The 50,119-nt window shown below is 70.9% G+C and carries 41 protein-coding genes; 10 read left to right on the plus strand and 31 right to left on the minus strand.

Going from position 1 to position 50,119, the window contains the following annotated elements; translation table 11 throughout:
- The first annotated feature begins 162 nt into the window (after positions 1-162).
- On the plus strand, positions 163-1,584 hold the full coding sequence (locus ABD844_RS05295; RefSeq protein ID WP_344873520.1) for an RNB domain-containing ribonuclease: 1,422 nt from the start codon (positions 163-165) through the stop codon (positions 1,582-1,584).
- A gap of 227 nt (positions 1,585-1,811) precedes the next feature.
- Here ABD844_RS05295 and ABD844_RS05300 read toward each other — a convergent pair whose 3' ends face one another.
- From ABD844_RS05300 to ABD844_RS05340, 9 genes are all read right to left on the minus strand, one after another.
- On the minus strand, positions 1,812-2,399 hold the full coding sequence (locus ABD844_RS05300) for a TetR/AcrR family transcriptional regulator (RefSeq protein ID WP_344873522.1): 588 nt from the start codon (positions 2,397-2,399) through the stop codon (positions 1,812-1,814).
- A 152-nt stretch (positions 2,400-2,551) separates the two neighbouring features.
- On the minus strand, positions 2,552-4,456 hold the full coding sequence (locus tag ABD844_RS05305) for an ABC transporter ATP-binding protein (protein ID WP_344873524.1): 1,905 nt from the start codon (positions 4,454-4,456) through the stop codon (positions 2,552-2,554).
- A 732-nt stretch (positions 4,457-5,188) separates the two neighbouring features.
- Positions 5,189-7,912 carry a DEAD/DEAH box helicase gene (locus ABD844_RS05310; protein WP_344873526.1) on the minus strand — a complete coding sequence of 908 codons (2,724 nt, stop codon included), beginning with the start codon at positions 7,910-7,912 and terminating at the stop codon, positions 5,189-5,191.
- Positions 7,913-8,147: 235 nt separating this feature from the next.
- Positions 8,148-9,143 carry a diacylglycerol/lipid kinase family protein gene (locus ABD844_RS05315; RefSeq protein ID WP_344873528.1) on the minus strand — a complete coding sequence of 332 codons (996 nt, stop codon included), beginning with the start codon at positions 9,141-9,143 and terminating at the stop codon, positions 8,148-8,150.
- Positions 9,144-9,226: 83 nt separating this feature from the next.
- Positions 9,227-10,219, minus strand: coding sequence for a twin-arginine translocase subunit TatC (gene tatC, locus ABD844_RS05320; RefSeq protein ID WP_344873530.1), 993 nt, complete (start codon positions 10,217-10,219; stop codon positions 9,227-9,229).
- 97 nt (positions 10,220-10,316) lie between these two features.
- The gene (gene tatA / locus ABD844_RS05325) at positions 10,317-10,700 is read right to left on the minus strand and encodes a Sec-independent protein translocase subunit TatA (protein WP_344873532.1); all 384 of its coding nucleotides are present in this window, start codon (positions 10,698-10,700) and stop codon (positions 10,317-10,319) included.
- Between the two features lie 29 nt (positions 10,701-10,729).
- Entirely contained in the window at positions 10,730-10,930 is a 201-nt protein-coding gene (locus ABD844_RS05330; protein WP_344873534.1) for a hypothetical protein, read from the minus strand.
- Positions 10,927-11,892 carry a helix-turn-helix transcriptional regulator gene (locus ABD844_RS05335; protein ID WP_344873535.1) on the minus strand — a complete coding sequence of 322 codons (966 nt, stop codon included), beginning with the start codon at positions 11,890-11,892 and terminating at the stop codon, positions 10,927-10,929. Before ABD844_RS05335 ends, ABD844_RS05330 begins: the two co-directional genes overlap by 4 nt.
- 67 nt (positions 11,893-11,959) lie before the next feature.
- The gene (locus ABD844_RS05340) at positions 11,960-12,922 is read right to left on the minus strand and encodes a helix-turn-helix transcriptional regulator (protein WP_344873537.1); all 963 of its coding nucleotides are present in this window, start codon (positions 12,920-12,922) and stop codon (positions 11,960-11,962) included.
- Between the two features lie 38 nt (positions 12,923-12,960).
- Here ABD844_RS05340 and ABD844_RS05345 point away from each other — a divergent pair, with 38 nt between their 5' ends.
- The gene (locus ABD844_RS05345) at positions 12,961-14,028 is read left to right on the plus strand and encodes a DUF3866 family protein (protein ID WP_344873539.1); all 1,068 of its coding nucleotides are present in this window, start codon (positions 12,961-12,963) and stop codon (positions 14,026-14,028) included.
- Here the strand turns inward: ABD844_RS05345 and ABD844_RS05350 are convergent.
- The 8 genes from ABD844_RS05350 to prcB all read right to left on the minus strand — a co-directional run bounded on the left by ABD844_RS05350 (position 13,974) and on the right by prcB (position 21,985).
- Positions 13,974-14,495 carry a DUF3291 domain-containing protein gene (locus ABD844_RS05350; RefSeq protein ID WP_344873541.1) on the minus strand — a complete coding sequence of 174 codons (522 nt, stop codon included), beginning with the start codon at positions 14,493-14,495 and terminating at the stop codon, positions 13,974-13,976. The two genes, ABD844_RS05345 and ABD844_RS05350, sit on opposite strands and share 55 nt — an antisense overlap.
- Positions 14,488-15,159, minus strand: coding sequence for a helix-turn-helix transcriptional regulator (locus tag ABD844_RS05355; protein WP_344873543.1), 672 nt, complete (start codon positions 15,157-15,159; stop codon positions 14,488-14,490). Before ABD844_RS05355 ends, ABD844_RS05350 begins: the two co-directional genes overlap by 8 nt.
- A 42-nt stretch (positions 15,160-15,201) precedes the next feature.
- Positions 15,202-16,134 carry an FKBP-type peptidyl-prolyl cis-trans isomerase gene (locus ABD844_RS05360; RefSeq protein WP_344873545.1) on the minus strand — a complete coding sequence of 311 codons (933 nt, stop codon included), beginning with the start codon at positions 16,132-16,134 and terminating at the stop codon, positions 15,202-15,204.
- A gap of 148 nt (positions 16,135-16,282) precedes the next feature.
- On the minus strand, positions 16,283-17,221 hold the full coding sequence (locus ABD844_RS05365; RefSeq protein WP_344873547.1) for an FKBP-type peptidyl-prolyl cis-trans isomerase: 939 nt from the start codon (positions 17,219-17,221) through the stop codon (positions 16,283-16,285).
- Positions 17,222-17,458: 237 nt separating this feature from the next.
- A complete protein-coding gene (gene pafA / locus ABD844_RS05370; protein ID WP_344873549.1) occupies positions 17,459-18,817 on the minus strand; it encodes a Pup--protein ligase in 1,359 nt (452 codons plus the stop codon).
- 272 nt (positions 18,818-19,089) lie between these two features.
- The gene (locus tag ABD844_RS05375) at positions 19,090-19,704 is read right to left on the minus strand and encodes a hypothetical protein (protein ID WP_344873551.1); all 615 of its coding nucleotides are present in this window, start codon (positions 19,702-19,704) and stop codon (positions 19,090-19,092) included.
- Positions 19,705-20,230: 526 nt separating this feature from the next.
- Positions 20,231-21,115: a proteasome subunit alpha gene (gene prcA / locus ABD844_RS05380; RefSeq protein ID WP_344873594.1), complete on the minus strand. Its 885-nt coding sequence runs from the start codon at positions 21,113-21,115 to the stop codon at positions 20,231-20,233.
- 21 nt (positions 21,116-21,136) lie between these two features.
- On the minus strand, positions 21,137-21,985 hold the full coding sequence (gene prcB / locus ABD844_RS05385) for a proteasome subunit beta (protein WP_344873553.1): 849 nt from the start codon (positions 21,983-21,985) through the stop codon (positions 21,137-21,139).
- A gap of 212 nt (positions 21,986-22,197) precedes the next feature.
- On the opposite strand from prcB, the gene ABD844_RS05390 reads away from it, so the two are divergent.
- Entirely contained in the window at positions 22,198-23,580 is a 1,383-nt protein-coding gene (locus ABD844_RS05390) for an extracellular solute-binding protein (protein ID WP_344873555.1), read from the plus strand.
- Positions 23,581-23,645: 65 nt separating this feature from the next.
- A complete protein-coding gene (locus ABD844_RS05395; RefSeq protein ID WP_344873557.1) occupies positions 23,646-24,695 on the plus strand; it encodes a DNA polymerase IV in 1,050 nt (349 codons plus the stop codon).
- A gap of 353 nt (positions 24,696-25,048) precedes the next feature.
- Here the strand turns inward: ABD844_RS05395 and ABD844_RS05400 are convergent, their stop codons facing one another.
- A complete protein-coding gene (locus tag ABD844_RS05400; protein WP_043627919.1) occupies positions 25,049-25,258 on the minus strand; it encodes a ubiquitin-like protein Pup in 210 nt (69 codons plus the stop codon).
- A gap of 146 nt (positions 25,259-25,404) precedes the next feature.
- Here ABD844_RS05400 and ABD844_RS05405 point away from each other — a divergent pair, with 146 nt between their 5' ends.
- Positions 25,405-25,809 carry a hypothetical protein gene (locus ABD844_RS05405; protein WP_344873561.1) on the plus strand — a complete coding sequence of 135 codons (405 nt, stop codon included), beginning with the start codon at positions 25,405-25,407 and terminating at the stop codon, positions 25,807-25,809.
- A gap of 27 nt (positions 25,810-25,836) precedes the next feature.
- Here ABD844_RS05405 and dop read toward each other — a convergent pair whose 3' ends face one another.
- The 6 genes from dop to ABD844_RS05435 form a co-directional block, all read right to left on the minus strand.
- Entirely contained in the window at positions 25,837-27,351 is a 1,515-nt protein-coding gene (dop, locus tag ABD844_RS05410) for a depupylase/deamidase Dop (RefSeq protein WP_344873563.1), read from the minus strand.
- A gap of 86 nt (positions 27,352-27,437) precedes the next feature.
- A complete protein-coding gene (locus tag ABD844_RS05415; RefSeq protein ID WP_344873565.1) occupies positions 27,438-28,574 on the minus strand; it encodes an acyltransferase family protein in 1,137 nt (378 codons plus the stop codon).
- A gap of 22 nt (positions 28,575-28,596) precedes the next feature.
- Positions 28,597-29,628, minus strand: coding sequence for a pyridoxal-phosphate dependent enzyme (locus tag ABD844_RS05420; protein ID WP_344873567.1), 1,032 nt, complete (start codon positions 29,626-29,628; stop codon positions 28,597-28,599).
- A 114-nt stretch (positions 29,629-29,742) separates the two neighbouring features.
- Positions 29,743-31,998, minus strand: coding sequence for a carbamoyltransferase HypF (gene hypF / locus ABD844_RS05425; protein WP_344873569.1), 2,256 nt, complete (start codon positions 31,996-31,998; stop codon positions 29,743-29,745).
- A 203-nt stretch (positions 31,999-32,201) separates the two neighbouring features.
- Positions 32,202-33,965 carry a proteasome ATPase gene (arc, locus tag ABD844_RS05430; protein ID WP_344873571.1) on the minus strand — a complete coding sequence of 588 codons (1,764 nt, stop codon included), beginning with the start codon at positions 33,963-33,965 and terminating at the stop codon, positions 32,202-32,204.
- 204 nt (positions 33,966-34,169) lie between these two features.
- Positions 34,170-35,021 carry a tRNA (adenine-N1)-methyltransferase gene (locus tag ABD844_RS05435; protein ID WP_344873573.1) on the minus strand — a complete coding sequence of 284 codons (852 nt, stop codon included), beginning with the start codon at positions 35,019-35,021 and terminating at the stop codon, positions 34,170-34,172.
- 55 nt (positions 35,022-35,076) lie between these two features.
- Between ABD844_RS05435 and ABD844_RS05440 the strand changes: the two genes are divergently transcribed.
- Positions 35,077-36,234 (plus strand): GNAT family N-acetyltransferase, encoded by a 1,158-nt coding sequence (locus ABD844_RS05440; protein WP_344873574.1) that lies wholly within the window; start codon positions 35,077-35,079, stop codon positions 36,232-36,234.
- Positions 36,235-36,602: 368 nt separating this feature from the next.
- Positions 36,603-37,478, plus strand: coding sequence for an SDR family oxidoreductase (locus ABD844_RS05445; protein ID WP_344873575.1), 876 nt, complete (start codon positions 36,603-36,605; stop codon positions 37,476-37,478).
- Positions 37,479-37,694: 216 nt separating this feature from the next.
- Here ABD844_RS05445 and ABD844_RS05450 read toward each other — a convergent pair whose 3' ends face one another.
- Together ABD844_RS05450 and ABD844_RS05455 are read right to left on the minus strand one after the other, a co-directional pair.
- Positions 37,695-39,218, minus strand: a complete 1,524-nt coding sequence (locus tag ABD844_RS05450) for an FHA domain-containing protein (RefSeq protein WP_344873576.1) — start codon at positions 39,216-39,218, stop codon at positions 37,695-37,697.
- Positions 39,219-39,559: 341 nt separating this feature from the next.
- Entirely contained in the window at positions 39,560-40,696 is a 1,137-nt protein-coding gene (locus ABD844_RS05455) for a site-2 protease family protein (protein WP_344873578.1), read from the minus strand.
- 115 nt (positions 40,697-40,811) lie between these two features.
- Here ABD844_RS05455 and ABD844_RS05460 point away from each other — a divergent pair, with 115 nt between their 5' ends.
- The 3 genes from ABD844_RS05460 (at position 40,812) to ABD844_RS05470 (ending at position 43,716) form a co-directional block, all read left to right on the plus strand.
- Complete coding sequence (locus ABD844_RS05460; RefSeq protein ID WP_344873580.1) at positions 40,812-41,672, plus strand: RecB family exonuclease; 861 nt, start codon at positions 40,812-40,814, stop codon at positions 41,670-41,672.
- 98 nt (positions 41,673-41,770) lie between these two features.
- Complete coding sequence (locus ABD844_RS05465; RefSeq protein ID WP_344873582.1) at positions 41,771-43,036, plus strand: sensor histidine kinase; 1,266 nt, start codon at positions 41,771-41,773, stop codon at positions 43,034-43,036.
- The gene (locus tag ABD844_RS05470) at positions 43,033-43,716 is read left to right on the plus strand and encodes a response regulator (protein WP_344873584.1); all 684 of its coding nucleotides are present in this window, start codon (positions 43,033-43,035) and stop codon (positions 43,714-43,716) included. Before ABD844_RS05465 ends, ABD844_RS05470 begins: the two co-directional genes overlap by 4 nt.
- Before the next feature lie 81 nt (positions 43,717-43,797).
- Here ABD844_RS05470 and ABD844_RS05475 read toward each other — a convergent pair whose 3' ends face one another.
- The 5 genes from ABD844_RS05475 to ABD844_RS05495 all read right to left on the minus strand — a co-directional run bounded on the left by ABD844_RS05475 (position 43,798) and on the right by ABD844_RS05495 (position 49,751).
- Positions 43,798-44,823, minus strand: coding sequence for an ABC transporter ATP-binding protein (locus tag ABD844_RS05475; protein WP_344873586.1), 1,026 nt, complete (start codon positions 44,821-44,823; stop codon positions 43,798-43,800).
- Entirely contained in the window at positions 44,820-45,845 is a 1,026-nt protein-coding gene (locus ABD844_RS05480) for an ABC transporter ATP-binding protein (protein WP_344873588.1), read from the minus strand. Before ABD844_RS05480 ends, ABD844_RS05475 begins: the two co-directional genes overlap by 4 nt.
- The gene (locus tag ABD844_RS05485) at positions 45,842-46,855 is read right to left on the minus strand and encodes an ABC transporter permease (RefSeq protein ID WP_344873596.1); all 1,014 of its coding nucleotides are present in this window, start codon (positions 46,853-46,855) and stop codon (positions 45,842-45,844) included. Before ABD844_RS05485 ends, ABD844_RS05480 begins: the two co-directional genes overlap by 4 nt.
- An 86-nt stretch (positions 46,856-46,941) precedes the next feature.
- The gene (locus ABD844_RS05490; protein WP_344873590.1) at positions 46,942-48,708 is read right to left on the minus strand and encodes an ABC transporter substrate-binding protein; all 1,767 of its coding nucleotides are present in this window, start codon (positions 48,706-48,708) and stop codon (positions 46,942-46,944) included.
- A 50-nt stretch (positions 48,709-48,758) separates the two neighbouring features.
- A complete protein-coding gene (locus tag ABD844_RS05495; RefSeq protein ID WP_344873592.1) occupies positions 48,759-49,751 on the minus strand; it encodes an ABC transporter permease in 993 nt (330 codons plus the stop codon).
- Positions 49,752-50,119: the final 368 nt, after the last annotated feature.

The raw sequence follows: 50,119 nt of genomic DNA on the forward strand, positions 1-50,119 counted from the left end.
TGCCGCCCGGTCCTGTCCTGCCCCCCACCCCCACCGTCCGGTCCTGTCCTCGCCCCTACCTCCTGTCCGTCCGGTCCTGCCCGCCCGCGCCCGCCGCGTGCCCCGGGTCACCCCGCCCCCACCCTCGCCCCGCCTTCAGCGGCGGCCGGTAAGTTGTCACGCGTGCCAACGATTCAGGTTCCCGATGAGATACCCCTCAGGCTCGAAGACGGGTTCGACCGGATCAGGCGGGAGCTGAGGCTGCCCGGCGGTTTCCCCCACGCCGTGCTCGACGAGGCGGCGTGGGTGGCCAAGGTGCCGAGGATGGACGCCAAGGACCTGTCCGACCTGCCGTTCGTGACCATCGACCCGCCCGGCTCGATGGACCTCGACCAGGCCCTGCACCTGGAGCGGCTACGCGCCGGATACCGCGTCTGGTACGCCATCGCCGACGTCGGCGCCTTCGTACGCCCCGGCGGCGTCATCGACACCGAGGCCCGTACCCGGGGTGAGACCGTCTACCTGCCCATCGGCAAGGTGCCGCTGCACCCGCCGATCCTGTCGGAGGAAGCCGCCAGCCTGCTCCCCGGTGCCCTGCGTCCGGCCGTGGTGTGGTGCGTCGACCTCGACTCCGACGGCCGCACGGTGGGCACCGACGTGCGGCGCGGCCTCGTACGCAGCCGTGAGCGCTACGACTACGGCTACGTCCAGGCCGTCCACGACACCGGCACCGCGGACGGCGTGCTGGAGCTGCTGGCCGAGATCGGCGAGCTGCGGCTGGCCCTCGAACGCGAGCGCGGCGGCGTCACCCTGCCCACCCCCGACCAGGAGGTGGTGCACGACGACGGCAGCTACCGGCTGGAGTTCCGTCCGCCGCTGCCCGCCGAGGCGTGGAACGCGCAGATCTCGCTGCTGGCGGGCATGGCAGCGGCCGCCATGATGCTGGACGCCGAGATCGGCATCCTGCGGGTGCTGCCCTCGCCGCAGCCCGGCGACCTCGACAAGGTCCGCCGGGTGGCGCGGGCGCTGGACGTGCCGTGGCCGGAGGGTGCCGGATATGGCGCCGTGGTGCACGACCTGGATCCGGGTCAGGGGCGGCACGCGGCGTTCCTGCACGAGTCGAAGGTGCTGCTGCGCGGCGCCGGTTACGTGGCCTTCGACGGCGCGCCACCCCGGATGGCCGGGCACGCGGCGGTGGCGGCCCCGTACGCGCACGTCACCGCCCCGCTGCGGCGGCTGGCCGACCGCTACGCCACGGAGGTGTGCCTGGCGATCGCGGCGGGCGAGCCGGTGCCGTCCGACGTACGGGCGGCGCTGCCGGTCCTGCCGGAGCTGATGTCCACCTCCGGGCGGCGGGCCGGGTCGGTGGAGCGCGCGTGCGTGGACCTGGTGGAGGCGTTCCTGCTGCGAGACCGGATCGGGCAGGCGTTCGAGGCGGTGGTGATCGACGTGGACGAACGGCGCGGCGGCGGGCAGGTGCAGCTCGTCGACCCGGCCGTGATCGCCCGCTGCGACGGCCAGCTCCCCCTGGGCGAGCAGGTCACGGTACGCCTGACCCAGGCCGACCCGGCCACCCGCGAGGTCCGCTTCACCCTGAGCCCCTGACCCCCGGAGCGCCTGACGCCAATGAGCGTCTGACCACCCTGAACGGCCACCACCCTCTGAGTGACCGACCACCCTGAACGGCCACCACCCTCTGAGTGACCGACCACCCTGAACGGCCACCACCCTCTGAGTGACCGACCACCCTGAGCCACTGACCGCCCCTCACAACAGCCGACCGCCCTGAGCCACTGGCCGCCCTGGGATGGCCGACGAGCCGCCCAGCCCGTTCAGCCGGTACCGGCCGGTGGCCGCATGCCTTCGCAGACCACCTCCGCCAGCCGTACAGCCCCGCCCCTGGCCCGCGCTCTCCGTTCGGCGGCCAGGCAGCCCCGCAGCAGGTCGTGCACGTCCTGCGCGGTCAGGTCGGCGCGCACCGCGCCCACCCGCTGCGCCCGCGACAGCAGCCGCGCCAGCGCGGCCCCGAAGTCGGCCGCCAGCGTGGAACCAGGCCGCAGCGTCATCCCAGAACCGCTCTCCAACATGTCGCAGAGCGCCTGGTTCGAGGCGGCCTGATCGACCACCTCCGCGAACCAGCCGAAGAACGCCCGGCCCGCGTCCTCGGCGGTGGCCCGCGCCCGCGCGTCGGCCACGAACCGCTCGACGCGCCCCACCAACACCGCCTCGACCAGCGCCTCCTTCGTCGGAAAGTGCCGGTAGACGGTGCCGACCCCGACCCCGGCCCGCCGCGCGATCTCGTCGAAGGAGGTGGTGAGGCCGTCGCTGGCCAGCGCCTCCTGTGCGATCTGCAGGACGCGTTCGCGGTTGCGCCGGGCGTCGGCGCGCAGCGGCCTGGCGGCGCTGTGATCGTCGCCCATGACCTCGACCTGCTTTCGACCTGCGGCGCGCCAAGCGGAGAGAACTCTCCGATTCTATCCGGAGATTCCCGGACATACACCCGTAAAGTAGCCGCCGAACGCGACGGCACCCGCCCCGTGGATCGGGACGGGTGCCGCACCGCGACTACACCTCAGGGCGACGCGCCCGGACGGCTGCGGCCGTACGACCACGCATCCGAACGACCCCCTGCCGAAGCCACCTCGGAACCGGTCCCCGCCGGGGACACCTCCGTACCAGCCCTCGCCGGGGACCCAGCCGGGGACACCGCCGAACCAGGTGGCGGCGCACCCGTCCAGGGCTCGGGCGAAGACCCACCGGCCCCAGATCCGGACTCGGGCGGACGCGCCCCCGAGCCGCCGCCCGGCGCGGACGTGCCAGGACGTCCGGCGCGGGAGTGCGCACCGACCCGCCTGAGCCGGATGCGCTCCTCGCGCGGCACCGGCTCCAGCTCCAGCACGCGCGCCCCCTTCGGCGCGTACCGCAGGTCGTGCGTGATGAGCAGCGTGGCACGTCCGGCCATGAGCCGCCGCATCGGCTGCATCACATGACCGGCGGTGGCCACGTCGAGCCCGGTCATGGGCTCGTCGAGCACCAGCACGGGCGTGTCGCGCAGGATGGCCCTGGCGATCGCGATCCGCTGCCGCTGCCCGCCGGACAGGAGCCGTCCCCGCTGCCCAACCGGCGTGTCGTAGCCCTGGGGCAACATCTTGACGAAGTCGTGCACCCCGGCGGCCTCGGCCGCCCTGATCACCTCGTCGAGCGAGGCGCCGGGCCGGCCGTAGGCGATGTTGTCGCGTACCGACCCGGAGAACAGCAGGGTCTCCTGGTGCAGGACCGTGACGTTCTCGCGCAGCGACTTCTGCGTCAGGCCCCGGACGTCGGCGCCGTCCAGCAGGACACGGCCGGAGTCCGGGTCGTAGAAGCGCAGCAGCAGCTTGGTCAGCGTGGACTTGCCGGCCCCGCTGGGCCCGGTGACGACCACGACCTCGCCGGGCTCGACGGTGAACGACACGTCCCGCAGCGCGGGACGTCCCCGGCCCGGGTAGGTGAAGCCGACCCCCTCGAACGCGATCCGGCCCGCGCTCCTGCCCACCGCCACCGCGTCCTCGGCGTCGGCGACCGCGGGCCTGGCCCGCAGGACCTCGATGACGCGATCGGACCCCGCCGCCGCCTCCGACACCGTCAGGGCCAGCTCGCCCAGCCCTTGCACGGCCGGGTAGAGCAGGGCCAGGTACGCCGCGAAGGACAGCAGCCCGCCGAGCGTCAACCGGCCCGCCGCGATCTCCCACGCGCCGAACCCGAGGATGACGATCAGGCAGACGGTCTCGATGACCTGCACCGCCGGGTTGTAGAGCCCCGACAGCCAGGCTTGGGACATGTTGGCCCGCAGCCAGCCCCAGCCCTCCCGGTGCAGCCGCCGCGACTCGGCGCCCTGCCGGTTGTACGCCTGCACGAGCGGCTGGTTGGACAACCCCTCCTCCAGGACGCTGTTCATGGCCCCGTTGCTGGCGCGTTCACGTGCCGCGGCCGTCCTGAACCGGCCCGCGAACGCCTTGGAGACCACCAGGAAGAGCGGGATCAGCGCCATCGTCAGCAGCGCGAGGTCCCACCGGATGAAGAAGGCGGCACCGGCGAAGAAGACGACGCTGGCGAGCGTGGTGATGACCTTGACGAGTCCGGACCCGACGAGTTCCTCGATGGCCTCGACGTCGTCCGTCATGCGCGCCATCAGGTCGCCCAGCCGCCGCTTCTCGGAGAAGTCCGGCGTGAGCGTCTGCAGGTGCGCGTACACCCGGTCGCGCAGGGCCAGCAGGAACCGTTCGCCGCCCAGCGCGGTCGCGTACGCTCCCGCGAAGGACGTCACCCCGGCGATCGCCGCCAGCCCGAGCCAGATGAACGCGGGGCCCCAGAAGGCGGTCAGGTTCCGGGTCGTCAGCACTTCGTCGGTGATGTGGCCGAACAGGCGGATCGCGGCGACTTCGCAGAGCGCTGCCAGGATGGCGAACAGCACCCCTGCCACGAATAGCCGACGCAACCCGCGGGTGTCCGGCCAGAACTCGCGAAATGTACGGCGAACGGAAATCGCCGGCGCGAGTTCACGGCCGGAGACGCTCAATGAGAGCCGGCGGCTCAGCCGCCGGCTCTCAACGGGGCGTTCTAGCACCCCCACCACCTACGCGGGGCGCAGCAGCACCACCGCCGCCAGCGACGCCGGCGACGACAGCCCCATCCTTGCTGGAAGCCGACCTGAGTCAGGTGGGTGTTCGCCATGATTCCTCCCCCGTTGGCGGAACACTGACAAATCGGACGTTAGCACCCCAAAAGCGATAAATCAGCAGATATTCTCTGATTTCAGGAAGGCTTGACCGGTAAAACCCGGCCGGAAAGGCGATGTCGACAAACGCGTAAAGCCGCCCACCAAGAGGTAAAAGCACAGAACAAGGTCACCCCACAGCAAAAGATGCTCTTGAGAACAACGACTCAAGAGCATCTCGGCCCGGACACCCGAACCCGCCCGGCAACCGCCGACGACCCCAGCCCGAAAGCGACACCCCCCAAAAGCAACCTCAGCCCAGGACGGCATCAGGCCGGGACGACGTCAGGCGAATAGCGGCGTGCGGCCCGAACGATGTCGGGCGGAAAACGACGTCAGGCCGGAACCACCTCCGGCCAGGACGGCGTCAGACCGAAATGCGACCTCCGCCCTGAACGACATCAGGCCGGAAAGCGACCTCTGGCCTGAACGACATCGGGCCGGAAAACGGCCTCAGGCCAGCGACGAGTAAGCCACCACACCCCGCCGCATCGCGTCCATCGCCTTCACCGACGTCTGCCTGATCTTGCTCCCCGGCGGCGCCGCGTTCCCGAGCTGCCCGAGCAGGTCCATCAACTGCTTGATCCACCGCACGAAGTCACCGGCCGCCAACTCGTTGCCGTTGACCCCCTCCATCAGCACCGCGTCGAGACTGTGCCCCTTCGTCCAGCGGAACGCCGCCCACGCGAACCCCAGATCCGGCTCCCTGATCGTGGACAGCCCGTGGTCGGACTCGATCCCCTCCAGCTCTCCCCACAGCCTGATCATCGCCGACAGCGCGTCCTGAGCCCGCCCCGCCGGGATCTTCGGCCGCCGGGTGTCGTCGGACGCCCGCGACTCGAACACCAGCGCCGACACACACGCCGCCAACTCCGCCGGCTCGAGCTCCTCCCACAGCCCCTTGCGCAGGCTCTCCGCCGTCAGCAGGTCCAGCTCGGTGTAGAGGCGGCCCAGCCGCCGCCCCTCGTCGGTGACCGTCTCGCCGTCGAGGTAGCCGAGCTGCTCCAGCACCGTGCAGATGCGGTCGAACGTACGCGAGATGACGTGCGAACGCCCCTCCACCCGGCGCCGCAGCCCCTCGGTCTCGCGCAGCAGCTTGTAATAGCGCTCGGCCCACCGCGCGTGGTCCTCCCGCTCGTCGCACCCGTGGCACGCGTGCTGGCGGATGCGCCGGCGCAGCTCGTTGACCTCGTCGTCCTCGACCGTGTGATCACGCGCCCTGGCCGGCTTGCCCAGGTCACGGTCACCGAGCTTAGCCAGCAGCGTCGAGACCAGGTTGGCGCGCTCCTTCGGCGAGCGGCCGTTGAAGTTCTTCGGGATGCGCAGCCGCTCCAGCGGCTCCACCGGAACCGGGAAGTCGGCCGGATCGAGCTTCTTGACCTGCTTGCCGATCGTCAGCACCAACGGGCTCGGCCCCTGCCCGCGCGGGTTGCGCCCCGGGTCCAGCACGATCGCCAGCCCCGCCCGCCGCCCGCCCGGCACCCGGATCACGTCACCCGGCTGCAACGCCTCCAGCGACCGCACCGCCGCCGCCCGCCGCGCCGCGCCGCGCTGCCGCGACAGCTCCGCCTCGCGGTCGGACAGCCGCCGCCGCATCGCCGCGTATTCGGTGAAGTCGCCCAGGTGGCACGTCATGGCCTCCTGGTAGCCCTCCAGGGCCTCCTCGTGCTTACGCAACTGCTTGGCCAGCCCCACGACCGCCCGGTCGGCCTGGAACTGCGCGAACGACTCCTCCAGCAGCGCCCTGGCCCGCTCTCGCCCGAACTGCCCGACGAGGTTGACCGCCATGTTGTACGAGGGCTGGAAGCTCGACCGCAGCGGATACGTACGCGTGCCCGCCAGCCCCGCCACCGACAACGGATCCATGCCCGGCTGCCACAGCACCACCGCGTGACCCTCGACGTCGATGCCGCGCCGCCCGGCCCGCCCGGTGAGCTGGGTGTACTCCCCCGGGGTCAGGTCGGCGTGCGTCTCGCCGTTCCACTTGTCCAGCTTCTCGATCACCACGCTCCTGGCCGGCATGTTGATGCCCAGCGCCAGTGTCTCGGTGGCGAACACCGCCTTGACCAGCCCACGCGTGAACAGCTCTTCGACGACCTCCTTGAACGCCGGCAGCATGCCCGCGTGGTGCGCCGCCAGACCCCGCTCCAGGCAGTCGCGCCACTCCAGGTAACCCAGCACCGCCAGGTCCTCGTCGGGCAGGTGCGCGGTGCGCTCGTCCACGAGCTGCCTGATCTCGTGGCGCTCCCGATCGTTCGTCAGCCGGATGCCCGCGTGGAGACACTGCTGCACGGCCGCGCCGCACCCGGCGCGCGAGAAGATGAACGTGATCGCGGGCAGCAGCCCCTCGGAGTCGAGCTTCTCGATCACCTGCACCCGGTCAGGCGGGCGCGAGCGCTGCGGCCGGCCGTAACCCCGCCGCCCCCGCCCTGCGGTCAGCCGCTCGGCGTCGCGCGTCACCCGCATCAGCGTGGGGTTGATGCGCGGCGTCAGGTCGTCGGTCATGAACAGGTCGTAGACGAGGCTGCCGACCATCATGTGCTGCCACAGCGGCACCGGCCGGTGCTCGTCGACGATCACCGTCGTGTCGCCGCGCACCTCGCCGAGCCACTCGCCGAACTCCTCGGCGTTGCTCACCGTCGCCGACAGCGCCACCAGCCTGACCGAGTCGGGCAGGTGGATGATGACCTCTTCCCACACCGCGCCCCGGAACCGGTCGGCCAGGTAGTGGACCTCGTCCATCACCGCGAACCCGAGCCCCGCCAGCGTCGCCGACCCCGCGTACAGCATGTTGCGCAGCACCTCGGTGGTCATCACCACGATCGGCGCCTCGCCGTTGACGCTGTTGTCGCCGGTCAGCAGGCCGACCTTGGCCGTGCCGTAGCGTTTGACCAGGTCGTTGTACTTCTGGTTGGACAGCGCCTTGATGGGGGTGGTGTAGAAGCACTTACGGCCCTGCTCCAGGGCCAGGTGCACGGCGAACTCGCCGACCACCGTCTTGCCCGACCCCGTGGGCGCCGCCACCAGGACCCCGTCACCGGCTTCCAGGGCTCGGCAGGCGTCGAGCTGGAAGTCGTCCAGCGCGAAGTCGTAGAGACCTCGGAACGATGTGAGAGCGCCCCCGTCGTCCCCGTGTTTCTGACGGAAGGCCGCGTAGCGTTCCGCTGGCGTTGTCATACCCGTCAGCCTACCGAAATCGCCATTCCGGTCCGTCCCGCCCATTCCGGCGCGGGCAGCCGCTTCGCCCCATCCGTCACGGCCTGACGTACTTTGTCGTTCCTGCCCATGGCGGCCCGTCCCGCCTCTCCGTCTCGTGCCCGGCTCCGTCGCCGCGAAGTGGCCCGCGGGGAGGGCGAGTGCCCGTCCCCTGGTCAGCACGGCGCTCCGGCCCAGCGCCTTTACATTGTAGATTTCAAACGATGACCCGCAGCGCACCCGGGCGGACCTCGCACCGCATCGGCACCTCCCCCACCCGTTCGCCATCGGCGTAGGCCACCACGCCCGCGCTCCCGGCGTCCGCCACCTCCACCAGCACGCCGCGCACCCGCCAGACTGACACGGCCGGGTGTCCCACATGCGTCCCCCGGTAGACCTTGGGGAACACCCGCAGGAACTCCGCCGTGGACACGGCCCCCACCATCACCACGTCCAGCAGCCCGTCGTCCGGCCGGGCGTCGGGCGAGACCCGCATCCCGGCACCGTACGAGCACGTGTTCGCCACCGCCACCAGCATGGCCTCCCGCTCGACCACCTCGCCCCCGTCGAGGGTCACGCGGAACGGGATCGGCCGGAACGAGCGCAGCTCCTGCGCGGTCGCCACCACGTACCGCGCCATGCCCGGCGGCCAGGTGAGGCGGTTGGCCCGTTCGTTGACCCGCGAGTCGAACCCGCAGCACACCACCCCCGCGAACAACGCCTCCACCGGGCCGCCCCTGCCCGCCGAAGCGTCCGCCGCAGTGCCCGCCGCAGTGCCCGCCGAAGCGCCCGCCGCAGTGCCCGCCGAAGCGCCCGCCTTGACGCCCGCCTCGATGTGCGCGGCGTCCACCAGTCGCGTCTTCATGCGCAGCACGGTCCTGGCCGCCGCCATGACGTCCTTGCGGGGCAGGCCGAGCTCGGTCGCGATGTCGTTGCCGGTCCCGGCCGGGATGATGCCGAGCGGCACGTCGGTGCCGGCCACCGCCTGCACGGCCAGGTGCACCAGCCCGTCGCCACCGAAGGCCACCAGCGCGTCGGGGCGCTCGGAGACGGCGGTGCAGGCACGGGCGAGCGCGTCGGCGGCGTCATCGCCGACGATCACCGACAGCTCGGCCCCTCCGGCGCGTAACCGGCGCGCGACGGGTTCGAGCAGGCGCAGCGTACGCCCGCCGCGCGCGGCGGGGTTGACGAGCAGCACGATATGTGGGGACACGCCCGGAACTTATCGCCAATCGCGCGAATCCGGAACGGCCTGCCGGCCTCCGTCAAGACTGCGGGCCCAGGGTCGGCCCAGGGTCAGGACTGCGGCTTGTCGTCAGCGGGCCTGTCGTCGGCGGGCTTGTCATCGGCGGGCTTGTCGGCGGGCAGGGTGTCGACGGGCTTGTCAGCGCCGGACCTGTCGGAACCGGCCTGGTCTGTACGGGGCTTGTCGGTGCCGGGCTTGTCGGTGCCCGGCGGCTCCTCGTCAAGGGGCGTGGGGTCGTCGTCGAGGGGTGTGGGAGCGTCGTCGAGCGGCGAGACGTCCTCGGCCAGCGGGGAGGCCTCGTCGTCGGACAGATGGGAGAAGTCCTCGCCGGCGGGCCTGCGCCTCTCGCGCAGGAACATGAACAGCTCGGCCACGAAGTAGAGCAAGATCATGGGCGCGGCCAGCGCCATCATGGTGAGCGGATCGCCGCCGGGCGTGATCACGGCGCCGAAGACGAACATGACGAAGATGACCGTGCGGCGGTGCTTCTTCACGGTCGCGTGGGGGAGCACCCCGATGATGTTGAGGAAGACCAGCAGCAGCGGCAGCTCGAAGGAGACGCCGAAGATCAGCAGCATGATCAGGACGTAGTCGAGGTAGTCGTCGATGCCGATGGTGGCGACGGTGCCCTCGAGCGAGAACCCCAGCAGGATGCCCAGGCTGGTGTCCATGATGAGGTAGGCCAGCGCCGCGCCGAGCACGAACAGCGGGACGGCCAGCCCCATGAACGCGACCGAGTAGCGCTTCTCGTTGCGATAGAGCGCGGGCGTCACGAACGCCCAGATCTGGTAGAGCCAGACAGGCGACGCCGCCACCAGGCCGATCATCAACGAAACCTTCAGCGTGATGAAGAAGGACTGGAAGATGCCGCTGTAGGTGAGGCTGCAGTCTCCGGTGAGCTGTTTCGCCTGGTCGGTCTCGCAGTAGGGCGCCTTGAGAATCTCCCAGACCGGGTTGAAGAAGATCCATCCGATGACGATGCCGACGATCACGGCGGCCAGCGCGATGAGCAGCCGATTGCGCAACTCACGCAGGTGCTCCATGAGGGGCATGCGGCCCTCGGGATCAGACGCGGGCTGACTTGACCGTTTGAGCAGCGCCATCTAGCAGTCCAGGTGACGAGGAGGGACGGGGGAGGTGTCAGGCGTGCTTGTCGGCCTGCGCGGCGTTGGCACGCAGCCTGGCGGCCTGCTCCTCGAGCTGGCGGGCCTGCTCCTCGGCCGACAGACCCGGAGCGGGCGCGGGCGCCGGAGCCGGAGCGGCGTGGATCTGCTGCGGCTGCACGGGCTGCGGCTGGGGGTGGGGCTGCGCCTGCGGGTAGGGCTGCGGCTGCGCGGGCTGGGCCTGGGCCTGGACCGTGTGGCGCTGGTCGTCGTCCTCCTCGCGGAGCTTGGAGGTCTCCGACTTGAAGATGCGCAGCGACCGGCCGACCCCGCGGGCCATCTCGGGCAGCTTCTTCGCACCGAACAGCAGCACGAGCACCAGTGCGATGATCAGAAGTTCTGGAACTCCGAGTTGCGACATGAAACGCCCTTTTCTAGCGAGTGCCTGTTTCAGCCACGATCGTACGCTGCCCGGGGCGTGGTCTCATCCCCCCGGTCCGCCGATCCGGCCGGTCGCGGCTCCAGCCGGGCTTTCGCCGCGACGATTTCCCCCCTCAGAGTACGTGCCGCGGAGACGACCCGGACACCCGCGAACGCGAGCACGACCAGCCCGGCAACACCCAGGCCCGACGACAGCAGGATCCATGTCATGACCGGTGAGCGTACAGGGCCAGGGCCCGCTCGGCCTCGGCGCGCACGGTCTCGGCCATGTCGGGCGGCGAGACCACCCGGCCGGTGTCGCCCAGGCGCAGCGCCAGCCTGAGTATCCAGTCCTCGTCGCGGGCCCGCAGCGACACCCGCAGGCGTCCCTCGCCCAGCTCGGTGACCTCCTCGCACGGGTAGTACTCGGCCACCCACCGCCCTGCGGCGCTCAGCTCCAGCTCCACCAGCTCGTCGGTCGGGGAGGGACGGAAGACGCCGCGGGTGACGTCGATGGGCTCGGCCTCCTCCGGCGGGTCGGCGAGCACGTCGAGCACCTCGACGCCGAGCATCCGGTCGAGCCGGAACATCCGCATGTCCTCGGCCCGGTAGCACCAGCCCTCCAGGTAGGCGCGGCCGTCCACGACCACCACCCGCATGGGGTCCACCTCACGCGGGGTCACCTCGTCGCGACCGGGCACGTAGTAGCGCAGCGACAGGCGGCGGCCCCTGGTCAGGCCCTCGCGCACGCGCGGCAGGGCGTCGGGGGCGGCGTCCACGTCGACGGCGAACTGACTGCTGACGGTGGCGGCGCCCTCTCCCGCGGCCCGCTCCAGCTTGGCCATGACGCGGGGCAGCGCGTCGCCCGGCACCTCGGCCAGTTCGGGGGTGGCGGCCAGCATGCGCAGCGCGATCAGCAGGGCGCTGGCCTCGTCGATGCCCAGCCGCAGGGGCCTGGCGATGGTGTCGGCGTTGTCGATGAGGATCTCGCCGCCGTCCCAGGACACGTCGATCAGGTCGCCGGGGGTGTGGCCGGGCAGCCCGCACATCCACACGAGCTGGAGGTCGTCGATGAGCTGCTTCTCGCTCAGCCCGAAGACCGCGGCCACCTCGCCGACCTGCGCCCCCGGATGGGACATCAGGTACGGCACCAGCGCCAGCAACCTCGGCAGCCGATCGGCCGACCCGCTCACGCGCCCTCCCCCGTCCGCCGCCCGAGCGGCCCGCCGCCACACCCGTCGACGTGCCCGCAGCGTTCCCTCATGCCATTGCCCCCTTCAATCTGCGGATGACGACCTCGCGGACGTCCGGCGGCTCGACGACCTCGACGTCGGCGCCCAGGCTGGCCATCCATCCGGCCAGCCGTTCCGAGTCGGTGAAGGCCAGCTCGGCCTCGTCCCACCCGTCGGTGCCCGGGTGCACGGCCCTGGCCAGGCGGCGCAGCCCCTCGCAGGCCCCCTGGCGTACGCGGACGACGGCGACCCGCTCGTCCGTCGGCTCGTCGGGGAAGCCCACCATGGCCCGCAGGTCGACGCCCTCGGGCACCTCGACCACGCCCGGCCTGCCGATCGTGGCGACCTGCCCGGAGATGCGGCTGAGCCGGAAGGCGCGCGGGGCGTCCCTGTCGCGGTCGAACCCGGCGAGGTACCACCGGCCGCGGCGGCTGACCACGCCCCACGGCTCGACGGTGCGGCTGCGTACGGTCTCGCTGCCGGAGGCGCGGTAGTCGAAGCGGACCACACGCCGGTCGCGCACCGCGTCCCACAACGCGGGGAAGGCCGGGTCGCGGGTGTCGACGCGCAGCTCCAGCGCGCCCCCGCCCATCGGCCCCGCGACGGGCTGGTCGGTGGCCACGCCCCCGGCCCGCAGCTTCAGCAGCGCCCCCGAGGCGGCCTCGGCCAGGCTGGCCCGCTGCCACACCTGCGCGGCCAGGCCCAGCACGGCGGCCTCGTCGGGCTCCAGGGTGATCTCGGGCAGCTCGTACGACTCCCGCTCGATCCGGTAGCCCGGCTCGTCCTCCCACGGGTCGCGGACGACGTCGATCGGGATGCCGATCTCGCGCAGCTCGTTCTTGTCCCGCTCGAACATGCGCTGGAACGCCTCGTCGCCATCACGGTCGTATCCGGGTACGGCCTGGCGGATCTGCTCGGCCGACAGCGGGCGCCGGGTGGCGAGCAGGCAGATCACGAGATTGAGCAACCGTTCTGTCTTCCGGCGCGACATCTGCCTCACTCCTCCTTCATCGACGCTACCCTGCCCCCGTGATCAGATGGCGCAAGGGCGAGGTCGTACGGATCCGACGCGAGTGGCCGGGAGCGGTGGAGCTGGACGTCGCCGTCCCCGAGGGCGAGTGCCGGGCGCTGGCGTATCCGCCACTGGTGGGACGCCCGGAACCCGGCGACGAGGTGCTGCTCAACACGACCGCGCTCGCGATGGGTCTCGGTACGGGAGGTTACGCCATGGTGGTGGCCGTCCCGAACCGTTTGCCGCAAGACCCCTCAGGACCGGGGCACCTGGTGAAGGCGAGGTACACGCCGCTGCAGGCCACGGTGCACGGAGCCGACGAGCAGGATTCCCCCTACCACGACAGATTGCGCGAGGCCGACTCCCTCGACGGCATGCCGGTGGTGGTGGCCGACCTGCACTCGGCGCTGGCCCCGATCCTGTGCGGCCTGTACGCGTCCAGGCCGGGCGCGCGGGTGGCGTACGTGATGCAGGACGGCGGGGCGCTGCCCGTCTGGTTCTCGATGGCGGCGGCCAGGCTGCGCGAGACCGGCTGGCTGGCGGGCGTGGTGACGGTGGGGCAGGCGTTCGGCGGCGATCTGGAGGCGGTGACCGTCCACACCGGGCTGCTGGCGGCCCGGCACGTGCTGGAGGCCGACGTGGCGATCGTCACGCAGGGGCCGGGCAATCTGGGCACCGGCACGCGGTGGGGGTTCTCGGGTGTGTCAGCGGGCGAGGCGGTGAACGCGGCCGGTGTGCTGCTGGGACGGCCGGTGGCGGCGCTGCGGGTCAGCGAGGGCGACCGGCGCGAGCGCCACTACGGCGTCTCGCACCACTCGCTGACCGCCTACGGCCGGGTCGCGCTGTCGTCGGCGGAGGTGCCGGTGCCGGTGCTGCCCGGCGAGTTCGGGGAGCGGGTCAGGGACCAGGCCGAGCTGCTGGCCGTACGGCACCGGCTCGTCCCGGTCCCGGTGGAGGGCCTGTACGAGGCGCTGCGGGAGTCGCCGGTCAGGCTCTCCACGATGGGCCGGGGCCTGGAGGAGGACCTGGCCTACTTCCTGGCCTCGGCGGCGGCCGGCCGGCTGGCTGCCTCGCTGCTCTCGTAGCCGTCACTGGAGTCGTAGCGGTCCTTGAACGTGAACGCCTCGGGGCTCGGCCCCTCGCTCCTGAGGCGCTCCAGCCGCCGCATGCCCTCCGCCAGGGAGGGGGTGTGACCTTCCTGGATCCACCACATCACCGAGTACGGCTCGGCCACGCGCAGGAACCACTCCCTGCGCCGGCGCAACACGCCCAGGTGGACGCTGCGGTAGGCGTAGTCCCACAGCGTCTCCAGTGACTCCCACACCGAGAAGTTGATCAGCAGAAGGTCGCCGTAGTCGTGCTGGACGGTCGCGGTGGGGTCACTCTCGCTCTCCTTGAGCCGCCAGACGAATCCTGGGGCCTGGTCGGCGACGGCGTTGACGGGTTCGAGCAGGTCGACGAACTCGGCGAGCTGAGGGCTGTCGATGGGCGCGCGCAGGTGGGCGACGTTGAGCTGGGCGAGATGCATGCGGCTCAGCACACCATCACCCATCTTCTATGTCAATATCCGTTTGTTTTAGAGTGGGCTCCGTGAGGGACACACAGCACTGCCCCGGCCGCGGATCCAGCCTCGCCCTGTCCGGATCGTCGCCGAGCCCTTCGAGCAGCCCCTGGCACAGGGCCAGGTTCATGGAGCACACCAGCAGCGGCTGCTCCCCGGCCAGCACGTGGAAGGGGCAGTTGCGCAGCCGCAGCGCACCGCCCTCGGCGTACGGCTCGTACCCGCGCTCGCGCAGCACCCGCTCCACCGGCTCGCCCCGGTGCCGCCGGGCGATCCTGGCGCCCGCGTCGCGCGCCGCCCGCTCGGCCCGCTCCTCGGCGCCGAGCCCGTCCACGACCTCGGCCAGGACCGAGGCGAGGGTGACGTAGTCGCGCGGCGGCAGGCTCACCGACCGCTCGCGCCCGGCCCTGCGGTAGACCTTCGCGGGCCGGCCGCTGCCCGGCCCCTTCCGCTCCTGCCGCCGGAAACCGCTCTCCAGCAGCCCGGCCTCGACGAGCTTGTCGAGGTGGTGACCGGCCAGCGTCCTGGACACGCCCGCGGCCTCGGCGGCCTCGCTGCGGCCCACGTCGCCGCCCCGGGAGGCGACGGCGTCGTACAGGCTGCGGCGGACGGGGTCGTGCAACAGGGCCAGCGCCTCCAGGTCGTCGCTACTCACAGCGGGAGTCTATGGCGGCGTCGCGCGGAGGGCGGCCGGCGGTCAGTACGCGGCGATGAGGTCCACGACGAAGACGAGCGTGTCGGAGCCCTTGATCCCGTACGCCGCGTGGCCGGCCGGGCCGTACCCGTAGGCGGGCGGGACGATCATCGCGACCCGGCTGCCCACCGGCACGCCGACCAGCGCCTTGTCCCAGCCCTTGATCACGCTGCCGTCGCCGAGCCTGAACGCCTTGGGCCCGCCGGTGCTCCAGGTGGCCTCGAAGACGCGGCGGCGGCTCCAGACGGCGCCCTCGTACTGGGTGACCACGAGCTGACCCGCCCGCGCCCTGTGCCCGTCGCCCCTGGACAGCACCTTGGCGGTGAACTGGGCGGGCGGCGCGGCCTCGGGTACGGACAGCGCGGGCTCGGCGCCGCCCTCGATCCGCACCCCGGCCAGCGTGTCTGCGCCCGCCTCGACCGAGACGCCCTTGTGGTGGGTGCCGAGGATGTCGACGACGTAGAACAGCTCGTCCTCCGCGCCGACGCCCTTCGGCGGGTGGGCCCCGAACCCGTCGGCGGGCGGGATCGCGGCGATGACCCTGCTGCCCACCCTGCGGCCCGTGAGCGCCCGTTCCAGGCCCGGCAGCAGCTCCCCCACCGGGAACGCGGCCGGGGCGCCCCGGTTGAAGCTGGAATCGACCAGGCGGTTGTCACGGCCGTCCCAGACGTGGGCGGTGTACTGGACGATGGCCACGTCGCCGGCGCCGAGCCGCTCGCCCTGGCCCGCGGCCAGCTCGTCCACCTGGAGGCCGCCGACGGGCCTGCCGTCGGGGAAGACGATCGTCGGACGGGCCCCGAACGCGCCGCCCACCGTCAGGTCCAGCTCCCCCGCGGCCGGCCCGCCCGTGCAGCCGGTCACCAGCGGGGACGCCAGCAGCAGGGCCAGCAGTGCGGCCAGTAGTGAGGGCCGCGGCAGCGGGGCACGGCGGCGCATCGGTCCTCCCAGTCCTCCCAGCCCCTCCCAGCCCTTCCCGGCATGGAGCGGCCCGGCGGCACCAAGCCGCCGGGCCTCGCGATGCTACCGCGTGGTAGGACCGCCCGTCAGCACGCCGCGGAAACCCCTTGGGGTCCCGGCCTGCGGCTCAGTAGGCGCCCAGCACGTCCACCACGAACACGAGCGTGCTGTTGGCGGGGATGCCCTGCTGCTCCTGGCTGCCGTAGCCCAGGTCCGGCGGGATGCTCAGCACGACGCGGCTGCCGATCGGCACCCCGGCCAGGCCCTTCTGCCAGCCCTGGATCACCTGGGCGAGCGGGAACTCGGCCGGCTGCCCCCGCTCCCAGCTCGAGTCGAACTGCTTGTCGGTGCCCCAGATCTTGCCCGTGTAGTGGACGATGAGCGTCTGGTCGGCCTCCGTCTTCTTGCCGGTGCCCTGGATGACGGTCTTGACGACGAGGTCCTTCGGCGCCTTCTCGTCGGTCTTGGTGGTCAGCGTGGGCGCCTTCTCACCGCCCGGGTTGTCGACCTTGACGCCCTCGATGGACTCGTCCGTCGCCTTACCCGTGGCGACCTTCAGCGGCGGCGGCTGGGTGCCGACCACGTCGAACACGAACACCTTGGTCGGCTCGGCCGGCGTGGTGGCCTGCTGCTCCGCCGGGACGGTGTCGTTCGCCAGCACGGCCAGCAGCCGGCCGCCATGCTTGATCTTGGTGAAGCCCTCCTGGAGCACCTGCGGGAGCTGCTCGTTCACCGCGATCGTCTCCGGCGCCTTGGTGTCGTAGGAGGAGCCCTGGACCGCGTTGCCCTGGCCGTCCCAGTTGTAGACGGTCAAGTTGACAATGACCCGATCGCCGGTTTTGACGCCGGTGCCGCCGCCGGGCTGGATCACCTCGTACGACGACGTGGTGGCGGGCTTGCCGGAGGGGAAGGTCACCGTGGGCTTGGCCCCCACGTTCCCGGCGACCTTGACCCCGGACGACCCGCCGGAGGGGGCGGCGGCGGTCGTGGCACCGTTTTCGGAGCCGCACGCGGCGGCGAACAAGATCAATGGCACGGCGGCCAGAACGGCCAGAGCGCGGCGCATGAGTTTCCCTCGGAAAGACGTCAGGTTCGCGTCACCTTACCCGACTTCCCGGTAGGGCCGAGGTAAACGGCCTGCCAGTTCCCGGTATGCCCACATGCGGCGGCACCCGGGTGGCGACACCCGCGAGGCCCGTATTGTCGCCACCCGCCGGAAGGCCGCTCCCCGTCGCGCGGGCCGGTCGGCCGTGTCCCGCCCCTGGCGCCCGGCCGGGACGGGACGGGCCGTCCGCGCGTGGGCTCACATTCCGGCGATCAGCTTGTCCACCCGCTCGTCCACGCTCCTGAACGGGTCTTTGCACAGCACCGTGCGCTGCGCCTGGTCGTTGAGCTTCAGGTGCACCCAGTCGACGGTGAAGTCGCGCCGCTTCTCCTGCGCCTTGCGGATGAACTCGCCGCGCAGCCGCGCCCTGGTCGTCTGCGGCGGCACCGACTTGGCCTCGAAGATCTTCAGATCGGACGCCACCCGCTCCACCGAGCCGCGCTTCTGCAGCAGGTAGAACAGGCCGCGCTTGCGGTGCACGTCGTGGTAGGCCAGGTCGAGCTGGGCCACTCGCGGCGAGGAGAGCGGCAGGTCGTACTTGCGCCGGTAGCGCTCGATGAGCTGGTATTTCGTCACCCAGTCGATCTCGCGCGCGACGAGGTCGAGGTTGCCGGTGTCGACCGCGTGCAGCGTGCGCTCCCACAGCTCCAGCACCCGGTGGGCGATCGCGTCGCCGCCCCGGCGGTCGACGAAGTCCTTCGCCTTGGACAGGTATTCCTGCTGGATCTCCAGGCTGGAGGCCTCACGCCCGTTGGCCAGGCGCACCCTGCGCCGCCCGGTCATGTCGTGGGAGACCTCGCGGATGGCCCTGATCGGGTTTTCCAGCGACAGGTCGCGCATCACGGTGCCCGACTCGATCATGCGCAGCACCAGGTCGGTGGCGCCGACCTTGAGCAGCATGGTGGTCTCGCTCATGTTGGAGTCGCCCACGATGACGTGCAGCCGGCGGAAGCGCTCGGCGTCGGAGTGGGGCTCGTCACGGGTGTTGATGATCGGCCGGGAACGGGTGGTGGCGCTGGAGACGCCCTCCCAGATGTGCTCGGCCCGCTGCGAGACGCAGTAGACGGCGCCGCGCGGTGTCTGCAGCACCTTCCCGGCCCCGCACACGATCTGCCGGGTCACCAGGAACGGGATCAGCACGTCGGCCAGCCGCCCGAACTCCCCGTGCCGGCCGACGAGGTAGTTTTCGTGGCAGCCGTAGGAGTTGCCGGCCGAGTCGGTGTTGTTCTTGAACAGATAGATGTCACCGGCGATGCCCTCTTCGCGCAGCCGCTTCTCGGCGTCCACGAGCAGGCCCTCGAGGATGCGCTCCCCGGCCTTGTCGTGGGTGACGAGCTCGATGACGTTGTCACACTCGGGAGTTGCGTATTCAGGATGGCTGCCCACGTCGAGATAGAGACGCGCGCCGTTGCGGAGGAAGACGTTGCTCGATCGGCCCCAGGACACGACCCGCCGGAACAAGTAGCGCGCGACCTCGTCGGGGGACAGCCTGCGCTGGCCCCTGAACGTGCAGGTCACGCCGTACTCGTTCTCCAGCCCGAAGATGCGACGATCCATCACCTCACACTATGCTCTCGGATCGGCGAGCGGGAGAGATCTTTCCCAGGTGTTTCCCATCGGGCCCCGCACGGCCCTGGTATGACCCCGTTCGTCCCCCACGTTTCTCCCCCGCCGCCGCATCCTTTCGCGCCCCCGCCCTCACGTGCGCATCCGCCCCCGCCCCCGCGTACGCGTTCGCGCCCGGTCCGCCGCCCGCTCTCGCGTGCGCCCCTCCACTCACGCTCGTCGCCCGCGCCCGCCCCCACGGGGCGCGGATCCCGCGGCGCGTGTCAGGGGGTGTAGATCTCCTGGACCTGGACGATCTGCCCGTTGTGGACGGTGATGAGCGCGGGCTGCCGACTGCGGTCGTGCCGCTCGATCAGCGTGGCCCTGGAGCAGCGCTTGGCGCCGAGGCCGGTGTCGCGGTCGACGGTGAGGCCGGTCATCGAGGCCGCGCACCCGTACGCGGACAGGAAGATCACGTCCTTGGCGACGGGCGAGGAGTAGGCCGTGACGTCGCCCTCGGGCGGGCCCTCGAAGTGGCCCTCGGTCTTGGTGCCCTTCCGCCACCGGATCGGCTCGTACTCGGCGACGCCGCCGTTCACGTAGGTGATCCAGCCGCGCAGGATGCCGTTGCGGCGAGAGCTGATGTGCTTGGTGAAGTCGTGCCCCGGATCGGCCTGGAAGGTGGTCCCGAACACCTTCGGCGCCTTGTACTTCGGGAACGCCGTCGACGTGCCGGACACCGCGGACAGCCGGGACACGGCAGACACGGCAGACGTGGCTGACGTGCCGGACGCAGTGGACGCGGCTGACGTGGTGGCGGCCTGTGCGGTCGCACCGGAGCTGAGCATCACGGCCGCCGCGGCACCCGCCGCGAGCAGGCCAGGCAAGTAGGTCTTCACGGATGTTGAGATCCTCGGCCACCCGAACGGGTTCAGGTGCCGGAGAGTGATTCAGCTCACACCGTCAGCCACCCTAACCTCACCTCCAGCACCCCACCTCCCCCCTCCACCAGCACCCCCACACGCCCAACCTCCCGCCGACCCCCCGGTTCACCAGCACCCCACGCACCCAAACCCCCGCCCACACCCGGTTCACCAGACCCCCACACGCCCAAATCCCACCCACACCCCAATCACCAGCCCGCCCGCACCTCCGCACCGCCAACACGCTGCCCGCGCCCCTGCCCCGCCGCCCCGGCCCTCCCCGCGAACAGCCAGCACGCGCCTTACCAAGCGGCCCGGCCCTCCCCGCGAACAGCCAGCACGCCCTTTACCGACCGGCCCGGCCCTCCCGTGGGCGGCTAACACCCCCAGCCTTGGGCGGCCGACGGACCGTCACCGTGGGGGTGCGGGCCCGTGTCGTCGTGCCCGGACGCGGGCGCCGGAGGCCACCGCATGGCGGCCTCCGGCGCGAGCGTTACGTGTTCTAGAGCGGCGACGATCCATCGTCGAGCGGGCCCTCAGGAGCCGTGGGCGGCGGGCCGGAGGGGGACTCCCCTGTGGAGCCGCCCGAGGACTCACCCTTGGAGTCGTTCTTGGAGTCGCCCTTGGAGCCGCTGGTCGAGCCGCCGCCGGAGCCCTCGGCGGACTCCCCGGACGGCGGTGAGCTGGGGGCGGGCGGCGGGGTGGAGGTCTGGGCGAGCAGCCGCTCCAGCCGGGCCCCGGTCAGCCGCAGGAACTTGCGGTGCTCGCGGTTGCGGTCGAGCACCGCCACCTCGAGCTGCCCCACCGGCGGACGCTCCCCGCCCGGCTCGGTCAGCGCCGTCAGCGCCACCTCCAGCGCGTCGGCCAGCGACATCGACTCGCGGTAGCGCTCCTTCAGCCGGGTCGCCACCGCCTCGGCCTGGCCGCCCATGGCCGCGAAACCGTGCTCGTCGAACACCGACCCGTCGAACGTGAGGCGGTAGATGGCGTCGCCGTCCTTGGTCTCGCCGACCTCGGCGACGACGACCTCCACCTCCAGCGACTTGATCGACTCGGTGAAGATGCGGCCCAGGTTGGAGGCGTAGAGGTTGGCCAGGCCGCGCCCGGTCACGTCGGAGCGGTCGTAGGTGTAGCCGTTGATGTCGGCGTAGCGGATGCCGCCGAGCCGCAGCTCCTCGAACTCGTTGTAGCGGCCCACCGCGGCGAACCCGATGCGGTCGTAGATCTCGCTGATCTTGTGCAGCGCCCGCGACGGGTTGGGCGCGACGAACAGGATGCCGTCGACATATTGGAGCACGACCACGGAACGGCCCCGCGCGATGCCCTTGCGCGCGTAGTCGGCCTTGTCCCGCATGATCTGCTCAGGGGACGCATATCCGAAAGGCATGGACACGTGTGGTGGTCCTTTCTAGCGCAGCGGGGCGATGGGGCCGTCGGGCGAGATCACGCGGGCGTCGAGCATCTGCTGCACGTGGCCGGCGACGTCGTCGTCGGACAGGCGGCGGAAGCCGTCGGCGTCGATCACGGACACGATGGGCCAGATCTTCCTGTTGACGTCGGGCCCGCCGGTCGCCGAGTCGTCGTCGGCGGCGTCGTAGAGCGCCTGGATCAGCGTCATCACGATGTCGTCGACCGACGCGCCGTCGCGGTAGAGCTTCTTCAGCGACCCGCGCGCGAAGATCGAGCCCGACCCGATCGCGTCGAATCTCTCCCGCTCGTACGGCCCCCCGGCCACGTCGTAGCTGAAGATGCGCCCCTCGTCCCTGACCGGGTCGTAGGCGGCGAACAGCGGGACCACCACGAGCCCCTGCATCGCCATGGCGAGGTTGCCCCTGATCATGGTGGCCAGCCGGTTGGCCTTGCCCTGGACCGACATCGTGCGGCCCTCGAGCTTTTCGTAGTGCTCCAGCTCGACACGGTAGAGGCGGGCGAACTCGATGCCGGTGCTGGCCGTGCCCGCGATGCCCATGCACGAGTAGTCGTCGGCCCGGAACACCTTCTCCACGTCACGCTGGGAGATGATGTTGCCGGACGTGGCCCGCCGGTCGCCCGCCATGATCACCCCACCGGCGAAGGTGGCGGCCACGATCGTGGTCGCGTGCGGAACCTGGTCGCCGATCGGGGTGGCCAGCACCTCTCCCCGCCGGGGCAGCAACTCAGGCGCATACGAGCTGACGAACTCCGTGAACGAGGAACTTCCGTTGTTCTGGAAAAGCTGGTTCACCAAGCCGACGGGCAGATCCCTGTGCGATGCCACGCGACTCCCTCCAAACGTTCAGTGTTCCTAGGGCGACCCTACTCATGTTGGGTTGCTGTCTGCACTTCCCACGATCAGCTCACGGCGAACCACCCAAATGTGCCGTCCGAAAGGCCCTGTTGGCGCGGAAGGTCGTGTTCGGATCGTTCTTTACGGCCGCCGCGGCCCGTGCGATTGTCGGTATGTCTGCACGTCCTGAACGGGAGGCCGACATGCCACTCCCCAGCCGACCTGCGCTGATCGGGGCCATCGCGGTACTCGCCCTCACCTCCTGCGGCACCGGCACGGGTTCGGGCACGGGTTCGGGCACGGGCACCGGCGTCACCCTCACCATCGCCGCCAACTCCATCGAGGGCGGGAAGAACTCGGAGACCGCCCAATGGATCAAGCAGTGGGTGATCCCCGAGTTCGAGCGGACCCATCCCGACGTCAAGGTGCTGTTCCAGCCCAGCGGGGTCGACGACGAGCAGTACAAGACCAAGCTCGCGCTCGACCTCAAGGCGAAGGCCGGCGCCGACGTCATCGACCTCGACGGCATCTGGGTCGGCGAGTTCGCGCAGGCCGGGTACATCAAGCCGCTGGCCGAGGTCGGCGGCGCCACCGTCGAGCAGTGGGAGGGCTGGGCCCAGATCCCGCAGGCCGTGCAGGGCCTCGGCATCTTCGACGGCAAGAAGTACGGCCTGCCCCAGGGCACCGACGGCCGCGTCCTGTTCTACAACAGGACCCTGTTCAAGAAGGCCGGGCTGCCCGAGACCTGGCAGCCCAGGAGCTGGCAGGAGATCGTCGACGCCGGCACCAGGCTCAAGGCCGCCGGCGTGCCCGTCCCCATCCAGATCAACGCCGGCACCGCCATGGGCGAGGCCACCACCATGCAGGGCGTGCTCCCCCTGCTGGCCGGCGCCGGAGCCGAGATCTACGCCGGCGGCAAGTGGGCCGGGGCCTCCCAGGCCATGAAGGACGTGCTCGGCTTCTACCGGCAGATCTACGGCGGCAGCGGCCTCGGCGACCCCAGGCTCCAGCAGGAGGCCAAGGGCCGCGACAAGTCCTTCACCCAGTTCGCCGAGGGCAGGATAGGCATCCTCGCCGAGAGCGACTACTTCTGGCGCTCCGTCATCGAGCCACAGGCCGGCGTCGCGCCCATGAAGGACCGCGACCAGGCCGTCGGCTACGCCAAGATCCCCGCCAGGCAGCCCGGCGCCGGGATCCGCGGCCAGGACTTCGTCAGCATGTCGGGCGGGGCCGTAAGAGTGCTCAACCCGTTCTCGAAGAACCCCCGGGCGGCCTGGAACCTGCTGGCCTTCATGCACTCCGCCGCCGCCACCAAGTCGCAGCTCGCCGGGCAGGTGCGGATCAGCTCACGCGCCGACGTCAACGACGAGGTGCTCCCCGCCGATCCGATGCTCAAGTACATCGCCGACGAGATCCTCCCCCTGACCGCCTACCGGCCGGGGCTGGCCGTCTACCCGCAGGTGTCCGCGGCCCTGCAGGAGGCCACCGCCGCCGTCGTCAGCGGTACGGGCGCCGACGAGGCGGCCATCGCCTACCAGGGCGAGCTGGAGGAACTGGTCGGCGGCGCGGCCAACATCGGCGGCTGACGCCACGCGGCCAGGTGCGGCTCCGCGGCCCTCGGCACCACCTCCCAGCAGGACATACTGGGACCATGGGCACCACGTCCGCCAGGCGCTGGATCCTGCACCTCGACCTCGACCAGTTCATCGCGGCCGTCGAGCTCCTGCGGCATCCCGAGCTGCGCGGCAGGCCCGTCGTCGTCGGCGGCTCAGGCGACCCCACCCAGCCCCGTACGGTCGCCGCCACCGCCACCTACGAGGCCCGCGAGCACGGCGTGCACTCCGGCATGCCGCTGCGCACCGCCCTGCGGCGCTGCCCGGAGGCCGTCTTCCTGCCCAGCGACCCGCCCGCCTACGAGGCCGCCTCAGCGCGTGTCATGGCCGTCCTGCGCGACTTCCCCGTGCTCGTCGAGGTCTGGGGCTGGGACGAGGCCTTCCTCGGCGCCACCACCGACGACCCCGAGGCCCTCGCCGCGGCCCTCCAGCACGCCGTACGCGCCCGCACCCGCCTCGACTGCTCCATCGGCATCGGCGACAACAAGCACCAGGCCAAACTCGCCTCAGGGTTCGCCAAGCCCGCCGGGATCCACCGCCTCACCGGCGACAACTGGGCCGAGACGATGAACCACCGGCCCACCGACGCCCTCTGGGGCATCGGCGCCAGGACCGCCAAGAAGCTCGCCGCCCTCGGCCTGCGCACCGTAGCCCAGCTCGCCGCCGCCGACCCCGCCGAGCTGGCCCGTCACTTCGGCCGCACCAACGGCCCCTGGTACCGCTATCTCGCCCTCGGCAAGGGCGAGGCCGAGGTCGTCACCACCCCCTGGATCGCCCGCGGGCACAGCCGGGAGACGACCTTCACCTACGATCTCACCGACCCGGCCGAAGTGCCCCGCCACATCACCGACCTCGCCGAACGGGTCACCCGCGACGCCGCCGACGCCGGTCGCGAGATCATCCGGGTCTCGGTCAAGATCCGCACCACTCCGTTCCTGACGCGTACCCGCCAGGCCAAGCTCCCCGCGCCCACCACCGACCCCGCCACCGTCACCCGCGCCGCCCTCGACCTCCTGGGCCGCCACGACCTCACTCGCCCGATCCGCCTGCTCGGCGTGGCCGTCGAGTACACCATGCCCGACCCCTGACCACGCTCACCCCCGCCATAACACCCCCACAGAACCCCGCCTGAGCCTCGCCCCGCGAGCGGGCGCGACAGAGAATGCCCCGGACCTGCCCGCCCTGGAGACCGTGGCCGGCGAACACGCCCGGGACGACCCGTCAGATGGCGCGGAGCCCGCCCTGGCGGGGCGAGCGTGCGCTCGAAGCCGTCGTCTTCGCTGCTGTCCGTAACGCTGTCTTTGCCGCTGTCTTCGATGCTGTCTTCGATGCTGCCGTCGACGTCGTTGACGCCGTGGCGGTGCTGGAGCGGACGGTCCGCTCCCGGGTTTCCCGACCTCGTTCGCGCGTCACGAAGGCGTGACACGACTCGCGAGAGCGCTTACTGCCCGCCCTTCTGCACGTACGACCGGACGAACTCCTCGGCGTTCTCTTCGAGGACCTCGTCGATCTCGTCCAGAATCGCGTCGACGTCGTCGGTGAGCTTCTCCTGCCGTTCCTGGACGTCGGGCGCCGCCGAGGCCTCGGTCTCCTCGACTTCGGACTCGCGCCGACCTGCCTGCTTCTGACCGCCGGTGTCCTTGGTTGCCATGTCGTACCTCCGCTTGGGGGACTGCCTCTACCGCATATCTTCCCCGAACCGGGCGACATTTCGCGCCGATCGCCCAGTGATCTTGCGTGGTTGACTGGATAGCGCTGCTATCCAATAATGAATCCCCGACCACGTAGGAGGTTGAGATGTCCCCTTTGTCGCTGAGTACGGCAGGTGTGCTCCTCATCACAGTCCCGTTGGTGGCCTTCGGCGGCGTGTCGCTGCTGTCGTTCCTCATGCGGAACGTCCCCGGCTACCTCGACAACCCCGTACGCCGCGGCCTGTGGCGGGCCGGTCACGCCCACGCGGGCGTGCTGGTGCTGTTCGCCCTGGTGGCGATGGTGTACGTGGACCAGGCGGCGCTGCCCGACCCGGTGAAGGCGCTGACCAGGACGCTGATCGTGGCCGCGCCGATCCTGATGCCGCTGGGGTTCTTCCTGTCGGTGGTGCGACCGCGTGACACGAAGCCGAGCAGGCTGATCTGGCTCACCGTGGCGGGTGGCGTGGGCCTCGCGGCGGGCACGCTGACGCTGGGGATCGGCCTCCTGTGAAGCGCCGGTGAGCGGGGGCGGGGTGGGTCAGTCGCCGCCCGTGAGCGCGGCGACGAGGTCGGCGGCGGTGTGGCAGCGGTCGAACAGCTCGCCCACGTGGGCCTTGGTGCCACGCAGGGGTTCGAGGGTCGGGACGCGCTGGAGCGACTCTCTGCCCGGGATGTCGAAGATGACGGAGTCCCACGAGGCCGCGGCCACGGACTCGCTGTACTGGCGCAGGCAGCGGCCACGGAAGTAGGCCCGGGTGTCGCTGGGCGGGTGCTCCACGGCCCGCTGGACGTCGTCCTCGGTGACCAGGCGCTGCATGCGCCCGCGGGCGACGAGCCGGTTGTAGAGGCCGCGGTCGGGGCGGATGTCGCTGTACTGGAGGTCGACGAGCTGGAGCCGGGGGTGGGACCAGGCGAGGCTGTCGCGGCTGCGGTAGCCCTCGAGCAGCTCGAGCTTGGCGACCCAGTCGAGCTCGCGGGAGAGCTGCATGGGGTCTTCCGCGAGGCGGGTGAGCACGGACTCCCACCGGTCGAGGACGTCCTTGTTCATCTCCTCCTGGGCGGTGCCGCGCTCCTCGACGTATTTGCGGGCCTGCTCCAGGTATTCCATCTGGAGCTGGATGGCGGTGAGCCGGCGGCCGTCGCGCATGGGGATCTCGTAGCGGCAGCTCGGGTCGTGGGAGACGGCCCGCAGGGCCTGCACGGGGTTTTCGACGGCGAGGTCGCGGGTGAGGAAGCCCTCCTCGATCATGGCGAGGACCAGGGCGGTGGACCCGAGCTTCAGATACGTGGAGATCTCGGACATATTGGCGTCGCCGATGATGACGTGCAGCCGGCGGTACTTCTCGGGGTCGGCGTGCGGCTCGTCGCGGGTGTTGATGATGGGCCGCTTGAGCGTGGTCTCCAGGCCCACCTCGACCTCGAAGAAGTCGGCGCGCTGGCTGATCTGGAAGCCCTCGCCCCTGGAGTCCTGGCCGATGCCGACCTTGCCGGCCCCGACCACGACCTGCCGGGAGACGAAGAACGGGGTGAGGTGCCGAACGATGTCGGCGAACGGGGTCGCGCGCCGCATCAGGTAGTTCTCGTGGCAGCCGTAGGAGGCGCCCTTGGCGTCGGTGTTGTTCTTGTAGAGCTGGATGGGCGCGTTGGAGGGGACGGCGGACGCGCGGGTGGCGGCGTCGTACATGACCCTCTCGCCGGCCTTGTCCCAGATGACGGCCGCCCTGGGGTTGGTGCACTCGGGCGAGCTGTATTCGGGGTGGGCGTGGTCGACGTAGAGCCGGGCGCCGTTGGTGAGGATGACGTTGGCCAGCCCGAGGTCCTCGTCGGTGAGCTGGCTGGAGTCGGCCACCTCCCTGGCCAGGTCGAAGCCGCGCGCGTCGCGGAGCGGGTTTTCCTCCTCGAAGTCCCACCGCGCTCTGCGCGCGCGGGCCGCCGAGGCGGCCAGGTAGGCGTTCACGACCTGTGAGGAGGTCACCATCGCGTTGGCGCCTGGCTGGCCGGGTACGGAGATGCCGTACTCGGTCTCGATCCCCATCACCCGACGCACCGTCATGCAACACCCTCTGTTCGTCCGGGTCTGTCTATCCGCCGTTTATATGCCCGAGCCTATGCCCTTCACAGTGCCCCAGGGTCACAGAGTTATGGCACCGACGCCTTTTCCACCCCTACGACCGGAGCTGACGTGATTTGTGCGGATCTGCGGGGCTTGAGTAGCCGCTGGATGGGGCGTTCGGCAAAGGAGTAGACCAGATACGACACGACGATCGCGGCCACCGTCGTGACCGTGGCCACGGCCCAGGGCGGCAGGTTCCCGGTGAGCAGCGGGATCAGGGCCACCGCGACGACGCTATGGAACAGGTAAAGCGGGTATGTCGTGCCGCCGAGCGCGGTGAGCGTCCGGGACGGCTTGAGCCGGAGCAGGCCGAGCGCCACGAGGGACGTCACGACGAAGATCAGGGTGATGGTGATGATCACACCGGTGTCGGTGACGGGCATGTTCTTGAACCCGGCCACTTCGATGCGGCCGTGCACGCGGTCGAGGGCGGATTGGATGGACAGCGCGTACCCGGCGGCGACGTAGAGCCACGGGAGCCAGGCGCTGCCGTGTTTGTGGATGAGGTACAGGGCCATGCCGGCGATGAAGTAGGGCGCGTAGTTGGGCATGACGATCTCGTTGACGAGGTCGCTGACGGCGGTGTCGTCGAATGACCTCGCGCCGACCACCGCGGCCAGCCAGACGCCGCAGAAGACCAGCACCCGCCCGTACGTCACCCCGACGATCACCAGGATGGAGATCAGCAGGTAGAAGCGCAGCTCGGCCCAGAGCGACCAGTAGACGCCGCTGGCATCGGTGATCTTGAATAACCGCTGGAACATGGTGGCGTTCACCAGGTATTCACCTGGGGAAAGTTTTGGGTCCAGCGCCTTGGCCCCGGTCAGGCCGTAGAGGGCGGCGACGGCGGCCAGGCTGAGCCAATAGGCGGGGTAGAGCCGTACGAGGCGGGAGCGGGCGAACGCGCCCAGGCCGCGCCCCCAGACGCTCATGAGGATGACGAACCCGCTGATGATGAAGAACAGCTCGACGCCCAGGATGCCCAGCCCCGCGACCGGGGCCAGCGCCGGGAACAGCTCGGCGGGCCGATCCCCCCACACCGACGCGTAGGCGACCAGGTAGTGGAAGGCGACGACGGCCAGGGCGGCGAGAAAACGCAGGAGGTCGAGTTCGGCCAGCCGGCCGTCTCCGCGAGCGTGTTTCGGCCGGTTCGGTGCGTGCACGCCATATTGGACGTAACTCCGATCACTTTGGTTCCACCGGACCCTCAGTTCCCACCAGCAACACCTGGGAGGCGTCGTCGAGGGCGAGCGCGGCGCGGGCGGAGGGGGTGAGGGCGAGCAGCCCGGCGGCTCCGGCGGCCCCGCACTCGGACAGCGCCACGTCGTGACCGGCGAGCAGGCGGGCGGCGCCGGCGGCCTGCTCGTCGCTGATGGTGACGTAGAGATCGGCCAGGTGCCCCAGGAGGCGGTGGGCGAGCAGGGACGGCTCACGGCAGTCGAGCCGGCCGAGGGTCGTGTGGCCGCCGGGGACGCGGACGGGGTGACCGGCGCGGGCGCTCTCCAGAAGGCAGGGCGCGCCGTCCGGCTCGACGACGACGATCCTGGGCCGCTCGCCCCACCGGTCGCGTACGTACCCGGCCGCGGCGGCGGCCAGCCCACCCACCCCCGCCTGGACGAACACGTGCGTGAACGACGCCCCCGGAGGGTCGGCCAGCTCGTCGAACAGCACGCTGTAGCCCCGCATGACGTCCAGGGGGACGCCGGTGTAGCCCTCCCACGAGCTGTCGGCCACGAGCCGCCAGCCGTGCTCCCGGGCGGCGTCCGTGGCGGCCGCCATGCTGGCCTCGTAGTCGTGGCCGCTGCGCCGTACGTCGGCGCCGAGGCCGCGCAGCCGGTGCGCGAACGCCTCGGGGACGCCCTCGCTGAGATACACCACGCAGGGCACGCCCACCTCGGCGGCGCCGGCGGCGACGGAGATCCCGTGGTTCCCGGCGCTGGCGCAGACGAACGGGGCGCCGCCGGGGTCGCGCTCGGCCAGCAGGTGCACGGCGTACGCGCCGCCGAGCGCCTTGAAGCTGCCCAGCCCCATGCGCCCGCTCTCGTCCTTGACGTGCACGGCCCCGGTCCCGGCCAGCCCGGGGATGGTGTGGACGGGTGTCGGCCGGTAGCCGGGGTGCCGGGCGAAGCGGGCGCGGGCCAGACGGGCGTGCTCGGCGCCGATGAGCGCGCGGTCGTGGGCGGTGTACGGGGCGCGGGCGGGGTTCAGGTACTCCATGATCGCCATGCTAGGCGTGGCACCCCCGCTCCCCCAGGCAACGCGGCGACCGACGACCGAGACGCGGGGTGCGCGGGTGGGTGCTGGGCGTGGGGTGCGGGTGCGGGCGCCGGTTCAGGCGCCGTCCTGGGCGGCGGCGACGGCTGCCTGGCCGAGGCTGAGTCCGCCGTCGTTCGGCGGCACCCGTACGTGCGTCAGCACCCGGAACCCGGCCGCCCGCAACCGCTCGGCGGTGCGTTCGAGCAGCAGCGCGTTCTGGAAGACCCCGCCGGACAGCGCGACGGCGGTCAGCCCGGTGGACTGCCGGATCGCGGCGCAGGCGCGGGTGACGACGGCGGCCAGCCCGTTGTGGAAGCGGCCCGCGATGACACCGCTGTCCACCCCGGCGGCCAGGTCCGCGGCGGCGGCGCGTACCAGGTCGCCGGACTGCACGACGAGCGGGCCCGCCCCGGTGACCTCGGCGGGGTAGACGCCGGTCTCCGCGGGGTCGGCCCGCTGTTCGAGCTCGATGGCGGCCTGCCCCTCGTACGAGATCCTGTCGCGGATGCCGAGCAGCGCCGAGACGGCGTCGAACAGGCGGCCGGCGCTGGAGGTGAGCGGCGAGTTGAGCCCGCCGGCGGCCAGCCGCAGCACGTCGGCCCAGTGGTCGGCGTTGCGTTCCGCCACGGCCAGGCCGGGGTGCTCGTCGCGCAGGTAGGCGGCGGCCATGCGCCACGGCTGGCGGATGGCCGCGACGCCGCCGGGCATGGGGACCTGGGCGAGGTGGCCGAGGCGTTCGTAGCCGGTCAGGTCGGCGCGCAGGAACTCGCCGCCCCACAAGGTGCCGTCGGGGCCGTGGCCCAGCCCGTCGAAGGCGACGCCGATAACGGGGCCGCGGTCGCCGTTGTCGGCCAGGCAGGACGCGATGTGGGCGTGGTGGTGCTGGACGGCGACGTGGTCGACACCGGCGATCTCCAGGGCGTGCCGGGTGGACAGGTAGTCGGGGTGCGGGTCGTACGCCACGACCTCGGGACGGATGCCGAACAGGCCGCAGAAGTGCTCGATGCCGTCGGTGAAGGCGCGCAGCGTGTCGTGGTTCTCCAGGTCGCCGAGGTGCTGGGAGACGAACGCCCGCCGGCCCAGGGCCAGGCAGAAGGTGCTCTTCAGCTCGGCGCCGCAGGCGAGCACGGGCCTGCGTACGGTGCGGCGCAGGGCGAGCGGCTCGGGCGCGTAACCGCGGGCGCGGCGCAGCACGGTGACCCCACCGGCGAGGGGCCGTACGACGGAGTCGTCGGCACGGGTGTGGATGGGGCGGTCGTGGGTGAGGAAGGCGTCGGCGATGCCGCCGAGGCGGGTCAGTGCGTCGGCGTCCTCGTACGCGATGGGCTCGTCGGAGACGTTGCCGCTGGTCAGCACCATGGGCTCGGCGAGCTCCGCGAGCAGCAGGTGGTGCAGGGCCGTGTAGGGCAGCATGATCCCGAGGCTGCGGTTGCCGGGCGCGACGGAGGGTGCGACGGCCGCGCCGGAGCGGCGGGGCAGCAGCACGACGGGCCTGGCCCGGCCGGTGAGGAGCGCCGCGGCGCTGTCGTCGATCTCGCACAGCCTGCGGGCCTGGCGGAGGTCGGCGACCATCACCGCGAACGGCTTCTCCTCTCGGTGCTTGCGTCCGCGCAGGGCCGCGACGGCCCGTTCGTCGGAGGCGGTCACGGCCAGGTGGTAGCCGCCCAGCCCTTTGACGGCGACGACGCGCCCGGCGCGCAGCAGGGTGGCGGCGCAGGCGACGGGGTCGCCGCACAGCTCGGTGCCGCGGGCGTCGCGCAGCCGCAGCCGGGGGCCGCAGGCGGGGCAGCAGGTGGGCTGGGCGTGGAAGCGGCGGTCGGCGGGGTCGTGGTATTCGCGGGCGCAGTCTTCGCACATGCCGAACCCGGCCATGGTGGTCAGCGGCCGGTCGTAGGGGACGCCGCGGACGATGGTGAAGCGGGGGCCGCAGTCGGTGCAGTTGACGAACGGGTAGCGGTGGCGGCGATCGCCGGGATCGGCGAGTTCGCGCAGGCAGCCGTCGCAGGTGGCGGTGTCGGCGGAGACGAGCGCGCGGCCCGGCCCTGCCGGGTCGCTGGCCGCGATCGTGAACCCGCTGTGCCCGGCGGGCTCGCCGCTGACGACGGTGACGCGTTCGATCTCGGACAGGGCGGGGGCGTCGCGTTCGAGCGCGGTCAGGAACTCCTCGACTCCGGCGAGGGCCCCCTCGACCTCGATGTGCACGCCGTTCACGTCGTTGTGCACCCGCCCGGCCAGGCCCAGCCGGTTGGCGAGGCAGTAGACGAAGGGGCGGAACCCGACCCCCTGGACGATGCCCTCCACGTGCACGTCCACCCGTTTGAGCGTGGTCATCTGCCAAGTGTGCGCCTGATCGGGGTGACGCGCATGCCTATCGGCCGTGTCGGCGCGCCTTGTGGCCGGGCCTCTCACCGGCCTCCGGCGCGTACGGCGGGCGGGCGACCCAGGAGCGACCCAGGAGCGGCCCGGGAGCAGGCCGGGAAAGGCGGCAGGGCCGCGCCACACGTATGGTGCGCGGCCCTGCCGTCCAGGGGGCCTTACAGGTATTGGCCGGTGTTGGCGACGGTGTCGATGGACCGGCCGGCTTCGGTGCCCTGCTTGCCGGAGACCAGCGTGCGGATGTAGACGATCCGCTCGCCCTTCTTGCCGGAGATGCGGGCCCAGTCGTCGGGGTTGGTGGTGTTGGGCAGGTCTTCGTTCTCGGAGAACTCGTCCACGCAGGCCGTGAGCAGGTGCTGCACCCGCAGGCCCTTCTGGCCGCTGTCGAGGAACTGCTTGATCGCCATCTTCTTGCCCCGGTCGACGATGTTCTGGATCATCGCGCCGGAGTTGAAGTCTTTGAAGTAGAGCACTTCCTTGTCGCCGTTGGCGTAGGTCACCTCGAGGAAGCGGTTTTCCTCGCTCTCGGTGTACATGCGCTCGACGACGCTCTGGATCATCCCCTGGATCGTGGCCTCGCGGGAGCCGGAGTGCTCCGTGAGGTCCTCGGGGTGCAGGGGCAGATCGGCGACGAGGTACTTCGAGAAGATGTCCTTGGCCGCCTCGGCGTCCGGCCGCTCGATCTTGATCTTGACGTCCAGGCGGCCGGGCCGCAGGATCGCCGGGTCGATCATGTCCTCGCGGTTGGAGGCGCCGATGACGATGACGTTCTCCAGGCCCTCGACGCCGTCGATCTCCGACAGGAGCTGAGGGACGATGGTGTTCTCCACGTCGGACGACACGCCGGAGCCCCGGGTGCGGAAGATCGAGTCCATCTCGTCGAAGAACACGATCACCGGTGTGCCCTCCGAGGCCTTCTCACGAGCGCGCTGGAAGACCAGGCGGATGTGCCGCTCGGTCTCGCCGACGTACTTGTTGAGCAGCTCCGGGCCCTTGATGTTGAGGAAGAAACTCTTGCCGGACTGGCCGGTCTTCTCCGCGACCTGCTTGGCCAGGGAGTTGGCGACCGCCTTGGCGATGAGCGTCTTGCCGCAGCCGGGCGGGCCGTAGAGCAGCACGCCCTTCGGGGGACGGAGCTTGTGCTCGCGGAACAGGTCGGCGTGCAGGTAGGGCAGCTCGATGGCGTCCCTGATCTGCTCGATCTGCCGCGACAGGCCGCCGATCTCCTCGTAGGAGATGTCGGGGACCTCTTCGAGCACCAGCTCTTCGACTTCGGACTTGGGTATGCGCTCGTAGACGTAGCCCGAACGAGGCTCGAGCAGCAGCGAGTCGCCCGCCCTGATGGGCTGGCCGACCAGCGACTCGGCCAGTCGCACGACGCGCTCCTCGTCGGCGTGCGAGATGACCAGGGCCCGCTTGCCCTCGTCGAGCAGTTCTTTGAGCATCACGATCTCGCCGACCTCTTCGTAGCCGAGAGCCTCGACCACGTTGAGCGCCTCGTTGAGCATGACCTCCTGGCCACGCCGGAGCGAGTCGACGTCGACGGCCGGGCTGACGTTCACCCGGAGCTTGCGGCCGCCGGTGAACACCTCGATCGTGCCGTCTTCTCTGGCCTCCAGGAAGGTGCCGAAACCGGACGGCGGCTGCGCCAGCCGGTCGACCTCCTCCTTGAGGGCGACGATCTGGTCCCTGGCCTCCTTGAGGGTTGCCACCAGGCGCTCGTTCTGGCCGGTCACGGCCGCGAGATTCGCCTGTGCCTCATGAAGACGCTCTTCGAGGACCCTGGCCTGACGGGGTGACTCGGCCAGCTTCCGCCTCAGCGCGGTGATCTCCTCCTGGAGGAAGGAGACCTGTGTTGAAAGATCAGCGACCTCCCGTTCGCGCTGCGCGGCTCGAGCCTCAGCATCATCGCGAGCTGCCACGCCCCGTCACCTCCTTCCCAGTCGAGGGCGACTACTAAGGACCTTACCTATCTCGGGCCCCTCCGTAACCTGGCCGGGCAGTGTTCGTAGAGTGACATCCAGTATTCGTTGAATAATCCTCAATAGTGCGTTTAATACTCCCAGCATCTCAACACGGCGATCTGTTCCCGTGTCACGCACGAGCGCACCCTCGTGGCCAAATTGTCATAGTTCTTCGGTGGTCCCCTTCGGTCGTCGACGGCGCGGCGGCGGGGTCACGCCGTCGGCCATGCGGCGGGCGGTGACCAGGAACCCGGTGTGGCCGATCATCCGGTGATCGGGCCGCACGGCGAGCCCTTCCACGTGCCAGTCGCGAACCAGGGTCTCCCACGCATGCGGCTCGGTGAAACACCCATGATCGCGAATGGCCTCGACCGTCTTGGACATCTGCGTCGTTGTAGCCACATAACAGCAGATCACGCCGCCGGGGGTGAGCGCCTTGGCCGCCGCGTCGACGCACTCCCAGGGGGCGAGCATGTCGAGGATGACGCGGTCGACGTCGATCTCGTCGATGGAGGCCACCAGGTCGCCGACGACCAGGCGCCAGTTGTCGTCCATGGGCCCGCCGTAGAACTTCTCCACGTTCTTGCGCGCGACGTCGGCGAACTCCTCGCGGCGCTCGTAGGAGGTGACGTGCCCGCCGGGGCCGACCGCGCGCAGCAGGAAGCACGTCAGCGCGCCGGAGCCGACACCGGCCTCGACGACGCGGGCCCCGGGGAAGACGTCGGCCATGCCGACGATCATCGAGGCGTCCTTGGGGTAGATGACGGCCGCCCCGCGCGGCATGGCCAGCGTGTAGTCCTGCAGCAGATGCCGGAAGGCGAGGTATTGGGTGCCGCCGGAGGAGCGCACGACGGAGCCCTCGGGCTGCCCGATCAGGTCGCTGTGCGGGATGGCGCCCTTGTGGGTGTGGAAGACGCCGTCCTCTTTGAGCGTGATCGTGTGGCGCTTGTTCTTGGGGTCGGTGAGCTGCACCTGATCACCCACCTGGAAAGGCCCATGCCTGCGGAAACCCATGGCGGCAAGGGTATAGGGCTTTCACGTGCGTCAGGACGCGCGATATCTATGGGGGATGCTCCCGCGCGACGTGATCTCGACCGGCTCCCTGATCCTGCGGCCCCCGGTGAAAGCCGACGCCGAGGCGATCGTGAAAATGTGCGACGACCCGGTGACGGCCCGGTTCATGCCGCTGCTGCCGCGTCCTTACACCCGGGAACACGCGCTCGCCTACGTCAAGGACGCCGCGGCCACGTGGCACGACGGCGGCGCCGAGTACACGATCACGCAGGACGGGCGGTTCGCCGGCTCGATCGGGGTGCGCCCGCCGGACCACTGGGGGGTGACGGAGCTGGGCTACCTGGTGGCGCCGTGGGCGCGGGGCGGTGGCCTGGCCGCGACGGCGGCGCGCGGGGTGACCGACTGGCTGTTCGACCAGGGGGTGCGCCGGGTCGAGCTGCAGGCCGAGGTGGAGAACGTGGCGAGCCTGCTGGTGGCGTTGAGAGCGGGTTTCCGCGAGGAGGGGCGGCGGCGGGACGCCAAGCGGCTGCGTGACGGGCGGTTCGCCGACTTCGTGATGTTCGGCAGGCTGCGCGGGGAGGGGGCGGAGCGGGTCGAGCCGTACCTGCCGTTCTTCGAGGGCGGGGAGCTGGGCGACGGCGTGGTGCGGCTGGCGCCGATGGCGGCCGGGGACGCCGAGGACTACCACCGGATGATCAGCGATCCCAGCGTGACGGCGTACGCGGTGACTCCGGCCACGACGCTGGAGGACGACGAGCGGCGCTGCCGCTGCACCGGCTACTGGTGGGTGTCGGGCCAGCGGGTGGAGCTGGCGGTCAGGGACGCGGCCTCCGGGGCGTTCGCCGGGCACGTGCAGCTCGTACAGGTGGCGCCGGCGCTGGGGCAGGCGATGATCGGCTACTCGCTGGCGCCGTCCTTCCGTGGCAGGGGCTTCATGACGCGGGCGGTCCGGCTGCTGGTGGAGTGGGCGTTCTCGAGCACGCCGCTGCACCGGATCGTGGCGGGGACCGACGCGGGCAACACGGCCTCGCAGGCGGTGCTGGAACGGACCGGGTTCCTGCGGGAGGGCCTGCACAGGGAGCTGTTGCCCAAGCCGGACGGGAGCCGGGCCGACGACGTGCAGTGGGCCGTGCTGCGCCCGTCGGGCAGATCCGGGAACGGGGCCGCGCAGGCAGCGGGCCGGGATCCTCGGCACGGGGCGGCCGGGGCCTGACCGGCGCCTTCGAGCCGGGCCGCATCCAGGTGATGCGGACGTCCGGTTGGGGCCCGAATCCTCGTCGGGGACGCGATTCCGCGCCGCCCGTTTCCGAAAGGCCTTCCCCATTTCCGAGCTGAACAAGATATACCTAGAATTTCCGGAAATGGCGTCCCCGACGGGCGTCTCCCAAGCGCCGCTGAGTCTGGGACGGCAAGGCCGCCCCAGACGGACCGGCACGGACGAACCGGCACGGACGAACCGGCACGGACGAACCGGCACGGACGGACCAGCGCGGACGGACCGGCACGCGGGCGGACCAGCGCGGGCATTGTGACGGAGACGGCGGGCACTGCGAGACCGCCTGAGCGGTAGCGTGCCGTTTCGTGCGGATTCTCATCGTGGGCGGGAGCGGGTTCCTGGGCGCCGAGCTGGTTCGGTTGTGCGCCGAGCGAGGTCATGACGTGGGGGCGACCCATCTGTCCCGGCCCGGCGGTCACCCGCGCGCCGAATGGCTCCCGATGGACGTGCGTTCACGCGACGACGTGCTCTCCGTGCTCGGCGCGTTCCGGCCCGAGGTGACGATCAACGCCGCCTACCGCCAGGCCGACTGGGCGACCACGGCGGACGGCGCGGCGCACGTGGCCGCGGCGGTCGCGCGGGCAGGCGGGCGGCTGGTGCACGTCTCCAGCGACGCCGTCTTCTCCGGCGACGCGCCCCGGTACGACGAGACGTGCCCGCCCGACCCGGTCACCCCGTACGGGGCGGCCAAGGCGGCGGCCGAGACCGCCGTACGGGCCCTGCTGCCCCGCTCCGCGATCGCCAGGACCTCGCTGATCATCGGGGACGGCGGCTCACCCCACGAGGCGCTGGTGCGCTCTCTGGCCTCGCGTTCGGGCCATGCCGCCCAGCCCGGCGGGGCGGGCGCGAGCGGCCCGGTGTTGTTCACGGACGACGTGCGCTGCCCCGTACACGTCGGCGACCTGGCGGCGGCGCTGCTGGAGGTGGCCGTGCGAGGGCTGTCCGGCGTGCGGCACGTGGCGGGGGCCGACGCGCTGACCCGGTACGAGCTGGGTGTGCTGATCGCCCGCAGGGACGGCCTGGACCCCGCGCGCCTGCCCTCGGGACGCCGGGCCGACGCCGGGGTGCCGGGCCCGCTGGAGGTGCGCCTGGACTGCACGGCCACGCAGCGGCACCTGACGACCCGCCTCCGCGGCACGACCCGCCTCCGCGGCGCCCGCGAGTTCCTCACACCCGCCTGAGGCACCCCCGGACGGCGACGGCTCACGTGACGACACCACCGGACGCGTGCCAAGGCGAGCGCCAGGCCCAGGCGCGTCGCAGAGCCCCGCCCCCGCACGTGTCCCACGCCCGAGACGTACCGAGCCCGCCCCGCGCGTCCCGCGCTCGAGATGTGCGGAGCCCGCCCTCGCACGTCTAGGGCGTGCGCGGGTCGAGGCGGACGTCAGCCCATCCGGCTAGCCTCGGTGCGCCTCGAAGCGGAGGGTGCGGGAGACCCCCACGCGCACTGTCGTGCCGGGTGCGATCGTGACGGGCTCGTTGGGTGGGATGTCGTAGAAGTTGGGGTCGCCGGGCGGCTGGATCTGGGTGCCGTTGACCGAGCCCAGGTCCACCAGGTTGACGTCCCAGCCGTCGAGCGCGACCCGCAGGTGGCGGCGCGAGACCGAGCCGTCGGGGCTGGTGACCTTGGCGGGCCTGGCGGTGCCCCCCGCCACCTCCGGCGCGCGCTCGGGGTCGCGCCCCAGCAGGTAGTCGCTCTCCAGCGGCAGCGCCGTGCCGTCGTCGAGGATGAGGACGCCGAGCGAGGGCCGCGGGCCCTTGTAGGGGACGAGGGTGCGCTGCACCAGGGCGATGCCGCAGACCGCGCAGTAGGGCACGCGGGGGTCGTTGAAGTGGTCGTTCTTGCAGTCGACCCCGTAGACCAGCGGGCGGTCGCCGTGCTGCTCCGGCTGCTGCTCCTGCTGGGGCGGCGGGCCGGGGTGGTCGAAGTGGTCGGGCTGGCCGAGCAGCGGCGGTGCGGGCTGATCGTAGTGGTCGGGCGGGCCCAGGTGCTGCGGGACCTGCGGGTCCGGGGCGCCGTTGCCGGCGGGGAGCGGCTCGTCGTAGGAGGGGAACTGCTGCTCGGGCAGGGACGCGGGCTGCTCCGTCGAGGGCTGGAACGAGGGCTCGTGCGGCGGCGGATAAGGCGGCTCGTGCGAGGGCTGGAACGAGGGCTCGTGCGACGGAGGGTAGGGAGGCTCGTGCGGCGGCGGATAAGGCGGCTCCGGCGGCGTGAGGTAGGAGGGCTGCTCCTGCGGGGGGAGGAAGGGCGGGGGGTCCATGGCCGGCGGCGCGGGCTGCGGGCCCGAGGCGGGGCCGGGGACGGCCGGGGGCTGGTCGGCCAGCGGGTAGGGGGGCCGTTCGACGGGCGGCTGCGCCGGCGGCTGGATCAGATCGGCCTCGATGTGGAAGGCGGTGGCGGGCATCTCGCTGGTCAGCGGCCTGGAGGGGGCGGAGGCGGCCGCGGGCCGGTCGGTGAAGTCGCCGACGAGGCCGCCGCCGTGCACGATGCCGCCCTCGAAGCGGACCGCGGGGTGCGGGCTGCCCGCGCCGGGCAGGCTCAGCTCGACGCTTTCGACCGGGCCGGTGACCAGCCGGTCGGCCCAGGTCAGGGAGTCGCTGCCGGCCAGCCGCGTCTGGCCCGCGGAGGTGCCGATGGTGGCCGCGGCGGACCCGCTCACCAGGACGGCGACGCCACCGCCGACGGGACCGGCGACCGCGCACGTGACGGGGTCGCCCGCCATGTTGGCCGCCAGCACCTGCGCGGCGCGGCGGGCCAGCGCCCGGCCGTCGCCGCCGGACGCGGCCGTCTCGCGCAGCGCCCCCAGCAGATCGTCGGCGGCCGACTCGGCCGCGTAGCACACCAGCAGCAGCCCACCCACGTAGGCGACCAGCCCGTTTCCAGGAAGCGGACGCACCACTCCGAAACCCTGGTCGGTCATGAGTCCTCCCTCATGACGACCGTGCTGCGCTCATTGGTGCCCTCGCTGCGCTCGGTCACTCAACTCTCCTCCCCGGAAACCGGCGATATTACGGCACCCGCACTGCCGTGCCGGTCACCAGCCATACGCATACCCAGACGACGAGGCCGTGTCGCGGCCCCCTCATCTCGATTCGATGAACCGGTCGACCGCAACAAACCCCTCAACTGTGCAAGTTTGGCCAAACAGCACACTATCGGCCAGTCACCGCATATCAGAAATCGCCGGAGCCGGCCGCGGCAGACCCGAAACCGCTGGGCACGACCCTATCCATGGCCTGCCGCATAAACGAGTGGGACATTTCAGACCCCGGTGAAAACCCTGTTCACATCGGCCGTGGCGAGCACTCCGAAGATCTGTCCGCCGCTCTCCACCAGCAGGTATTCGCTGCCGGGCGCCTCGCGCATGGCGTCGATGAGCGGCTCGCCCACGAGGTCGGCGTCGAGCACCATGGCGGGCTCGATCGACTTGGCCATGGAGCCGACGTTCACCCAGGGACGGCGGTGCTCGGGGGTCGCCTGGACGGCGGCCTCGTTGACGATGGCCAGCGGCCTGCCCTCGTGGTCGACGACGACCAGCGCGCCCGCCCCCCGCTCGGCGGCCTGGCGCAGCGCCTCGGCCAGGGGCGTCTCCGCGGTCACCGGGATGGCCCTGCGCGCCAGGGTGCGGGCGTTGACCTGCGGGATCCGCTGCCGGATCTTGGCGATGCGCAGCGACTGGGTGGCCCCCATCCAGATGAACGACGCCAGCACCAGCGGCCACACCAGGTCGAAGGGGTTGAACTCGCGCCCGCTCGTCAGCGCGGTCGCCAGCGGGAAGACCACCAGCAGCGCCGCCAGCACCCGCCCACCCCAGGCCGCCACGATCGTGCCGGAGCCGGGGCTGCCGCTCACCTTCCACACCCCGGCGCGCAGCATCCGGCCGCCGTCGAGCGGCAGCCCAGGCAGCAGGTTGAACACGCCGACGATGAGGTTGGCGAACCAGAGCTGCCAGGTGAGCACCTCGAGGATGCCGCCGTCGTTGATCACGAAGATGTCGAGGACCAGGCCCAGCCCGGCCAGCCCCAGCGAGAGCGCGGGCCCCGCCGCGGCGACCATGAACTCCTTGCCCGGCGTGGGCGGCTCCTTCTCGATCTCCGACACGCCGCCCAGGAGATAGAGGGTGATCCTGCGGACCGGCAGCCCGTACGCCTTGGCCAGCACGCTGTGGGCCAGCTCGTGCAGCAGCACCGAGACGTACAGCAGCACGGCGAACACGAACGCCACCGCGTAGGCGGCGAAGTCGTTGAGATGAGGCAGCATGGCCCGCATCTGAGGGCCGAACATCACGGTGATGAAGGCCGCCACCAGGAACCATGTCCACGAGACGTACACCGGAATGCCGAACGGCTTCCCCATCCGAAGACCGGAGAACTCCTGCCGCGGGCTCTGCTCGCTCACCGCACTCCTTGAACGTCCATTACGTGCTGTTGCTGCCTTGATGCTACGCGCCCGATCACGTGATCCTCGTCCCGCAGAGGTTATTCTGTCGGCGTCTTGACCTAGAGTGCGGTGCATGACGTTGACCGAACCGGTGATCATCGGAGCTCTCTCCCCCTCCCGGGCGGGCGATTTCATGACGTGTCCGCTGCTCTATCGCTTCCGGGTGATCGATCAGCTCCCGGAGCAGCCCTCGCAGGCGGCGGTGCGCGGCACGGTGGTCCACGCGGTGCTGGAGCGCCTCTACGATCTGCCCGCGCCGCGCCGTTCGGTCGAGGCGGCGCTGGAGCTGCTGGAGCCGCAGTGGGAGCGGCTGCTGGCCGACGACCCGCAATACGCGCGGATGTTCGCCGACGACGGCGAGCGGGCCGAGTGGCTGGGCCAGGCGCGGGCCATGCTGGAGCGCTACTTCACGCTGGAGGACCCGACGCGGCTGGAGCCGGCCGAGCGCGAGCTCTACGTGGAGGCGGTGCTCGACGGAGGGCTGCTGCTGCGGGGCTATGTCGACCGGCTCGACGTGGCGCCGACCGGCGAGGTCCGGGTGGTCGACTACAAGACGGGCAACGCGCCGGGGCCCGACTTCGAGGCCAAGGCGCTGTTCCAGATGAAGTTCTACGCGCTGGTGCTGTGGCGGCTGCGCGGGCGGGTGCCGCGGCTGCTGCAGCTCGTCTATCTCGGCGGGCAGGGCGAGGTCCTGCGCTACGCGCCCGACGAGGCCGACCTGCTGGCCACCGAGCGCAAGGTGATGGCGTTGTGGGCGGCGATCGAGCGGTCGCTGGAGACGGGCGAGTGGCGGGCCAGGCGCAGCCGCCTGTGCGACTGGTGCGACCACCAGGCCCTGTGCCCGGAGTTCGGCGGCACCCCACCGCCGGTGCCCGACCGCCAGCCCGGCGACACGCTGCGCGGCAGCCGCCGATCGGCCACGGACGAGCTCTGACGCGCCGCGGTCGCACGGCCACGGAGCGGGGCGCTGATCGGTGGTTATCCTCCCGAGGGAGGAGGTTACGGGCTCTCACCTGGTCTTACAGTGAAGCCGTGCGCATAGATCGGAGCAGGCTCCACGACACGGTGCTGGCCGGGGTGGTGGCGGGGGCCTCTGTGGCGCTGTTCGTGCTCTACGGGCCCGATCGCCTGCAGGCCGAGGGCGTGCCGGTCGAGGGCATGCGGCCGCCCGACCCGTTCGGCGCGCTGCTGCTGGTGCTGGCCTGCGCGCCGCTGGCCGTGCGCCGCCGCTGGCCGCTGGCGGCGCTGTGCGCGGGGCTGGTGCCCGAGACGCTGCTCAACGCGATGGGCTACGGCACGGGCGTGTCCAGCCTGTCCGGCATGGTGCTGCTGTACTCGGTGGCCTCCTACCGAGGGCTGGCGATCTCGCTGGTGGCGCTGGTGCTGACGCTGATCGCCTTCGTGACGGGCGCGGCGGGCGGCCCGGCCGGGGTGGCGAGCTGGAACGAGTACGTGGTCGTGGCCGTGGTCATGGTGGCGGTGTGGGGCGCGGGCCGGAGCCTGCGGCTGCGCCGGGCCTACCTGGAGGAGCTGAGAGACCGGGCGGCGCGGCTGGAGCGGGCGCACGCGGCCGACACGCGGGCGGCGCGGGCCGAGGAGCGTTCGCGGATCGCCCGCGAGCTGCACGACGTGGTGGCCCACCACGTGAGCGTGATGACGGTGCAGGCCGCGGCGGCGCGGCGGGTGCTGGCCGCCGATCCCGACCTGGCGCGCGAGGCGCTGTCAGCGATCGAGCACACGGGGCGGCTGGCGATGGCGGAGATGCGCAACATCGTGGGCGTGCTGCGTACCGACAGCAGGCCGGGAGCGCGGGCCGAGCTGGGCCCGCAGCCGGGCATGCGGGACCTGCCGGCGCTGGTGGAGCAGATGCGGGAGGCGGGGCTGGCGACGCGGCTGCGGGTGGAGGGTGAGCCGGTGTCGCTGCCCGCGGGGGTGGACCTGGCCGCGTACCGGCTGGTCCAGGAGGGGCTGACCAACAGCCTGCGGCACGCGGGGGCCGGGGCGAAGGCCGTGGTGACGGTCCGGCACGAGCCGCACGAGCTGGACGTACGGGTGGAGGACGACGGCAGGGGCACGGCGCCCGGCCCGCAGCCCACCCCGCAGTCCACCCCGCAGCCCGCAGGGCACGGCTGGGCCGACGGCTGGGGCGCGGCCCGGGAGCCCGCGCTGCCGCCGGGGCACGGTTTGCTGGGCATTCGCGAACGGGTGGCCCTCTATGGTGGAATCCTGAACATCGGTCCGCTACCGGGGGGCGGTTTCGAAGTGCGGGCGAGGTTCCCGTTGAAGGACGGCCAATGACGATCAGAGTGCTGCTCGTGGACGACCAGCCGCTGCTGCGCACCGGGTTCCGCCTGATCCTGGAGGCCGAGCCCGACATCACGGTGGTGGGCCAGGCAGGAGACGGCAAAGACGCGCAGGAGCAGACCAGGGCGCTGCTGCCCGACGTGGTGCTGATGGACATCCGGATGCCCGGCGTCGACGGCATCGAGGCGACCCGCAGGATCGTGCGCGAGGCGGCGCCCACCGCGCACGTGCCGAAGGTGCTGGTGCTGACCACGTTCGACCTCGACGAGTACATCGTGGAGGCGCTGCGCTCGGGCGCTTCCGGGTTCCTGCTGAAGGACGTGCCGCCCGACGAGCTGGTGCAGGCCATCCGCGTGGTGGCGGCGGGCGACGCGATCGTGGCGCCGAGCGTGACGCGGCGGCTGCTCGACCGGTTCTCCACGCGGCTGCCGTCGGCGTACGAGCAGGCGGCCCCCGCGCGGCTCGACCGGCTCACCGAGCGGGAGCTGGAGGTGCTCCGGCTCATCGCCAAGGGCATGTCTAACGCGGAGATCGCGGCCAAGCTCGTGGTGAGCGAGACGACGGTTAAGACGCACGTCGGCAACGTGCTCACCAAGCTGGGCCTGCGTGACCGGGTGCAGGCCGTGGTGCTGGCCTACGAGACCGGGCTCATCACCCCCGGAGCCATTTCCTAGCAGCGCCGGTTCATGGCAGGCCGACGCCGCCCGCCGTTCTCGTTCGGCGGCGGGCGGCGGTGGCGGGCGGCGTGACGCCGGTCAGCCGGCCTCGGCCTGGGCGGCGGCGGTGGACACCTCGGGCGCGTTCTCCGGGAAGTGGCAGGCCACCCGGTGGCCGTCGGCCCGCGCTTCCAGCGGCGGCTCCACCGTCTTGCAGATCTCCTGCGCCTTCCAGCAGCGCGTGTGGAAGCGGCAGGCGGGCGGCGGGTTGAGCGGGCTGGGCACGTCGCCGGTCAGCCGGATGCGGTCGCGGTCCTTGCGGTTCTTCGGGTCGGGCACGGGCACGGCCGACATCAGCGCGTTGGTGTACGGATGCATGGGCGAGCTGTACAGCCGCTTGCGGTCGGCGATCTCGACGATCTTGCCCAGGTACATGACGGCGACCCGGTCGCTGATGTGCCGCACCACCGACAGGTCGTGGGCGATCACGACGTAGGTCAGGTCCAGCTCGGTCTGCAGGTCCTCCAGCAGGTTGACCACCTGGGCCTGGATGGACACGTCGAGCGCGGAGACCGGCTCGTCGGCGATGATCAGCTTGGGCTTGAGCGCGAGCGTGCGGGCGATGCCGATGCGCTGGCGCTGCCCGCCGGAGAACTCGTGCGGGTAGCGGTTGTAGTGCTCGGGGTTGAGCCCGACCAACTCGAGGATGTCCTGGACGGCCTTCTTGACGCCGTGCTCGGTCTGCACGCCCTGGATCCGGAAGGGCGCGCCGACGATGGCGCCGACCGTGTGGCGCGGGTTGAGCGACGAGTACGGGTCCTGGAAGATCATCTGCATGTCGCGCCGGAGCGGCCGGAGCCGGCCCTGGCCCATGTGCGTGATGTCCTGCCCCTCGAAGAGGATCTTGCCGCCGGTGGGCTCCAGCAGCCGGGTCACCAGCCGTCCCGTGGTGGACTTGCCGCAGCCCGACTCCCCCACCAGGCCGAGCGTCTCGCCCTTGAACACGTCGAAACTGATCCCGTCGACCGCCTTGACGGCGCCGACCTGCCTTTTGAGCAGGCCCTTCGTCACGGGAAAGTGCTTCTCCACGTTCTGCACGGAAAGAAGCAGCTCGTTGTCACTCACTGGGTCTCCAGCACTGGCTTGATCTCGTTCTGCCACAGATCCTGCCGTTCGCTTCTGGTCAGATGGCAGCGCACCAGGTGACCGCCCTCGGTCTCGGCGAGGGCCGGCACCTCGGTCTCCGCCTTGCCCTCGGTGCGCTCGGCGTACGGGCAGCGGGGGTGGAAGGCGCAGCCCTGCGGCACGTTGATCAGGGACGGCGGCGAGCCCTTGATCGGCAGGAGCCGCTCGGTGGGCTCGCGGTCGAGGCGCGGCATCGAGCCCAGCAGGCCCCAGGTGTAGGGGTGCTCGGGCCGGTAGAAGAGGTCGTCGGCGGTGCCGTACTCGACGCACTTGCCCGCGTACATGACGAGGATGTCGTCGGACAGCTCGGCCACCACGCCCAGGTCGTGCGTGATGACGATCAGCGCGGAGTTGAACTCGCGCTGCAGGTCGCGCATCAGGTCGAGGATCTGCGCCTGCACGGTCACGTCGAGCGCGGTGGTCGGCTCGTCGGCGATGAGCAGCTCGGGGTCGCACGACAGCGCCATCGCGATCATGGCGCGCTGCCGCATGCCACCGGAGAACTCGTGCGGGTAGCTGTCGACGCGCCTGCCCGGCTCGGGGATGCCGACCCGGCCGAGCATGTCGACGGCGTGCTTGCGGGCCACCTGCTTGGAGACGCTGTTGTGGATCCGGTACGCCTCGATGATCTGGTGACCGACCGTGTAGTACGGGTGCATCGACGACAGCGGATCCTGGAAGATCATCGCCATCTTCTTGCCCCGCAGCCCGCGTACGTGCTCGCCGGAGGCGCCGATGAGCTCCTCCCCGTCGAGCCAGATCTCCCCGGAGATGCGCGCCCTGCTGCCCTTGTGCAGGCCGAGCACGCCGAGGCTGGTCACGCTCTTGCCGGAGCCCGACTCGCCCACGATGCCCAGGGTCTTGCCGCGCTCGACGCCGAACGACAGGCCGTCGACGGACTTGACCAGGCCGTCGTCGGTCGGGAAATGGATCTTCAGGTCCTTGACGTCAAGGAAGCTCACGACAACCTCACCCTCGGGTCGACGACGGCGTACAGCAGGTCGACGATCAGGCTCGCCACGACCACGAATCCGGCGGCGACCAGCACGACGCCCATGACCTGTGGCAGGTCCTGGTTCCTGATGGCCAGGATGGCGAACTGGCCCAGCCCGGGCAGAGTATAGGTGGTCTCGGTGAGCACGGCGCCGCCGATCAGCAGGCCGAAGTCGATGCCGAAGAGGGTCAGGATCGGGGTGAGCGCGGCGCGCAGGCCGTGCTTGACCACGACCTGGTTCTCGCGCAGGCCCTTGGCCCTGGCGGTGCGGATGTAGTCCTCCCCCATGGTCTCCAGCATTCCGGCCCGGGTGAGACGCGCGTAGCCGGCGGCGAACAGGAAGGCCAGCGTGATCCACGGCAGCAGCAGGTTGTAGGCCCACAGCGCGGGATTGGTGGTGAAGTCGGTCCACGCGCCGCCCGGTGGTGTCCAGCCCAGCCCGTAGCTGAAGACGACCAGCGAGATCATGCCGGTGAAGAAGATGGGCAGCGAGACGCCGGCCAGCGCGGTGCCCATCGAGAGCCGGTCGAACAGGCTGCCCCTGCGCAGCGCCGAGATCACTCCCACGCCCACTCCGGCCACGACCCAGATGAAGGCCGCGCCGATGGCCAGGGAGAACGTCACCGGCATCCGGTCCACCAGGTCCGGCCAGACGGGCTGGCCGCTGAGGAAGGAGTAGCCGAAGCACGGTGCCGGGCACTGTTCGACGCCGGCGCCGTAGTCGTACGTGGCGCCGGTGAAGATGCCCTTGACGAACCTGCCGTACTGCACGATCACCGGGTCGTTGAAGCCCAGCCGCTCCGCCACCAGATGGACGGTCTCCGGCGTGGCCGCACGCCCGACATATCGCGACGCCATGGCCTCCGGCGTGGCGCCGGCCCACTGGGGGACGACGAAGAAGATGCCGAACGTGACCATGCTGATCACGATGAGCATGGCGAATGCGCCGATCAGACGCCTGATGATGTATGTGACCACCGCTACCGGCCGAGTGGCCCGCCCGCCGCGCGGGCGGGCCACTCCTGCCTTCACCTGCCTTCGCTAGATCCCCGAACCTCGCCTGGTCACTCGACGCCGAGCAAGATGTAGTCGTACATGCTCTGGCCCTCGTTGTAGGCGACGTTCGTCACGCCCTGTCCGCGCATGAGCAGCGACTTGGCCCACACCACCGGAAGGATGGAGGCGTCCTCCATGACCTTCTTGTCGACGTCGACCCAGAGCTTGGCGCGGGCGGCGGTGTCGAGCTCGGCCGAGGCCTGGTCGATCAGCTTGTCGACCTCGGGGTTCTTGACACTCAGGTTGTAGTTGCCCGCGTCGCGGATGGTACGGCTGTCGACGATGGCCTGCATGAAGCCGTAACCGTCGGGCCAGTCGGAGCCCCAGCCGTGACCGGCCAGGCCGATGCCGTTCTTCTTGACGTAGTCGACGTTGCCGGCGTAGTCGGAGAAGTAGCTGGAGGCCGGGAAGCCCTTGAGGTCGAGCTTGATGTTGACCTTGGCCAGCGCCTGCTGCATCGCCTCGGCCAGCGCCTTCTCACGCGGACGGTCGGAACGGAAGGACATGGTGGTGGAGAAGCCGTTGGGCTGCCCGCAGGCGGTCAGCGCCTCCTTGGCCTTGGCCACGTCGCCCTTGTTCTCGGGCGCGGCGTACAGGTCGAACTTCTCCTGGCCGACGATGGGCGGCGGCATGACGTTGGTGGCGATGTCGCCACCGGCCAGCGGGCCTCCGTAGGCGGTCTGGTTGGCGACGCGGTCGGCGGCCCACATCACGGCCTTGCGGCAGTCGACGTTGTCCAGCGGGGGCGTGTCGGGAATGACCGAGACGTACCAGAGCCTGGGGATGGTCGGGTTGTCCGTACGGGCCTTCAGCGCCGGGTCGGGCAGCACCTTGCCGAGCGCGGCCGGCTGCATGCCGGTGCCCGGGATGTCGAGCTGGATGGCGCCGGAGATGAGCTGGTTGTCCAGGTCGTCGGCGTTGACGTTGAGCTGGACCTCGATCCGGTCCGGCAGCGCCGGGCGGTTCGGGTCGGTCGCCGGGTCCCAGTTCTCGTTGCGGACGAGCGTGAAGCGCTTGCCGATCTCGTTCGTCTCGAACTTGTACGGGCCGGAGGAGACGACCTTCTCCTTGTACTTCGCGCCGGTGTCCTTGGCCTGCGGCACCGGGGCCGTCATCGGCATCTGGACGACGTAGTCCATGGACGCGAACGGCTTCTTCAGGTGGAAGACCACCGTGCTGTCGTCGGTCGCCTCGACGGCGGACTTGTAGTCGACGTCGGGGGTCTCGTAGACGCCCTTGAAGTCCTCCGGCCAGGCGAGCAGCTCGTTGAGGTAGGAGGGGCCGTGCGTGAACGTCTTCTTGTCCCACGACCGCGCCACCGCGTACGCCACGTCCTTGGCGGTGATCGGGCTGCCGTCCTCGAACTTCAGGCCGCTCTTGAGCTTGTACGTCCAGGTCTTGCCGTCGGGGCTGGCCTGGCCGAGCCCTTCCGCCAGGTCGGGGATGACGGTGTTGCCCTCGGGGCCGGGGCCCGGCTTGTACATCGTCAGCGTCCGCCAGTAGAGGCGGCCGAAGTTGAACGAGTAGCCGTAGTACGTGTCAGCCGGGTCGAGGCTGTCCCAGTCGGAGGAGTGGGCCGCCTTGAGCGTCCCGCCCTTCTTCGTGGACGGGTTGTACACCTGGGTCAGGGCGGAGTTGAACGCGGGTTGCGCGGCCGCGCCGCCGGAGGCCGACTGGGCGGGCTGCTGCGGTGTGCCGCCACCTCCGCCACAGGCGGAGAGCACTAGAGCGAGCGCCGCTGTCGCGACCCCTGCCAGTGCGGTTTTCCTTCTCATTGACTAACCCCTTGGTTGGTGTGATGCGGGGGATGAAACGTTCGCGGAACTCAGCGCGCGCGCGGGTCGAAGGCGTCCCTCAACCCGTCGCCGAACAGGTTGAACGCGAGGACGGTGATGAAGATCGCCAGCCCGGGGAAGAGCACGAAGTGGGGCAGCGTGTAGAAGCGAACCGCCTCGGAGAGCATGCCACCCCAGGTCGGGGTGGGCGGGTTGATGCCGACGCCGAGGAACGAGAGCGCGGCCTCGAAGAGGATGTTGGTCGGGATCAGCAGGGTCGAGTAGACCAGGATCGGCGCCATGAGGTTCGGCAGCACCTCGCGGAAGAGGATGTAGCCGTTGCGCGCTCCCAGGCTCTTGGCCGCGTCCACGAACTCGCGCTCGCGCAGCGACAGCGTCTGGCCGCGGACGATGCGGCCGATGCTGGGCCAGCTGAAGAAGCCGATGATGAAGATCAGCATCGCGATGCGCAGGCCGTTGCCCTCCAGCCCGAACCCCTCGTCGGGGATGACTCCGGCCAGCGCGATCGCGAAGACCAGCAGCGGGAAGGCGAGGAAGACGTCCATGAGCCGGCCGATGATCTGGTCGACCCAGCCGCCGAAGTAGCCGGCGATGACGCCCAGTGTGGTGCCGATGATGACGGACACGATCGTGGCCAGGAAGCCGATCAGCAACGAGATCCAGGCGCCGGCCACGATCCGGCTGAAGATGTCGCGGCCGTTGACCGGCTCGACGCCGAGCAGGTAGTCGCCGCTCACGCCGCCGAAGGTGCCCTTGGGCAGGAGCGTGTTCTGGTCGATCTGGTCCTGGTGGAACTCCAGGGGCGGGTGACCGAGCGCGGAGATGATGGGCGAGGAGAACACCGCCACCAGGATCAGCAGCACGACGACGACGCCGCCGCCGAGAGCGACCTTGTCGCGGCGCAGCCGCATCCAGGCGATCCGGGTGAGCGATCGGCCCTGGATGGCCTTGCCCGCTCCCGCGAGCACAGACTCCGGTCGCGCTTCTGCGGTGGAACCGGAAACGTCTAGCGGTGCGGTCATGCCGAATAGCCCCCTGCTGCCGAACGACGCTGTCTATTGCGTACTGACTTTAGACCGCGGGACGCGACCTCAGGAGGCAGAATCTATGGGCTGAGCTGCGCTGACTAGTCCCTCAGACCGCTATGTGGCTAATCTGTGATTGTTGCGAAACTCATTCGTATCGATCTTGAATGGAATGTCTAGGGTGCGTTCCGGTTCCGTCTCGGAACCGTGACACAAGCGCGGCAGTTGCCGGATTTAGCTGATGCCGCGGCGCTTGAGCAACTCCTCGATGTCGGCGAAATCGTCGTCGCCCTTGCCCTGCTGCTTGGCGTTGACGGCGGGCTGCGGGCGGGTCGCCGCCGGGCCGCTCGCCGCCGGCCGGCCCG

Origin of the sequence: Nonomuraea antimicrobica, assembly GCF_039536965.1 — a bacterium.
Taxonomy (GTDB): Bacteria; Actinomycetota; Actinomycetes; order Streptosporangiales; family Streptosporangiaceae; genus Nonomuraea; species Nonomuraea antimicrobica.

Bases quoted from the DNA above. Each gene is read 5' to 3' on its own strand.
- ABD844_RS05300 (WP_344873522.1), bottom strand. From the start codon at position 2,399: ATGGGCGACGATCACAGCGCCGCCAGGCCGCTGCGCGCCGACGCCCGG.
- ABD844_RS05310 (WP_344873526.1), bottom strand. From the start codon at position 7,912: ATGACAACGCCAGCGGAACGCTACGCGGCCTTCCGTCAGAAACACGGG.
- tatC (WP_344873530.1), bottom strand. From the start codon at position 10,219: ATGGAGCACCTGCGTGAGTTGCGCAATCGGCTGCTCATCGCGCTGGCC.
- tatA (WP_344873532.1), bottom strand. From the start codon at position 10,700: ATGTCGCAACTCGGAGTTCCAGAACTTCTGATCATCGCACTGGTGCTC.
- ABD844_RS05330 (WP_344873534.1), bottom strand. From the start codon at position 10,930: ATGACATGGATCCTGCTGTCGTCGGGCCTGGGTGTTGCCGGGCTGGTC.
- ABD844_RS05340 (WP_344873537.1), bottom strand. From the start codon at position 12,922: ATGTCGCGCCGGAAGACAGAACGGTTGCTCAATCTCGTGATCTGCCTG.
- ABD844_RS05350 (WP_344873541.1), bottom strand. From the start codon at position 14,495: ATGGGTGATGGTGTGCTGAGCCGCATGCATCTCGCCCAGCTCAACGTC.
- ABD844_RS05360 (WP_344873545.1), bottom strand. From the start codon at position 16,134: ATGCGCCGCCGTGCCCCGCTGCCGCGGCCCTCACTACTGGCCGCACTG.
- ABD844_RS05365 (WP_344873547.1), bottom strand. From the start codon at position 17,221: ATGCGCCGCGCTCTGGCCGTTCTGGCCGCCGTGCCATTGATCTTGTTC.
- pafA (WP_344873549.1), bottom strand. From the start codon at position 18,817: ATGGATCGTCGCATCTTCGGGCTGGAGAACGAGTACGGCGTGACCTGC.
- prcA (WP_344873594.1), bottom strand. From the start codon at position 21,115: ATGCCTTTCGGATATGCGTCCCCTGAGCAGATCATGCGGGACAAGGCC.
- ABD844_RS05390 (WP_344873555.1), top strand. From the start codon at position 22,198: ATGCCACTCCCCAGCCGACCTGCGCTGATCGGGGCCATCGCGGTACTC.
- ABD844_RS05395 (WP_344873557.1), top strand. From the start codon at position 23,646: ATGGGCACCACGTCCGCCAGGCGCTGGATCCTGCACCTCGACCTCGAC.
- ABD844_RS05400 (WP_043627919.1), bottom strand. From the start codon at position 25,258: ATGGCAACCAAGGACACCGGCGGTCAGAAGCAGGCAGGTCGGCGCGAG.
- ABD844_RS05405 (WP_344873561.1), top strand. From the start codon at position 25,405: ATGTCCCCTTTGTCGCTGAGTACGGCAGGTGTGCTCCTCATCACAGTC.
- dop (WP_344873563.1), bottom strand. From the start codon at position 27,351: ATGACGGTGCGTCGGGTGATGGGGATCGAGACCGAGTACGGCATCTCC.
- ABD844_RS05420 (WP_344873567.1), bottom strand. From the start codon at position 29,628: ATGGAGTACCTGAACCCCGCCCGCGCCCCGTACACCGCCCACGACCGC.
- hypF (WP_344873569.1), bottom strand. From the start codon at position 31,998: ATGACCACGCTCAAACGGGTGGACGTGCACGTGGAGGGCATCGTCCAG.
- ABD844_RS05435 (WP_344873573.1), bottom strand. From the start codon at position 35,021: ATGGGTTTCCGCAGGCATGGGCCTTTCCAGGTGGGTGATCAGGTGCAG.
- ABD844_RS05440 (WP_344873574.1), top strand. From the start codon at position 35,077: ATGCTCCCGCGCGACGTGATCTCGACCGGCTCCCTGATCCTGCGGCCC.
- ABD844_RS05450 (WP_344873576.1), bottom strand. From the start codon at position 39,218: ATGACCGACCAGGGTTTCGGAGTGGTGCGTCCGCTTCCTGGAAACGGG.
- ABD844_RS05460 (WP_344873580.1), top strand. From the start codon at position 40,812: ATGACGTTGACCGAACCGGTGATCATCGGAGCTCTCTCCCCCTCCCGG.
- ABD844_RS05470 (WP_344873584.1), top strand. From the start codon at position 43,033: ATGACGATCAGAGTGCTGCTCGTGGACGACCAGCCGCTGCTGCGCACC.
- ABD844_RS05490 (WP_344873590.1), bottom strand. From the start codon at position 48,708: ATGAGAAGGAAAACCGCACTGGCAGGGGTCGCGACAGCGGCGCTCGCT.
- ABD844_RS05495 (WP_344873592.1), bottom strand. From the start codon at position 49,751: ATGACCGCACCGCTAGACGTTTCCGGTTCCACCGCAGAAGCGCGACCG.